This is a genomic window from Mucilaginibacter sp. P2_A5 (assembly GCF_056404995.1).
In genome coordinates this window covers 57,542-115,212 of sequence record NZ_JBFUCY010000018.1, presented here as the reverse complement: position 1 = coordinate 115,212, position 57,671 = coordinate 57,542, and the positions used below count along the sequence as shown (strand labels likewise).

The 57,671-nt window shown below is 42.2% G+C and carries 53 protein-coding genes and 1 pseudogene (2 of these 54 running past the window's edge); 25 read left to right on the top strand and 29 right to left on the bottom strand.

Translation table 11 applies throughout. From position 1 onward, the window contains the following. Both AC1DXF_RS17350 and AC1DXF_RS17345 read left to right on the top strand, forming a co-directional pair. Positions 1-3,441, top strand: the 3' portion of a protein-coding gene (locus AC1DXF_RS17350; RefSeq protein ID WP_477449986.1) for a T9SS type A sorting domain-containing protein. The gene continues 138 nt to the left of window position 1, outside the view; only the last 3,441 of its 3,579 coding nucleotides appear in the window; its start codon lies beyond the left edge, outside the window; it ends in the stop codon at positions 3,439-3,441. Positions 3,442-3,455: 14 nt separating this feature from the next. Next, positions 3,456-3,680, top strand: coding sequence for a hypothetical protein (locus AC1DXF_RS17345; RefSeq protein WP_477449985.1), 225 nt, complete (start codon positions 3,456-3,458; stop codon positions 3,678-3,680). Between the two features lie 51 nt (positions 3,681-3,731). On the opposite strand, the gene AC1DXF_RS17340 is transcribed toward AC1DXF_RS17345, so the two are convergent. The 6 genes from AC1DXF_RS17340 to AC1DXF_RS17315 all read right to left on the bottom strand — a co-directional run bounded on the left by AC1DXF_RS17340 (position 3,732) and on the right by AC1DXF_RS17315 (position 7,232). Next, entirely contained in the window at positions 3,732-4,388 is a 657-nt protein-coding gene (locus AC1DXF_RS17340; RefSeq protein ID WP_477449984.1) for a DUF4136 domain-containing protein, read from the bottom strand. 64 nt (positions 4,389-4,452) lie between these two features. After that, complete coding sequence (locus AC1DXF_RS17335; RefSeq protein WP_477449983.1) at positions 4,453-5,022, bottom strand: Maf family protein; 570 nt, start codon at positions 5,020-5,022, stop codon at positions 4,453-4,455. A 69-nt stretch (positions 5,023-5,091) separates the two neighbouring features. After that, entirely contained in the window at positions 5,092-5,613 is a 522-nt protein-coding gene (locus AC1DXF_RS17330) for a KdsC family phosphatase (protein ID WP_477449982.1), read from the bottom strand. A gap of 131 nt (positions 5,614-5,744) precedes the next feature. After that, positions 5,745-5,987: a Fe-S cluster assembly protein IscX gene (gene iscX / locus AC1DXF_RS17325; RefSeq protein ID WP_477449981.1), complete on the bottom strand. Its 243-nt coding sequence runs from the start codon at positions 5,985-5,987 to the stop codon at positions 5,745-5,747. 110 nt (positions 5,988-6,097) lie between these two features. Continuing rightward, positions 6,098-6,430, bottom strand: a complete 333-nt coding sequence (locus AC1DXF_RS17320) for a 2Fe-2S iron-sulfur cluster-binding protein (RefSeq protein WP_274209205.1) — start codon at positions 6,428-6,430, stop codon at positions 6,098-6,100. A 19-nt stretch (positions 6,431-6,449) separates the two neighbouring features. After that, positions 6,450-7,232, bottom strand: coding sequence for a Rossmann-like and DUF2520 domain-containing protein (locus AC1DXF_RS17315; protein ID WP_477449980.1), 783 nt, complete (start codon positions 7,230-7,232; stop codon positions 6,450-6,452). Positions 7,233-7,314: 82 nt separating this feature from the next. On the opposite strand from AC1DXF_RS17315, the gene AC1DXF_RS17310 reads away from it, so the two are divergent. The 3 genes from AC1DXF_RS17310 to AC1DXF_RS17300 all read left to right on the top strand — a co-directional run bounded on the left by AC1DXF_RS17310 (position 7,315) and on the right by AC1DXF_RS17300 (position 10,792). After that, entirely contained in the window at positions 7,315-8,241 is a 927-nt protein-coding gene (locus AC1DXF_RS17310) for an alpha/beta fold hydrolase (RefSeq protein WP_477449979.1), read from the top strand. Positions 8,242-8,603: 362 nt separating this feature from the next. Further along, complete coding sequence (locus AC1DXF_RS17305) at positions 8,604-9,785, top strand: ATP-binding protein (RefSeq protein WP_477449978.1); 1,182 nt, start codon at positions 8,604-8,606, stop codon at positions 9,783-9,785. Then, positions 9,785-10,792: a ParA family protein gene (locus AC1DXF_RS17300; RefSeq protein WP_477449977.1), complete on the top strand. Its 1,008-nt coding sequence runs from the start codon at positions 9,785-9,787 to the stop codon at positions 10,790-10,792. Before AC1DXF_RS17305 ends, AC1DXF_RS17300 begins: the two co-directional genes overlap by 1 nt. 46 nt (positions 10,793-10,838) lie before the next feature. On the opposite strand, the gene AC1DXF_RS17295 is transcribed toward AC1DXF_RS17300, so the two are convergent. From AC1DXF_RS17295 to AC1DXF_RS17285, 3 genes are read right to left on the bottom strand one after another with little or no spacing between them, the layout of a single operon-like run. Next, entirely contained in the window at positions 10,839-11,564 is a 726-nt protein-coding gene (locus AC1DXF_RS17295) for a phytanoyl-CoA dioxygenase family protein (RefSeq protein ID WP_477449976.1), read from the bottom strand. A 5-nt stretch (positions 11,565-11,569) separates the two neighbouring features. Continuing rightward, the gene (ccsA, locus tag AC1DXF_RS17290) at positions 11,570-14,026 is read right to left on the bottom strand and encodes a cytochrome c biogenesis protein CcsA (protein ID WP_477449975.1); all 2,457 of its coding nucleotides are present in this window, start codon (positions 14,024-14,026) and stop codon (positions 11,570-11,572) included. A gap of 10 nt (positions 14,027-14,036) precedes the next feature. After that, positions 14,037-14,447 (bottom strand): cytochrome c maturation protein CcmE domain-containing protein, encoded by a 411-nt coding sequence (locus tag AC1DXF_RS17285; RefSeq protein WP_477449974.1) that lies wholly within the window; start codon positions 14,445-14,447, stop codon positions 14,037-14,039. Positions 14,448-14,652: 205 nt separating this feature from the next. Here AC1DXF_RS17285 and AC1DXF_RS17280 point away from each other — a divergent pair, with 205 nt between their 5' ends. Both AC1DXF_RS17280 and AC1DXF_RS17275 read left to right on the top strand, forming a co-directional pair. After that, the gene (locus tag AC1DXF_RS17280) at positions 14,653-14,856 is read left to right on the top strand and encodes a DUF2683 family protein (RefSeq protein ID WP_477449973.1); all 204 of its coding nucleotides are present in this window, start codon (positions 14,653-14,655) and stop codon (positions 14,854-14,856) included. Then, on the top strand, positions 14,832-15,113 hold the full coding sequence (locus AC1DXF_RS17275; protein WP_477449972.1) for a Txe/YoeB family addiction module toxin: 282 nt from the start codon (positions 14,832-14,834) through the stop codon (positions 15,111-15,113). Before AC1DXF_RS17280 ends, AC1DXF_RS17275 begins: the two co-directional genes overlap by 25 nt. A 200-nt stretch (positions 15,114-15,313) precedes the next feature. On the opposite strand, the gene AC1DXF_RS17270 is transcribed toward AC1DXF_RS17275, so the two are convergent. Next, positions 15,314-16,075 carry a response regulator transcription factor gene (locus AC1DXF_RS17270; protein WP_477449971.1) on the bottom strand — a complete coding sequence of 254 codons (762 nt, stop codon included), beginning with the start codon at positions 16,073-16,075 and terminating at the stop codon, positions 15,314-15,316. 148 nt (positions 16,076-16,223) lie between these two features. Here AC1DXF_RS17270 and AC1DXF_RS17265 point away from each other — a divergent pair, with 148 nt between their 5' ends. Then, the gene (locus AC1DXF_RS17265) at positions 16,224-16,955 is read left to right on the top strand and encodes a DUF3667 domain-containing protein (protein ID WP_477449970.1); all 732 of its coding nucleotides are present in this window, start codon (positions 16,224-16,226) and stop codon (positions 16,953-16,955) included. A gap of 232 nt (positions 16,956-17,187) precedes the next feature. Here the strand turns inward: AC1DXF_RS17265 and AC1DXF_RS17260 are convergent, their stop codons facing one another. From AC1DXF_RS17260 to ccsA (AC1DXF_RS17240), 5 genes and pseudogenes are all read right to left on the bottom strand, one after another. Further along, positions 17,188-17,700 carry a hypothetical protein gene (locus tag AC1DXF_RS17260; RefSeq protein WP_477449969.1) on the bottom strand — a complete coding sequence of 171 codons (513 nt, stop codon included), beginning with the start codon at positions 17,698-17,700 and terminating at the stop codon, positions 17,188-17,190. 6 nt (positions 17,701-17,706) lie between these two features. After that, entirely contained in the window at positions 17,707-18,336 is a 630-nt protein-coding gene (locus tag AC1DXF_RS17255; RefSeq protein ID WP_477449968.1) for a hypothetical protein, read from the bottom strand. 638 nt (positions 18,337-18,974) lie between these two features. Then, positions 18,975-20,411 carry a Glu/Leu/Phe/Val family dehydrogenase gene (locus tag AC1DXF_RS17250; RefSeq protein ID WP_477449967.1) on the bottom strand — a complete coding sequence of 479 codons (1,437 nt, stop codon included), beginning with the start codon at positions 20,409-20,411 and terminating at the stop codon, positions 18,975-18,977. A gap of 152 nt (positions 20,412-20,563) precedes the next feature. After that, positions 20,564-20,773: a CcmD family protein gene (locus AC1DXF_RS17245; RefSeq protein WP_477449966.1), complete on the bottom strand. Its 210-nt coding sequence runs from the start codon at positions 20,771-20,773 to the stop codon at positions 20,564-20,566. Beyond that, positions 20,773-21,456 (bottom strand): annotated as a pseudogene (gene ccsA, locus AC1DXF_RS17240) (cytochrome c biogenesis protein CcsA); the annotation flags it as partial. The pseudogene ccsA (AC1DXF_RS17240) and the gene AC1DXF_RS17245, both read right to left, overlap by 1 nt. A 469-nt stretch (positions 21,457-21,925) precedes the next feature. On the opposite strand from ccsA (AC1DXF_RS17240), the gene AC1DXF_RS17235 reads away from it, so the two are divergent. Beyond that, positions 21,926-22,690 carry an SDR family NAD(P)-dependent oxidoreductase gene (locus tag AC1DXF_RS17235; RefSeq protein WP_477449965.1) on the top strand — a complete coding sequence of 255 codons (765 nt, stop codon included), beginning with the start codon at positions 21,926-21,928 and terminating at the stop codon, positions 22,688-22,690. Between the two features lie 219 nt (positions 22,691-22,909). On the opposite strand, the gene AC1DXF_RS17230 is transcribed toward AC1DXF_RS17235, so the two are convergent. The 4 genes from AC1DXF_RS17230 to AC1DXF_RS17215 form a co-directional block, all read right to left on the bottom strand. Further along, entirely contained in the window at positions 22,910-23,716 is an 807-nt protein-coding gene (locus AC1DXF_RS17230; protein ID WP_477449964.1) for a helix-turn-helix domain-containing protein, read from the bottom strand. Positions 23,717-23,782: 66 nt separating this feature from the next. Next, positions 23,783-24,667, bottom strand: a complete 885-nt coding sequence (locus AC1DXF_RS17225) for an oxidoreductase (protein ID WP_477449963.1) — start codon at positions 24,665-24,667, stop codon at positions 23,783-23,785. Positions 24,668-24,912: 245 nt separating this feature from the next. Next, a complete protein-coding gene (locus AC1DXF_RS17220; protein ID WP_477449962.1) occupies positions 24,913-25,593 on the bottom strand; it encodes a phosphonatase-like hydrolase in 681 nt (226 codons plus the stop codon). Between the two features lie 609 nt (positions 25,594-26,202). Next, on the bottom strand, positions 26,203-26,382 hold the full coding sequence (locus AC1DXF_RS17215; protein WP_477449961.1) for a hypothetical protein: 180 nt from the start codon (positions 26,380-26,382) through the stop codon (positions 26,203-26,205). 314 nt (positions 26,383-26,696) lie between these two features. Between AC1DXF_RS17215 and AC1DXF_RS17210 the strand changes: the two genes are divergently transcribed. From AC1DXF_RS17210 to AC1DXF_RS17180, 7 genes are all read left to right on the top strand, one after another. After that, entirely contained in the window at positions 26,697-28,226 is a 1,530-nt protein-coding gene (locus tag AC1DXF_RS17210) for an ammonium transporter (protein ID WP_477449960.1), read from the top strand. 75 nt (positions 28,227-28,301) lie between these two features. Next, the gene (gene nhaA / locus AC1DXF_RS17205; protein ID WP_477449959.1) at positions 28,302-29,528 is read left to right on the top strand and encodes a Na+/H+ antiporter NhaA; all 1,227 of its coding nucleotides are present in this window, start codon (positions 28,302-28,304) and stop codon (positions 29,526-29,528) included. A 161-nt stretch (positions 29,529-29,689) separates the two neighbouring features. Further along, positions 29,690-30,370, top strand: coding sequence for a response regulator transcription factor (locus tag AC1DXF_RS17200; protein ID WP_477449958.1), 681 nt, complete (start codon positions 29,690-29,692; stop codon positions 30,368-30,370). Continuing rightward, the gene (locus AC1DXF_RS17195; protein WP_477449957.1) at positions 30,367-31,728 is read left to right on the top strand and encodes a HAMP domain-containing sensor histidine kinase; all 1,362 of its coding nucleotides are present in this window, start codon (positions 30,367-30,369) and stop codon (positions 31,726-31,728) included. The genes AC1DXF_RS17200 and AC1DXF_RS17195 overlap by 4 nt, the downstream gene beginning before the upstream one ends. 285 nt (positions 31,729-32,013) lie before the next feature. Beyond that, positions 32,014-33,495: a sensor histidine kinase gene (locus AC1DXF_RS17190; protein WP_477449956.1), complete on the top strand. Its 1,482-nt coding sequence runs from the start codon at positions 32,014-32,016 to the stop codon at positions 33,493-33,495. A gap of 69 nt (positions 33,496-33,564) precedes the next feature. After that, a complete protein-coding gene (locus AC1DXF_RS17185) occupies positions 33,565-34,656 on the top strand; it encodes a PAS domain-containing sensor histidine kinase (RefSeq protein WP_477449955.1) in 1,092 nt (363 codons plus the stop codon). A gap of 324 nt (positions 34,657-34,980) precedes the next feature. Then, on the top strand, positions 34,981-36,105 hold the full coding sequence (locus AC1DXF_RS17180) for a C1 family peptidase (protein WP_477449954.1): 1,125 nt from the start codon (positions 34,981-34,983) through the stop codon (positions 36,103-36,105). 47 nt (positions 36,106-36,152) lie between these two features. On the opposite strand, the gene AC1DXF_RS17175 is transcribed toward AC1DXF_RS17180, so the two are convergent. Next, on the bottom strand, positions 36,153-36,527 hold the full coding sequence (locus tag AC1DXF_RS17175) for a DUF779 domain-containing protein (RefSeq protein ID WP_477449953.1): 375 nt from the start codon (positions 36,525-36,527) through the stop codon (positions 36,153-36,155). Between the two features lie 252 nt (positions 36,528-36,779). Beyond that, a complete protein-coding gene (locus AC1DXF_RS17170) occupies positions 36,780-38,282 on the bottom strand; it encodes an aldehyde dehydrogenase family protein (protein ID WP_477449952.1) in 1,503 nt (500 codons plus the stop codon). Positions 38,283-38,438: 156 nt separating this feature from the next. Here AC1DXF_RS17170 and AC1DXF_RS17165 point away from each other — a divergent pair, with 156 nt between their 5' ends. Continuing rightward, positions 38,439-39,368 (top strand): AraC family transcriptional regulator, encoded by a 930-nt coding sequence (locus tag AC1DXF_RS17165; protein ID WP_477449951.1) that lies wholly within the window; start codon positions 38,439-38,441, stop codon positions 39,366-39,368. 173 nt (positions 39,369-39,541) lie between these two features. Then, the gene (locus AC1DXF_RS17160) at positions 39,542-39,859 is read left to right on the top strand and encodes a hypothetical protein (protein ID WP_477449950.1); all 318 of its coding nucleotides are present in this window, start codon (positions 39,542-39,544) and stop codon (positions 39,857-39,859) included. Between the two features lie 267 nt (positions 39,860-40,126). On the opposite strand, the gene AC1DXF_RS17155 is transcribed toward AC1DXF_RS17160, so the two are convergent. From AC1DXF_RS17155 to AC1DXF_RS17135, 5 genes are all read right to left on the bottom strand, one after another. Continuing rightward, on the bottom strand, positions 40,127-40,939 hold the full coding sequence (locus AC1DXF_RS17155) for a DUF4097 family beta strand repeat-containing protein (protein WP_477449949.1): 813 nt from the start codon (positions 40,937-40,939) through the stop codon (positions 40,127-40,129). A gap of 11 nt (positions 40,940-40,950) precedes the next feature. Beyond that, positions 40,951-41,805, bottom strand: coding sequence for a DUF4097 family beta strand repeat-containing protein (locus tag AC1DXF_RS17150; RefSeq protein ID WP_477449948.1), 855 nt, complete (start codon positions 41,803-41,805; stop codon positions 40,951-40,953). Positions 41,806-41,816: 11 nt separating this feature from the next. Further along, positions 41,817-42,659, bottom strand: coding sequence for a zf-HC2 domain-containing protein (locus AC1DXF_RS17145; protein ID WP_477449947.1), 843 nt, complete (start codon positions 42,657-42,659; stop codon positions 41,817-41,819). Then, positions 42,640-43,191: an RNA polymerase sigma factor gene (locus AC1DXF_RS17140; RefSeq protein WP_477449946.1), complete on the bottom strand. Its 552-nt coding sequence runs from the start codon at positions 43,189-43,191 to the stop codon at positions 42,640-42,642. The genes AC1DXF_RS17145 and AC1DXF_RS17140 overlap by 20 nt, the downstream gene beginning before the upstream one ends. Positions 43,192-43,650: 459 nt before the next feature. Further along, positions 43,651-46,236 carry an ATP-binding protein gene (locus tag AC1DXF_RS17135; protein WP_477449945.1) on the bottom strand — a complete coding sequence of 862 codons (2,586 nt, stop codon included), beginning with the start codon at positions 46,234-46,236 and terminating at the stop codon, positions 43,651-43,653. 168 nt (positions 46,237-46,404) lie between these two features. Between AC1DXF_RS17135 and AC1DXF_RS17130 the strand changes: the two genes are divergently transcribed. The 5 genes from AC1DXF_RS17130 to lysA all read left to right on the top strand — a co-directional run bounded on the left by AC1DXF_RS17130 (position 46,405) and on the right by lysA (position 53,701). Further along, positions 46,405-46,827, top strand: a complete 423-nt coding sequence (locus AC1DXF_RS17130; protein ID WP_477449944.1) for a secondary thiamine-phosphate synthase enzyme YjbQ — start codon at positions 46,405-46,407, stop codon at positions 46,825-46,827. A 374-nt stretch (positions 46,828-47,201) separates the two neighbouring features. Beyond that, positions 47,202-47,903: an NUDIX hydrolase gene (locus AC1DXF_RS17125; protein WP_090644847.1), complete on the top strand. Its 702-nt coding sequence runs from the start codon at positions 47,202-47,204 to the stop codon at positions 47,901-47,903. 425 nt (positions 47,904-48,328) lie between these two features. After that, a complete protein-coding gene (locus tag AC1DXF_RS17120; RefSeq protein WP_477449943.1) occupies positions 48,329-50,257 on the top strand; it encodes a tetratricopeptide repeat-containing sensor histidine kinase in 1,929 nt (642 codons plus the stop codon). 822 nt (positions 50,258-51,079) lie between these two features. Then, positions 51,080-52,390, top strand: a complete 1,311-nt coding sequence (locus AC1DXF_RS17115) for an aspartate kinase (protein WP_477449942.1) — start codon at positions 51,080-51,082, stop codon at positions 52,388-52,390. Between the two features lie 99 nt (positions 52,391-52,489). Then, positions 52,490-53,701 carry a diaminopimelate decarboxylase gene (gene lysA, locus AC1DXF_RS17110; RefSeq protein ID WP_477449941.1) on the top strand — a complete coding sequence of 404 codons (1,212 nt, stop codon included), beginning with the start codon at positions 52,490-52,492 and terminating at the stop codon, positions 53,699-53,701. A 97-nt stretch (positions 53,702-53,798) separates the two neighbouring features. Here lysA and AC1DXF_RS17105 read toward each other — a convergent pair whose 3' ends face one another. The 3 genes from AC1DXF_RS17105 to AC1DXF_RS17095 form a co-directional block, all read right to left on the bottom strand. Beyond that, positions 53,799-54,563, bottom strand: coding sequence for a hypothetical protein (locus AC1DXF_RS17105; protein WP_477449940.1), 765 nt, complete (start codon positions 54,561-54,563; stop codon positions 53,799-53,801). Positions 54,564-54,661: 98 nt separating this feature from the next. After that, entirely contained in the window at positions 54,662-55,432 is a 771-nt protein-coding gene (locus AC1DXF_RS17100; RefSeq protein ID WP_477449939.1) for a hypothetical protein, read from the bottom strand. Positions 55,433-55,521: 89 nt separating this feature from the next. Beyond that, on the bottom strand, positions 55,522-56,175 hold the full coding sequence (locus AC1DXF_RS17095; RefSeq protein ID WP_477449938.1) for an HAD family hydrolase: 654 nt from the start codon (positions 56,173-56,175) through the stop codon (positions 55,522-55,524). 633 nt (positions 56,176-56,808) lie between these two features. On the opposite strand from AC1DXF_RS17095, the gene AC1DXF_RS17090 reads away from it, so the two are divergent. Together AC1DXF_RS17090 and AC1DXF_RS17085 are read left to right on the top strand one after the other, a co-directional pair. After that, complete coding sequence (locus AC1DXF_RS17090; RefSeq protein WP_090644815.1) at positions 56,809-57,003, top strand: cold-shock protein; 195 nt, start codon at positions 56,809-56,811, stop codon at positions 57,001-57,003. Between the two features lie 402 nt (positions 57,004-57,405). Further along, a protein-coding gene (locus tag AC1DXF_RS17085) for a YtxH domain-containing protein (protein WP_477449937.1) crosses the window boundary here: on the top strand, positions 57,406-57,671 show its 5' portion. The gene runs 133 nt beyond the window's last position; only the first 266 of its 399 coding nucleotides appear in the window; the start codon lies at positions 57,406-57,408; its stop codon lies beyond the right edge, outside the window.

The following is a 57,671-nucleotide window of genomic DNA, read 5'->3' as shown; positions in this document are numbered from 1 at the left end:
TCAAGTCTTAGCTTCGGTTCAGGCTCCCCGTCCACCAGTGATGATGCTTACATTGGTGTTTCGATATTAGGCGTTAACTTTTTCTCCGGATCGCAGCAGCCCAATGTTAATACTGCAATTACCTGTGCTAATTTATATTTATCAAACAGCGCTGCTGTAGTGCTAACCATAAATAATAATTTAACCGTATCCGGATCTATTAACGTTTCCGGTCCGGTTACAATAACCGGGTCTGCAACTTTAAAAGGAGCCACATTTATTGTGGGGTTTACCGGCACACTTACCGATAACGTAAACGTAAACATTACCGGCGCTTCATCTATAAGTAATGGTTATGCTTCAATAATAAACACAGGCTCTGGTTATACCCTCACCATGACAGGAGGTTTAACTGTGGGTTCTTTTAGTACCACAACACTCACGCTTTCGGGCTCGGGTACCACATCTATCAGCGGAGCTTCCAGTTTTAGTCAACTCGCAACATTAACCAATAGCGCAATTTTAAAGTTTAATTCAAGCGCTACGGTAACGTTTAATAACAATTGTTCCTTTACCAATTCGGGCACGGTAACAGCAACAAGTACTACTTTTACATTACAGGGCTCCAACAACTTCATTAATAATTCGGGATCCTTTACCAGTACCGGCGGCAGCATCAATTTTACATCGGGCGGTACCAGCGGATATCTCAAAAACACAAATGTTTTTACTATATCCTCATGCACGCTTACGTTCGGTAATAGCTCCGAATACTTACAAAACTCCGGTTCGGGAGTATTTTCCGCAAGCAGCAGCATAATCAACTTGTCCGGAGCAAGCGCTTATACTGATAACTCGGCAACTTTTAAAGCAACTGCCTGTACATTTAATTTTAACAACGGTAATTATATAAAAAGCTCGGGTACATTCACCACGCAAACCGGTTGCGTATTCAATGTATCAACAAGCAGTGCATATATTCTTAACACAGCCAATTATTATGATCATGGGTCTACTTACAACCTGTCGGGATATGGTTCCAGCTTTCAAAACACGGGTTCAAGCGCTGTAGTAGTTGCCAGGGGGGCAACTTTTAACGGAACCAACAGTACCATGTCAATGACCAACAGTGGCACTTTTACGGCCGATTCTACATCATATATCAACCTGGGCACATACCAATCAGGGCTAACCAATACAGGGGTTTTCAATGCCGGCACATCGGGCTCGTCCTGTGTAATTACATTAAGCGCGCAGGCTTGTTTTATCACCAATACCGGCAGTTCTTCACAATCCGCCTATTTCAATCTTGGTTCAACCTCTATCATCGATCTTTCGACTGGTTATCAACCTGTTGTAACCAACACCAGCAACGCATATTCGTTTTTCACTTTAATGTCCGATGCTTCGGGTTCTGCGGCTTTTGATCAGATATCATCCACCGGCTATGGTTCAAGTACTGTGGCAATTGCAGGCACCTATAATATTCAACGTTTTGTAAGCGGTGGAAGCCTTGCAACCAACCGCGGATACAGAATATTATCTTCGCCTACTAATATTACAAACCCTTACTCTTCCAGCACTACTTATAACAATTACATCACTTTAAATACATTAAAAAACAGCTATACTGTTTATAGTAGTTTAACTGCTAATAACAGCTATTCCGGCGCCTTTACCGCAGGCCCGTCAGGAGGCACGGGGTTTAGCTATATTAATCCTAATGGTAACTCCATTATTTATTTTTATGACGAAACAAAGGCCGTAAGCAATACCAGCTTCAGTTCGGGCAAACACATAGGGGTTACATCTATCGGCGCCAGCACAGTTACCTTAAGTGGTGTAGGGGCGGTAAGTATGCCGGTGGGCAATGGCTATTTACTTTATTATGTTGGGCCCAATAGCCGCACTGATGGTGTTACCGGTAATCCCCTGGATTGTTATATTACCAATGTGGGCTACGTTAACCAGGGCGATGTTACAGTAGCGCTATGGTATACCCCTAAAAACGGCGCATCAAATTCAACTACGGGCAAACTATCTTATTCGCTATCTACGCTAACGGGGGGCACCGGTTATAACATGGTTGGCAACCCTTATCCCAGCACCATCAATATAGCCACGGTACTGGGCCATAACTCTAATATAAGTACCGCTTATTTGCTAAATAAAACCAATAGCCCCGGACAAGCTTATTATGCATATACGGCCAATGGTACATCCGCGCCTGGCATCGGTTACGCCCTGAGTGGCGAGGGTTTCCTGGTACGTACAACAAGCGGGGGCAACTCATTAACATTTAAAGAATCTGATAAAGTTGCCACCCAACAGCTTACCGGATCAAACCTGCTTATGTCGGCGCCAAAAGCCCAAATATTAACGCTTAACGGCACGGGTACTTCTTTTAAAAGCGCCGCGGCATTTTTGCCTCAAACCACCTCGGTAAAAGAATCAGATGCCCAGGGCAACCCACTTACCGGGTTATATTTAAAAATAGAAAAAGATAGCCTGGCATATGATTATTGCGGTGTTTATTTTAGAAGCGACTGGCAGGGCAAGTTTGACGAAAGCTTAGATGCCTTAGACCTTGATGTGAGCAGCTCAAGTGTATTATTGTCAAGCCTTTCATCCGATGGGATGCATACAGCTGTAAAGCACTTCCGCGATTATAAAAAAGGAGTTAATGTTAAGCTTTATGCATATGGCAAAACAGATGGTTTATATAATTTAAAAATTGAAGGTATACGTAACATTGATACCAATAACTACAAAATAACCCTGCTTGACCACTTTAAAAAAGACTCGTTAGACATAGGGCGCTATAAATCTTACGCTTTCAATATCTTAAAAAGCGACACCAACACTTTTGGCGCCAACCGGTTTGAATTATCTATTCAGCAATTGCCGGCTGCCAGGTATCAATTGGCAAGTTTTACGGCCCAAAAGGCTACAGACGGAGTGCTGGTTACCTGGCGCGCTTACAACGAGGGAGATAATTATTTTTATACGCTCGAAAAACAACAGGCAAATGGCACCGATTATGCCTCTTTATATCAAATACAAAGCAATGGTGGCACAATTTATAAGTATACCGATAAAACACCAAATACAGGCAATAATGTTTACCGACTAAAACAGGTAGATCTGTTTGGCAACATCACATACTCGGCCCTTGTTAGTATTTACTACGATAAAAGCGGCGATGCCAATATGTTTAGCGTTTATCCCAACCCTATAGCCGAAACATTGAACGTTAATGTTACCAGCGGAAAATCGGATGCTATGTCTCCTGGCTACAAGTTAAATATTTACGATGCAACGGGTTCATTAGTAATGCAAAAAACAGCTGACAGCAACTCCTTTAGCCAAAACGTTTCGCAATTTAAACCTGGCATTTACATAGTTGAGTTAAAGGATAATGGTGGCATTTCACTGGGGGAAACAAAATTTATAAAAAAATAATACAACTAAAACAGATGAAGATTTGTGTGTACAGATTAAATGCTAAAGTGTTAACAGCACTATTCTTATTATGGATGATACCCTTTGTTAGCAATGCCCAGGGCGATTTACCATGTAATGACGCTGATCCATTTGATATAGCCTGCCCGTTGGATACCTGGGTAATTGTGTTGGTAGCAGCAGCCGGGTTATTCACTGCTATCCATTTGCACCGTAAACAAAAATCCCTCCGGGCCTGAGGCACGAAGGGATTTTTAAATTTATTGCTTGCAGGGGAAATAAATTTTGTATTAAGCTTTTTTAGTATCCAAAGTAACCTGTGTGTTACCGGTGTAATTGAGGTTAAGTTGTTGTAATATGCCGTTAACCACCTTCGGCAATTCTTTCAATGTTGTTTTTGGGTTGTGTAATTCGCCAACGCCAAAACCACGCCATACCAGTTGCCTGGTGTTACGGTCAATAATATCAATAATCAAGGTACCCTCTTTGTAAGGCACGCGGGCCATAACGCCGCCACCATAGTAAGGGTATCCCCAGCCATAGCCAAAGCCGCCGTAACCGTAAAACGGACGATATCCCCAGCCATAACCACCCCAGCCCCAACCTGAGTACAATGTACCATAATAAGCAGGGTAAAATTCATTTTTTACGCCACGGCCGGTAACGGTTGAGTAGCTTACCAGCAAATCGGGGTTGGTTTCCTGTAGTTTAAGGCCCTTGGCTGTCAATGCCTCGATGGTAGTTTCTTTAACCTTCTCGTCGGCAATTTCCTTTTTTACAACGCTACCTGCTTTGTTGGGCTGCGCATCGGGCGGTAACCAGGCAAAGGTACGATAGGCTGTAAGATTAGTTTTGTTTTTTGCTGCGGTGTAATAATTGTAGCTGCTGCAAGCAGACAAGGCGGATACCAGCAACAGTACCAACCCTGTATTAATAATTGTTTTCATGACAAAATGCTCCCTTATATATTTACCGTTAGACAATGCAGAAACGAAAGGTTTAATTTAAATATTATTTATTTAAATTAACTAACTGGGCGTACAGTTTCTCGGTAGGTAAACCAACCACGTTGGTGTAAGATCCGCTTATTTTTTCGATGCCGATAAGGCCTATCCGTTCCTGGATACCATATGAGCCGGCCTTATCCAACGGGTTATATTGAGCAACATAACTACTTATCTCATCCAACGTGAGCTTGCGGAAAAACACTTCAGATACATCAAAAAAAACATTGTATTGATGCTTGTATAACAGGCAAACCCCGGTAACCACCTGATGCACTTTACCTGATAACATTTGCAGCATCTCCACAGCATGCCCGGGCGTTTCGGGCTTGCCTAATATCAATCCATCAACACAAACAATGGTATCTGCGGTCAGTACTACCTCGTCTCCTATGGTTTCGTCAAAAGCTTCAGCTTTTTTTCGGGCTATATAAACGGCAACTTCCTGTGGTGTTAAACCCGCGGGGTATGATTCATCCACATCCTTCAGCACCACCTCAAACTCCATATCCATCAAACGCAAAAGCTCTTGCCTCCGCGGCGATTTTGATGCAAGAATGATTTTTGGAATATTCATTTTGGATGAAGAATTTTCAGACACAGGATAAAAGACTTTTGACTTTTTAATTTTGACTTTTGACTTAAACTACCAGCTATACGCCTCTTCGCTCATCCACCTATCCTGTACTTTAAGTACTTTTTCGATAATATCGCGGGCGCAGCCTTTGCCGCCGCCATATGGCGAAACATAGGCGCTTAATGCTTTGATCTCTTCAACAGCATCAGCAGGGCAAACAGGCAAACCTGCAAGCTTCATTACCTCCAGGTCGGGAATATCATCGCCCATGTATAGCACGTTGGTAGCAATAATGGCCTTCTCTTCCAGGTAAATTTTAAACCGCTGCGATTTGGTATGCGTACCCATATAAACATCATGGATGCCCAAACTGTTTAAGCGGTAAATAGCGCTTTTGGAGCGGCTGCCCGATATAGCGCAAACATTATAACCACATTTTACGGCAAGCTGTAAAGCATAACCATCTTTAATATTAAAGGCGCGGCTTTGCTCGCCGCTTTCCGTCACAAAAACAGACCCATCAGTGAGCACACCATCCACATCAAAAATAAACGTGGTTATATCTTTTAATTTATTCAGAAACGACTCCATATTGTTTTTATGATTTCACCGATTATATTGGTGATTACACTCATTAGACATAGCGATCACATCGGGTTTAAGATTGATTGCATCGCCAAAAAATGCAAACTGCAAACTACCCACTGTTAACTGCAAACTGACTATTGGTTATCCCGCCACTCATATACCCAGGCAGATTGAATTTGCTCCAGGTGGCCTTCGTTTGATTCTTCCCGTTTACCCGCAAAGTTAGGCAGGCTTAAAACCCATTCCAACAGTTCGGTAAAGCGGATGCGGTATATTTTCGATTMGCCAAAATCATCGCCAAACTTTTCGTAAAGTTCCATGGCAATATCTTCGTAATCGTTCCAGTGAATGGGTAAGGCAAATTTATTATCGCTCATCTTTTATATGTTGTACGTTGTACGTTTTTTATTTGATTGTATTATCAGTGTGCGTTAATCACGTACAACGTAAAACGTCCCACGTAAAACCTCACAAACTTTAAAGGTCATTAGTGCCCCATAAATGCCGATTGATCAGGAATGGTAACTTCTATATCGCCATCAATGATCACACACTGACAGCCCAGGCGCGATGTTATACGCGGGTTTACAGCCCTGTCTATAAAATCCTCTTCCTTGTCAGATATTTCCTGGATGTTATCCATCCCTTTGTTTACGTAAACATGGCAGGTGCTGCATCCGCAAACGCCGCCGCAATTGTGCTGTAGTTCAATGCCATTCTCCAGGCATACGTCCAAAACAGATTCTCCCTCGGCTATTGGCAGCTCAACCGTTTCGTGCCCCTTCTCCTCGAAGTTTATCTTTACTTTAAAAATGTTCATTTAGGCAAAAGTAACAAAATTACTTATCCCCATGCCCACCATTGTTGTTTTTGATAATACCCTGACTTAATAAACTATACATTTCCTGCAATTGTGGCTGCCCCTCAAGCATTTGCAGGTGCGCGGCCATGGTACTTTGATCGTTACGTACTGCCGGGCCGGTTTGTACATGTGCGGGGAGTTGTTGTTGCACCTTTTGAGCAGTCTCTAAAATCAAGGGTCTCAATAAATTAAAGTCCATTTCATGGCCTGCAAGCAGTTGTTGTGCCACCCCGTATAAATAATTCGGAAAATTACAGGCAAATACCGCTGCCAGGTGCAATATTTTGCGCCCGGCCGAGTTAATGCTATAAATACCATTGCTAACGGTAGCCGCAAGTTGCTCAATATCAGTATATATACTATCATTTGCAGCTTCAATACACAAGGGAACGGTTGCAAAATCAACTTCGCGGGTTTTGCTAAAGGTTTGCAGGGGATAAAGAACACCGGCTTTATCGGTATAATTCAATAAAACATCAAGGCTGGTTGAGCCCGATGTATGCACTATTGTTTTTTGATGTTCGGCCAGTGCACCGGCAATTTGGGAAATGGCATCATCCTTAACCGAAATAACAAAAATATCGGTTTCGGCGCTGATCTCGCTGAGCTGATTTGTAGCTGCGGCGCCAACGTGGTATGCCAGCAAAGCTGCGTTGTGCATATTAGGGCTGTAAACCTGCACAATGCGGTGCCCGGCATTTTTAAATGCCGCTGCCATGTGGGTTGCTACGTTGCCCGATCCTATAAATGTTAAGCGCATATAAATTTTACATTTAATATAAAAATAGGTTAACTACCAATTAAATATTTGTGTATTTTAGTAATCATCATCCTAATACCTCATGAAAATACTCAAAGCAAGCATAATAATTGTAATATTCCTGGTCGGCGCGGCTACTTTAATACTATTTGGTTTTTATAAATATAATAATAAAGAAAAAAAAATACTAACCGATGCCGACCGTAAAAATATTGCCGGCAGTTTTATCAAATTAAGCCATGGCGTTACGCATTACGAACTAAAAGGCCCCGAAAACGGCGAAGTTATTGTACTTGTACATGGCTTCAGCGTACCATATTATATATGGGATGGAACTTATGAATATCTTATTAAAAAAGGCTATAAAGTATTACGATATGACACCTACGGCCGGGGCTACTCCGACAGGCCCGACATTGCTTACAATAAAGAACTATATACCAATCAGCTGCTGGAACTGATAAGCCAGCTAAAATTGCAAGCCGGCAAGGTGAACCTTGCCGGTGTATCCTTCGGTGGTAAAATTGTAACCGACTTTACCTGCCTGCATCCTGATATGGTAAGCAAAGTTATACTTATTGACCCGGTATACGAACAACAGAAGCCAAAAGCTCCCAAATATATAGCTATGTATAACGAAGCGGTAAATTCCAACGCGCGGGCAAGCGGACAGGTTACTGATTTTAAATATCCTAAACAGCATCCCGGATGGGAGAAACTGTATTTGCCGCAAATGCAATACAAAGGCTTCAGAAACGCGCTGGTATCAACCCTTTATGATTACGGACAGTATGGCCGCCAAAGCTACACCTGCCTAAACGATGCCAGTAAACCGGTATTGTTAATTTGGGGTAAAGATGATAAAACCGTACCCTTCGGTTTCAGCGACTCGATACGTAGTGTTTTGAAAGTGAACTTTTTTCCCGTTACCGATGCCGCGCATTTGCCTTTCTTAGAAAAACCCGATTTGGTAAACCCCAAAATTGTATCGTTTTTAAAACAGGGGTAAGGATTGTTGAGTGTGTGTGCAACAGGTTTGGCGTTGCAAAGCCCGCGATAGCAGATCTTAAGCAATAGTTATATTGTTTATTAATTGGTGTTTATAAGCGCCTTTAATGGCTTGCTTAATAAGCAAGCAAATAACTCTATTTACCGGAAACTATTGAGTATCAACGTATCAATAGTTGATTAAATCGTATCAATTTTTAAAACAGTCGCATTTGCTTAATTATTTCAATCAAGTTCATCTTAAATGCCAGTATGTTTAATCTTTTAGATTGGCAACTATTGGATTTTATTGACATTACCCCAAACAAAATCGGTTAATACAAAGGTTTTTAATCCTATTTTTGCATCTCAACAGTTTTACTAATGATTTCTCAAGAAGAACTTACCAAACTCCTCCCAGCCTTAGAAGCAGATCGCATTGAAAAAACGATTTCTAAAAATGACGCTGACAAATTTGGCGAGGCTATTTGTTCTTTTTGTAATGATATGCCAGATCACAAACTACCTGGATATTTGATTATCGGGGCAAATGACGATGGAACTATTGCGAGGCTAAAGGTAGACGAACAATTACTTCAAACACTGTTAAGTTACAGAACAGACGGGCGAATAGTACCTCCGCCAGCAATGGTTGTTGCTAAATTCTCTTATCCGGCTGGCGATATTGCTGTAGTAGAAGTAAAACCTTCATTTGTGCCTCCTGTAAGGTACAAAGGTAAAGTTTGCATCAGAATTGGCCCAAGGAAAGGGACTGCTAATGAGGCAGAAGAAAGAATATTAAGTGAAAAACGATCAACCTTTGCAAGGTCATTCGACACCCGGCCCGCCTACGAGAGCTCTTTGGATGATATTAGTCTGGACATTTTCAAAATCACTTATTTGCCTACAGCGATTGACCAGGAAACCTTAATTGCAAATGGCAGGGAATTAAAACAACAACTTTCCTCTTTGAAATTTTATGATTTAAAGGCTGATGTTCCTACATATGCGGGCATCTTGTTATTTGGCAAAAACCCTCGTTTTTATTTAAATGGTGCTTACATTCAATATGTTAGATTTACCGGGGCTGATGAAGTCAGTGATTTTGATTATGAATATCGCTTTGAAGGAGATTTAACCACCCAAATGAGAGTTATTGATGATTTTATAAAAGCCCAGATTGTAAAAAGAGTGCAACTAAAACTTGGCGAAGAATATGAATCAGCATATCCGGCATCTGCAGTACAAGAATTATTGTATAATGCCATAATTCACAGGGATTATCAATCTAATGCCCCTATAAAATTTTATGAATTCAGTGACCGAATTGAAATTACTAATCCTGGTGGATTATATGGAGATGCTCGTCCCGAAAATTTCCCGAATAAAAACGATTACAGAAACCCTACATTAGCGGAAGCAGCTAAAAATCTTGGGTTTATCAACAGTTTTAATGTTGGGGTGAAGCGAGCTATGGCCGCTCTCCAAAAAAACGGATCGCCAGAGCCAACATTTATTCTTGACCAACTAACCAGTTTTGGGGTGATTATTTACAAAAAAATATAATGAAAACGATTGCGTTTTTTAATAATAAGGGGGGCGTTGGTAAAACAACTTTAGTTTATCATTTTACTTATATGCTTGCCGAACTTGGATATACCTGTTTGGCGGTAGATTTAGATCCCCAGACTAATCTTACCTCAATGTTTTTGAGCGACGAGCGTCTCCAAGAAATATACGATAACGATTTAAGCAGACCAACAATATTGGAGAGTATTCGGCCACTTAATCGTGGTATTGGTGATATTCAACCGGCACACATCGAAATTATCAGTGATAAAATAGGCTTGATCGCTGGCGATCTTGAGCTTTCCCTTTTTGAGGACAAATTAAGTAGTAGCTGGGGAAATTGCTTAAATAGAGATGAAGCCGCATTTAGGATTGTAACATCTTTCTACAGAATAATAAAAGAAGCAAGCGAAGTAATTCGAGCCGATTTTAACATAATTGATATTGGGCCAAATTTTGGCGCGATCAATCGGGCTACTTTGATAGCTGCTGACTATGTAGTGGTTCCAATGGCGGCTGATCTTTTTTCACTCCAGGGCCTTAAAAATTTAGGAAGCCGGCTTGGTACATGGCAAACTGAGTGGATTGACCGGTCAAATAGAAATCCAGAACCATCTCTGAGCCTGCCGACGGGATCCATTACCCCACTTGGCTATGTAGTTATGCAACACGGAATTAAAGAAAGCAGACCTGTAAAATCATATTTAAAGTGGGCTAATAGAATTCCAAACGTTTTTAGACAGTTTGTACTTGGTAACGATGAAGAGATAACCACAAGCGTAAATGACGACATATGGTGTTTAGCCTTGTTAAAACATTATCACAGTTTAATTCCCATGGCTATGGAGGCAAGAAAGCCAATATTTTTATTAAAACCCTCTGATGGCGCAATAGGCGCACACCTGGGCGCAGTAAAAAATAGCTATGAAGATTTTTATCAGTTAACTACCAAAATTATTTCAAGAATAGAAAGTGGCGTGGATCCTGATGACTATATTATTTAGACAGGCATCTCCCGAAATCTTGGTTCAGCTCGCGACAGTTTAGGGGTTATTTATTAAATTCCATCTTCTCGCCCCAACCTAATCCACCATCCAATTCTTCCCTGCTAAATTCAATATGCACCACTCTCCTTTTTTTATTATTGATAGTACGGTTTGAAGCATGGAGCAGTAAGGGGCGCATGATCATTGCGCCGCCTGCGTTTACGTTGCAGGTGGTTTCTGTTTCCAGGTCCCAGTTGATGGTTTCGGGGCGGTACACGCCTTTTTGATGCGATCCGGTTACAACCTTCAGCGCGCCGTTATCGCCGTTGGTATCGTCGAGATGAATGCGGATGGTGAAGTTATTTTGTAGGATGTTTAAGGGCGGCTGTACGCCAAACTGGTTTTGTTTTACCGTCCAGGGGCCGTAGCCGGGCGCATCGGTCCTCCTATCAACCACAATGGTTAAATCCTGGTGCCAGGCTACAAACCAATTGCTTAGTTCAGGCTTATCAAAGTAAATGGATTTGGTAACAAAGTATCCTTCGCCAAATAATGCCCTGATGAGTTCCTTTAGCTTTGGGTTAAAAATTAAAGGAACCACCTGCGGCAGTTCCTTTAAAAATTGCCTGATGGCAAACAGATCGTCAGTTTTACGGAAGGCGGGGTTTGATTGATCGGCCGCTTCAATCGCAGTTATAATGTTCTTAACCTCTGCCTGGTTGTATATATTATTTACAATGGCAAAACCATCCTTTAATATATCCTGTTGCTGTCCGGTTAACTCGCCCACTCAAACTAAACTGTTTTCAATTCCTTTTTTCGGCGCAGTATCGACATAAAGAAACCGATTACCATAATGATAGTGCCCGCCCAGAAAAAATTAATAAAAGGAAACTGGATGGCTTTCATTACTATAAATTTCTTTTTGCTTTCGGGCTGCTGGTATACCACAATCTCGACAGTTTTATGTTCGGGGATTACCTTGCTGAAACGCAGTTTTAAACCGGCGTCGTCAACCTTGCGGGCAAAATCAAATACGTTACCGTTTTTAATCATGTAAACCGGGGTAGCGCTGTATTTGTTACCGTTTGATACTATTTCCAGGTGTGCACCTATAGCTACGTCACTATCGCTTAACGGGATGTTTTGTACTTTGGCCTCCTTGTTTAACCCTGTTAATACAATATAACCATCGCGGTACCTGATTGTGTCGCCGGTTTTTACCTCGTGGGTTACCGGCGCATCGTAATTTTTATCATCGTTATCAGCATCGTGGGCAGCCTCGGCGCTTTCGGTACCTGCTTCGGTAGGTGTTATCGCGTTGGTTAGCGTAATGTGGGTATAAATATCGCTAAACAGGTAATGGCGTGTATCCGGCGAGGCCGACATGGTACCTTTGCTTACCTGTACCTTTGGTTTCAGCGTAAACTCCTCTGTAACCTTGCCACTTGCATCTATCTTTTTATAGTTGATTTTAAACCAGTGATTTGGCGATGAAATCGAATCGCCCACATAGGTAACTGTATAATCGCCTAACTTTGTTGGCTGGTTGCGATACACAGTAACGTTTTCGCGCGGGTTTTCCTCTTTGGCAAATTCGGCGTTATATGCTTCCCCTGTGTTGTTTATCGATATTACTTTGCTGGTACCGGCCGAAATAAGTGCGCCAATCATCAGCAAACCAAAACCAATATGCGCAACTGCCGATCCGGCCAGCTTAAACTTGCCTTTAAAAGCATCGGCTAAAACTTTACCATTAACCAATACCGAATAAATTGAACCCCACATAGCCAGTACAAACACAAAACTAAGCTTGTAGACACCAGATGTATAAGCGATAAGCGCCGTTAACGCCGCGCCAATAAGCAGGTACGAGCCGGTGGTGATAAAGAATTTACTAACATCTGTTTTTTTGTATTTTAAAAACTGGCTAAAACCCGTTACCAAAACAATAACAAATACAAACGACGATTGGATAACGTTGTAATGTTTGATAGTTGGCGGCGCCATTTTAGTATGGAATATAGCATTCCAAACCGGTACAGAGGTAACCGCCAATAAATGGAAGCACGACAGTCCCATAAACACAGCCCCTACAAACATCCAGAACTCGCGGCTATAAGTCTCTTCGTCTTTTTTGGTGATTGGCAGCTCTTTCCAGCGGGATACCAGTAACCATACGGTTATTGCCAGGAATATAAAAATACTGATCACCAATTGCCAAAACATCCCCAGATCGGTAAAGGAGTGTACCGATGTATCGCCCAGAATACCGCTCCTGTTCAGGAACGATGAATACCAGGTAAGCACATTGCTTAACAGCACCAAAAACGTAGCAGTAAAATAAGAATGACCGGTATTTTTAAATACGATCATTACGTGCAATCCTGCTACCAGTACAATCCAGGGAAAGATAGAGGCATTCTCTACCGGGTCCCAGGCCCAAAAGCCACCAAAATTGAGCGACTCATACGCCCAAAACGCACCCATTACAACGCCGGTGCCCAGTATCATGCAGGCAAACAAGGCGTAAGGAATTGCAGGGGCTACCCACTCTTTGTATTTTTTTTGCCAAAGGCCTGCTACCGCGTAGGCAAAGGGCACTACCATTGATGCAAAACCCAGAAATAAGGTTGGCGGGTGAATGATCATCCAGTAATTTTGCAGGGATGGCACCATGCCTTGCCCATCTTTAATAAACTCCAGGTAGTTTGGGTTGGAAAATATAGGTGCTTCCATGGATTGCCTCAGCAGCAAAAAAGGTGAGCTGCCGACGCGTTGTCCGAAGATTTCGACGCCCAACACCATAGCTGCCAATACCACCTGCGACATAGCCACTACCGTCATCACCGGGCGTTCCCATGATTTGGCGCGGAAGATAAGGAATGTACCTAAAACAGCCTGCCAGAACAGCCAAAGCAAAAAGCCTCCCTCCTGTCCGTTCCAAAAGGCCGAAAGGATATAGTAAATAGGCAACGAGCGTGAGGTATATGCCCAGGCGTAATGATATTCGAAATAATGCTTATAAATGAGTAAAAACAGGCATACGCCTATTCCGATGATAGACGCTAAGTTCACCAGGAAGCCCGCGCGGCCCAATTTTTGCCAAAGGCTGTTTGGCTTGCCGGCGTCGTCGGTAGTGGCAAAATAGTAACTTATAAATGATAAAAGGGCTGCACCGAACGAAAGGACGATAAAGAACTGGCCTATCTGGCCTGGTAAAAGGTGTTCACCTTTAAATTGAATATCCATTAAAATGGGTTTATATGCTGGCCGACTGGGCCTTAACTTCTTTAGTTTCTAACTTATCCTGCGTGTATTTGGATGGACATTTCATCAGGATACTTGATGCATGGAATTCGCTGCCAACCATTTTACCGGTAAGCACCAATTGCTCGCTGCGCTCAAAGTCTTCAGGTTTTGGGCCTTTCAATATTACCTTGCACTCCTCGCCGTTATTGTCCTTCGCGTAAAAAGAAAAGTAGTTGGCATCCTTCGTGGCATCGTAAAACAATTCTTTTGATTTATTAAGGTGCCCAACTACATGCAGTTCGCTACTGGTTTTTGTGGCATCGCCAAAAGAACCGTAAGTACTTGTATTAGAATATACACTAATGATAACCGCTATAGCAATAGCTATAACAACAAGACCAAAAATTGAACTTTTTTTCATCTGCGGTTTATAAAATATAAAATCGTTTTGCAAAAATACAAAACCTACAGCTAATAAAGTTTATTAAGGGTTCTTTGTGTTATTTAGAATTATTCTTAAGAAGAATCAAGAGTCAAGACTTTGGAAGGGTTAACGACTTATAATATATTTTTAGCGGATTGATTTGTAACCTCTTTATTTCGCTCATAAATTAATAAATTTGTTTATGGAAACGCTAATCATGCACCCGAAGAATAAGGAACAGCTATTGGCTTTAAAAGCTATTGCGAAAGCCTTGAAGATTGCTGTTGAAACCCAGAAAAGCCCTTACAATCCTGATTTTGTGGCGATGGTAAAAGACGCTGAAAAACGAGGTAATTATAAAACTATTGATGTTGCTGATATATGGGGCAGTTTAAACTCCAAATAGAGGAATTAGCTGAATCGCACATTAGGCGGCACTTAAAATCCGGAGACAAAGCAAGTATTAAGAAGATCGAAAAAATACTTATCGAGCTTACAGAAACACCGTATAATGATATTGGAAACCCCGAGGCTTTAAAATACGAGCTTTCTGGATTTTGGTCGAGAAAGATTAATCAAAAAGACCGGTTAATATACAAAGTAGAAGAAGATGTTGTCACCATCTTTGTGATCTCAGCCATGGGACATTATAATAGTAAGTAAGCTACAAGTCTCCGATAACTGTGTCCTCACAGGCATCTTCCCGATAGGCCATCGATTTGTCGTGCAGGGAGCTATCGCATAAAGAATGGCGATCTTCCCCGATGGCTGTGTCCTCATAGGCATCTTCCCGATAAGCCATCGGTTTGTCGTATAGTGACGTACCGCATAAAGAATTGCGATCTGTGAGGACGCCGATGTGATTAAATAATCTTGCTGTTTACAGCATAAGAAAGCGCCTCTATTACATTAGTTACATTCAAACGCTCAAAAATTCGCCGCCTGTGGTACTTAACTGTATCAGGAGCAACAAATATTTTTTCTGCAATCTGGTTAATCGTTAGCCCTTGTGCATACAGCTGCAGTATTTCTATTTCCCTTTCCGTGAGTTTCGGTTTATCTGATTTACGCCAAACATTGTTTTTTAGATCCAGTTTCCACATTTCATCAGCGCCTTGTTTGTATATAAAAACATTGCCGGCATTTTTATGATGCGAAATAGAAACGATACACATTGCTTTCCACATCTTTTTCTCGCTTGTCAGAAACAGCGGAGTAAGTTTATGATTAATAAGAATATGCTTACCATCTTTATTCACCAAATGGAAATCATAACTTATGCTATACTTCTTTTTCTCATCACCTGGCAGCTTTTTAAAAAAATCAAATCCTGCTTCATTTATCAGGTTCAACATTTCCAAATCACTTTCAGGAACATTTTTAAAATAAAACTCATAACCTAAATTCAGCACTTCCCAAGGTGAATACCCACACAGAAATAATGGATTTTCTGAAACGTACTCAAAAGACATATTTTCATAGTTAATTATGTACACGCTTTCGTACGTTAATCTTGCAAAGGATTTTACTGCTTCCAAGTAATCGTTTTGTTCGAAACGGTCCTCTTCCGGTATTGTACCTAAGTTATTCTTGGTAAGCAGGCTCGAATTATTGTAATTTTTCATTTGCGCGACACTGGGAGTAAATTTACACTATAGTGTAGTTTTTTTTAAATTTTTTGTACTCACTTTTAGAGGAAACAATTTTTGTTTGATTTTCATTAAAACCGGTAATAGTAAATAAAACCTCGTATCCTGATAATCTATAACCTTTATGCTTACCAATCTCATTAATTGCAGAAACTGCAATAATACAGTCGACAACAATTTTTGTGGCAATTGTGGCCAGGCTGTACAAATTAAAAGAGTTGACAAACATTATTTCTTACACGAAATATGGCATGTTTTACATTTTGAAAAGGGCATCTTTTATACCATAAAAGAATTGCTGATCAGACCCGGGCAAAATGTACGGAAATTTATCACTGAGGACAGAAGCAGGCTTGTAAAACCGCTAATATTTGTCATAGTAACTTCATTAATATATACAGTAATAAATAATTTATTTCACATTGAAGAAGGTTATGTTAATTTTCATGACACAAAACAGTCTGCAACAAATGTAATTTTCCATTGGGTTGAAAATCATTATGGTTATGCGAATATTATAATGGGGGTATTTATTGCCTTTTGGATCAAGGTTTTTTACAGAAAGTATGATTACAATTTTTTTGAAATATTAATTTTGCTATGCTTCGTGATGGGAATGGGAATGCTGATATTTTCTGTTTTTGCGCTCTTTGAAGGATTAACAAAACTAAGCCTGATGGAAGTTTCAGGGGTGATAGGTCTATCATATTGCACCTGGGCAATTGGACAATTTTTCAATCAAAACAAAGTGAAAAATTATCTTAAAGCACTTGCTTCATATATATTAGGAATGCTTACATTTTTCATTTCGGCGAAGCTTTTAGGCGTTTTTATTGACATTCTTATAAAACACTAAATACACACCAGGCAGTGGATTAAACACTGATATTCGAACAAAAGGGCTGGCTAAGAGGGCGGACCATTCCTGCGCAGGTTGTACACGGACATAGGGATCGAAAAACCTCCCAGATGACTATACCCTCGCAGGCGTCTTCCAGATAAGCCATCGGTTTGCGGCACGGGGATCTATCGCATAAAGAATTGCGATCTGTGAGGACACAGATCGCGGGATAGACACAGAATATACCTTACTCTTTCACCAACTTCTTATCTCTTATCACATAATAACCAAACAAACCTTTGTTTACTGTGAGCACTCCGTACGACATGCTATCTACTTCGGCATCGGTTGACGCAGATATACTGCGTTCAAAATCACGAAATTTTATTATAGCATGCGGCCCACTACGCCGGTATTGATGACGTTTTTCTATAATAATTTCCTTGAGCATAACATCCTTTTTGTCGGCAAAGAAGCTATTGACCGAGAGTACTATTGTGGTAAAGATGCCCATCAGTGGTATAACCGGGGCGAAGTAATAACGGTAGTCTTTATTAAAGATAAAGGACACTACAAGTCCGAATATCAACCCGCCGCCAAGCGGTAACTGGTATCCAATAAAGGTATCTTGATATAGGCAAAAGCTTTTAAAAAAAGCGTAAACACCAACTCCATAAAGTAATAGTAACCACCAGCCCTTTATGCGGGCAACGCGCTGCCGCTTCTTTCGTTCGGAGATTCTTTGTTCATGTTTATTCACAGTACGTTATTGTTTCATTTCGTCTTGAAGTTGCTTATACAACGTGTCCAAATCTATTTTGAAATTATTAAGGCTTAAGGTCTTGGCGGCATTTAATAAAAGACCGCTATTGGTTTCCAAGGTTTCGCCCTCAGTAACGGCATTATTTAAGTTTAGCACATGGGCAAAGCAAAGGGTGCTGAGGTTTAGTTGCTGCAAAGTTGATCTCTTATCGGCCGAAGGTGGCATATTGTAATACCACAGCAAGAACAGGTTATTGTTAATAGTTGCCCACTTTTGGGTAATACCGGATATCTCTATTTTCAATTCTTTTTTGGCATAGTCAATTTCATATTCAGCATAGCCAAGCAATTCAGCCTTTTGCCTAGCCAGAGTGGTGTCGGTAGTACTTAACGCATCGTTAGGTATCAGCATAAACTGAAATGTTTTACCATCAACAATAAGCAAATTAGGGTTTTTAGTTGGCTTGATGTTTTTTGAAACAATATCTAATGTAACAGAATGATTATCACCTGTATAAACCACTTTGGCGCCTGATTTTGTTTCCATCAAAGCCGGAGTGAATTTTTCGGTGGTTTGTGCAAAAAGCCTGCCGCTGCACAACAGGAGCAATAGTATTAAGGTTCGGGTTTGCATTGATGTTGATTTGATAGGACAAGATATAAAAATGCGGGAAATGTTTACAAATTATGTTGATGTCAGTTAGGCAAGAGCGAACAGCCCGCATTAGCTATAGTAGCGGATACCGGCCAAGCGCCTAATGCCTTGTGCGCGTATAAGCGGATAGCGCGGGCCGCAGGCAATGCCATGATAATTTGACTATGCATATCGCTGTTTGGTAAAAGTGTCGGAATAATTTATTAAACAAAAAGAGGCAAGTTGCTCTTACAATCATTTCATATTGCGCCGTAGGCGCTACCTGTTTGTAGAAAACATTCACCGACCCTTTTTGCCTCGTAGAGGCTACCCATTTCGACTGCATGGTGTTGACCATACCAGGTTCGGGGTAGCACCTACGGCGCAAAATATTTGTGTTGTTTATTTTCTACAAACAGGTAGCCCCTAAACGGGGCAAGGTTGTAGAAATAAAAAGAGGCAAGTTGTTAAACCTACCTCTTTAGTAATATAACATCGAACCTTACACAGTTCGCGATTGCTTCGTTCCTCGCAATGACTTGGTTATTAGAACTTTACCCCAATGACCAATGACAGCGCAGCGACTGATCAATGACTGCGAAGCAAATGACAGCGCAGCGAATGACCAATGACTAAACTTACGGCCAGATACCCAGATTTTGGTAACTCACCGCTATTTTATTAATAGCACCTACCATGGCAGCGCTACGTAAGGTACCTATTGCCGGATTGTTTTTGTAAATCTCCCTGATCTCGTGGTATGAACGGATCATGGTATCTTCTAAACCGGAGTTTACCAATTCTAATTCAGACGCGCCTTTAATAATGGTTGACCTTTGCATCGCGGTTAATGATGTACCGGTAATTCCCTCTACCATGTTTACCAGGTTAAGGTTTGAATTTTCCTCGAACCTGCGGTTCATACGACCAAAAGCTACGTGACTCAGGTTTTTTAACCACTCAAAGTAAGATACCGTTACACCGCCGGCATTGGCATACATATCCGGGATGATGATACCACCGTTGGCGTAAAATATAGCTTCAGCCTCGGGCGATGTTGGGCCGTTTGCACCTTCGGCAATAATTTTTGCCTGTATGTTGCGGATGTTGCTTTCGGTTATCTGGTTTTCCAGAGCGGCCGGTACCAGGATATCGCATGGCTGCTCCAGGCCTTCCATGGTGTTTTTAAATTCCTGCGATGCGCCTGCGTAACCTAAAATAGATCCGCTTGCTTTACGGTGCTGGAAAACTGCTTCAACATCCAAACCATTTTCGTTATAGATAGCGCCTTCAAATTCGCAAAGCCCTACAATGATGGCACCAAACTCGGCCAGGAATTTGGCAGAGTAGTAACCCACGTTACCTAAACCCTGCACAATTATCCTTTTGCCCGATAAGCCAGGCAGCAGGCCAATTTTTTGCATATCATCGCCAAAGCTAACACACTCGCGAACGGCTATAGCCACACCACGACCGGTTGCTTCCCTCCTGCCTGCAATACCGTGCAAAGCAATTGGCTTGCCGGTAACAGCGCCCATAGCATCCAGCTGGCCGGGGTTCATGGTGGCATAGGTATCTGCAATCCAGCTCATTTCGCGTTCGCCGCTGCCGTAATCGGGTGCGGGTACGTCAATGCTGGGGCCAATAAAGTTTTTCTTGATCAGTTCGACAGTATAGCGGCGGGTAATGTTTTCCAGCTCGCTTACTGTGTAGTTTTTAGGGTTTATTTTGATACCGCCTTTTGCGCCGCCGAAGGGTACGTTTACGATAGCGCACTTATAGGTCATGAGGGCGGCAAGGGCCATTACCTCATCCTCGTTCACCATTTCGCTGTAGCGGATACCGCCTTTGGTTGGCGATTGGTGGTGCGAGTGCTCAACGCGCCAAGCGTCAATTACCTCGAAACCGTTGCCCCTGCGGATAGGGAAACGGAAACGGTAAACACTGTTACACGACTTAATCTGATCGAGCAAACCAGCGTCATGTTTGGTAAACTGTGCCGCGTAATCAAAGTTTTTACATACGTCGCCAAAAAAGTGTGTCTCCTGGTCGGCAACTAAAATATTGGTATCCATAATTATTGTATAAATATTAAACTCTTAAAAAAGTGTGCAAATTTGGTACAATTTTTATCAATATTGCAAATATATTATAGTTAGTGTTTCAGGTACACCCTATGCATGCATAGCAAAATCAGTGTTTAAACGGAATAGGACTATCTTTTTTATTATTGATTTTTTTCAATTTTTTTCAGCCTGCGGTCGATAGAAAACAGATAAATGGCCAGGCCTAAAAAAACGATCACGATAGTAGCCACTACAACGTATATTTTCCCCGAACTTCGCAAAACATCGGCCATTTCAACCGGACCATTTTGTTGTGCAAAAGCAGTAGCAAAGCTCAGCAACAACATTAACATTAATGTTAACTTTTTCATTAATTTATTTGGTTCTTTTTATATTCAATTAAACGGATGCGGTAACGTACCGATGCTATCCAAATACCCATAGCGCTCCAGGCGATAAACGCCGGGTACAGCACAATACGCATACGGTTATCCATATCCAGCTTGCCAAAAGCGGGGTTACCGCCATTGCCCGGATGTAATGAATCGGTCATCCTGGGCAGCACCATAATCAAGACGATCATGATAGGGAAGGCGAAGATGTTATAAATGGCCGAAATTTTGGCCCGCTTTTGCTCCTCATCAATAGAGTTACGCAATACTGAGTATGCACAGTACAACAGGAACGCAATGGCCGCGCTGTTTTGTTTAGGATCGTTACTCCAGAAAGCGCCCCAGGTGTACCTGGCCCAAAGCATGCCGGTTACCAGCCCGATAACAAAAAAGAATAGCCCTGTATTGGCGCTTTCCACGGCTATCAGGTCGTACTCCTCTTTACCTGTTTGCAGGTACTTGATGCTGTAGTAAACCGATATGGTAAATACTGTAAACATAGCCATCCACATAGGAACGTGGAAATAAGTATTACGGATAGTTTCGTGCAGGATGGGCATGGTTGGCACGCCAAGCAATAAACCCGCAATAAGTGTGTAAACAATCACAATTACGGTTATTACCTTCCACCAGGTTTGATAAATAAACTTCATATTATTTGGATGGGCAAAGGTAGAAAAAAATGTTCATTGGTTCACTGGTTCATTTGCCAGAACGTTCATTGGTTCACTGGTTCATTAGTTCATTGGTTGCATAGTTGGTTACCAGAATAACTGAATATAAATAGCCCATAAATAAAACACCTCACTACCTGTTTCAAACACGCTAATTAGCCGCTAAACACCAAAGAACCAGTGAACCAATAAACCAAAATTCGTTCATTGGTTCACTGGTTCATTAGTTCATTGGGTGCATGGTTGATTACCGGAATAACTGAATATAATTTGCCGATAAATGAAACACCCTACTACCTGTTTCAAACACGCTAATTAGCCGCCAAACGCCAATGAACCAGTGAACTAACGAACCAATGAACAACTTAGATTTGATTTTGGTAAACTTTGGATTGATTTGCGCAAACCGCCGGCGATTTGGCATGTTACCTTTGTGCTATTAAATTAAAACACACAAATGGAACCAACAAATAAAATAGCCCTTGTTACCGGCGGCAGCCGTGGCCTGGGGAAAAACATGGCCCTTGCCCTTGCCAAAAAAGGCATCAACGTGGTACTTACTTATCATAGCAAACAGGATGAAGCACAAGCAGTAGTAGCCGAAATTGAAAAGGCCGGCCTTAAAGCAGCAGCCTTAAAATTGGATACTGGCGAAGTTAAAAGCTTCGATGGCTTTTTTGAACAGCTAAAAACAATTTTGAACGACACCTTTGGCACAAATAAATTTGATTTTTTAATTAACAATGCCGGAATTGGCGTACATGCGCCCTTTGCCGATACCAAAGAAGAAGATTTTGATTTGCTGGTTAACATTCACCTTAAAGGGGTTTTCTTTTTAACACAAAAAGCGTTGCCATTAATTAACGATGGTGGCCGTATCATTAACCTATCAAGCGGATTGGCCCGTTTTAGCAACCCGGGTTACGCTGCTTATGCGGCCATGAAAGGCGCTATTGAAGTATTAACCCGTTACCAGGCCAAAGAATTTGGCGCGCGTGGTATTACTGTAAATACTGTAGCTCCCGGCGCCATAGAAACTGATTTTGGCGGCGGCGTGGTACGTGACAATGAGCAGGTAAACAAAATGATAGCCGGTGTAACTGCCCTCGGCCGCGTTGGCGTGCCCGATGATATTGGCGGCGTAGTAGCATTTTTATGTACAGAAGACGCACGCTGGGTTAACGCGCAACGCATCGAGGTATCGGGCGGCATGAACGTTTAATAGTAATTTCCTTATACGCAGGTCATAAAAAAACTCCCGGCTCGCAATTCCGGGAGTTTCTAAACAAAAATTCAAACCAATAAATAACTAACCTTTACACCTTTTTGTACGTGAGGTAAAACGTAATAGTTTCGAAAAAAAAGAGTTTTTTTTATTTATTTAAACAACTCAATGCAAATTGATTATAACAACCGGAGCTTTAACCACCCAGGGCCTGTTTTAAATTTTTGAAGGTGCTACCCCAAAAGCCTTTTTAAAGGCGAATGAAAAATGCGAAAGGTCTTCAAAACCCAGCTCAAGGTATACTTCGGATGGGGCCTGCTTCTTTTGTTTAATCAGGTAATGCGCCTGCTTTAACCTGCGTTGCTGTAACCACCTGCCGGGGGTAGTATGAAATATTTTTTCAAAATCGCGTTTAAAGGTGGCCAAACTACGGCCGGTGAGGTAGGCAAAGCGCTTTAGCTCCACATTAAACTGGTAGTTTTTATTCATAAAGCTCTCCAGGTCTATTTTACCCGGCTCGCTGAAATCAAACAGCACATCCTTAAGCCCGGGATTGGCCTGTAGTAATATCAAAATAGCTTCGCGCAGTTTTAAACGCTGTAACTCATTGCTAATGGCATGCCCGCTTTGCTGATAGGGTATCAACGAATCCATAAAGCTTTTATATAAGGCATTTGGCTTCAAAGCAATAAAGGGACCTGCTGTATCATGTCGTTCCGATTTCAGCCCGTACTCCATACTAAAATTCCGTAGTGTTTGCTGGTCAAGATAAATAGATAAGGCTTTATATTCACCGTTGGGCGGCGGCGACTTTATAAATTTAATGAGATGATTTCGTTTGCTCAGCCTGAAATCGCCCTCGTTAACGTAATAAGTTTTAACACCATCATTTATCTGGATAGAACCGGCAATCTGGTAGCTAAAAACATGTTCGGGCACAAACTGTTCGCCTTCCCTGCTCCTGGTAATATAGCACGAATGCTTTATTTGCTGTAAAATGGGTTCTTTATCCTGTTTAAGCATGGCAGTCAAATTTACAATTAATAGCGGGCAGGCAAAACAAGCCCGCCCCGCTATTATCCTCAATTATTATTTCTTTAGCTTCAGGTATGCTTTGCCCTGTTCTGTTTCAAAAAAATCAGGGGCATCGTCATGATCGGTAGATATACTTACCGGCGTCCATTTTTCCAACTCGCCCATTTTAGCTATTTCTGATGCTTTTACAATGGCAAGGCCTTCGCTGCCCAATATCAAATGCAGTGGCGGCTGCGGATGATCAACTATATCAATCATTACTTTGGCTGCCTTATCAGGATCGCCAACAGGTTTAAAATCGCCGCTTTTGAAAAAGTTTTCCCGTTTGCCAACAGTGGCCTCGTATCCTTCGATCGATTTTGCATAGGTCATAGAATCGCCGGCCCAATCTGTACGGAAACCGCCCGGTTCAATCACTGTCACTTTAATACCCAGCGGCGCCAGCTCCTGTGCCAGGCCTTCGCTAAAGCCACTCAGGCCAAACTTTGCTGCCTGGTAAATGGTGATGCCGCCGCTGCCTACCCTGCCGCCAATTGAGCTGATTTGCAAAATATGCCCCGAGCCTTGTTTACGCATATAAGGTAACGCTGCTCGTGTAATGGCAATCGGCGCCCACAGGTTCGTATCTAACTGATTACGTACCTGCTCATCCGTATAAACTTCGGCGGCGCCGGTGATGCCGAAACCGGCGTTATTTACCAATACATCTATACGGCCAAAATGCTGTATCGCATTTTCAATAGCCCTGTTAATTTGTTCCTGGCTGGTCACATCAAGTTGAAGGGGTAAAATTTGATCGGGATATTCTTCAACAAGATCTTTCAACTGCTGCGGGTTTCGGGCTGTTGCTGCTACTTTATCGCCCTTGGCCAATACTGCTGCTGTAAGGCTGCGTCCCAATCCGCGGGAGCTGCCTGTTATAAACCATATTTTTTCCATGTCTCTTTTTATTTGTTTGTTGATACAAATATCGGGAGAACATGGAGGCGGGGCTTTGCTGAAAAGGTCAAAATACTTTGTTGAGAGGTGCAAGTATCTGACGGTATTGGAAAAAAGAAATCCCGAACATCCTGCGTAAAAACGATGTTTTAAACATGCAAGACGTTCAAGATTTTCTCCTCTTTTTGCATTAGCCGACGCTTCAGGAAATTCGGGATAGCCTCCGTTTTCAAGAAACAAAGTTTTTATTCAACCGCATCCACCAATGGCAACAATTCCAATAAATCATCAATAATCCCCTCGGGGTTGGCCGATTGCAGTTGCTCCAAAGTATGCGCACCCGTAGTAATACCAACATTCAATAAGCAGCCAGCATTACGGCCTTCTTCAATATCAATGATCGAATCGCCGACTTTTGCTACTTCTGCACCATCAGTTATGCCAAAATGCTTCATGGCAAACAGGATCATATCCGGGTTAGGGCGATTTTTATCTACATCGGTAGCGGTAACCAGGAGGTCAAATTCTACACCTTCTTCCCAGCCTAATTTATTAACCAATGATTCGGCAGTTTCACGGTTGTAACCTGTATTTAAAACTACAATAATATCCCTTTCGGCTAAAGCGCCAAATAAATCTGTTGCGTTGGGTTGCGGCAATACTTTCAGCGTGGCATAAGCATCGGCCAGTTGTACAATAAAGTTGGCGTAGATGCTATCGGCAAGGGTATCGTCATCAATGCCTGCATAAACCTGTAATATGCTTTTTATTGCCTGCCGTTTTTCTTTACCTGCGCCCTGCGCTAATACCTCATCAAGGCTAAAGTTATAGCCAGCCTCGTTTATAGCTGTCCGCAGCGTTTTATATACCACGTTGTCCTCATCAACGGTGGTACCGGCCATATCAAAAACAACCATTTTTATCATGTTATTCTATTTTTATCTTTTAGTAATTTTACTTTCTCTTTAATTCTATTTTCCACATGTAAGATAACTATCGACCGGACAAGGGCGAAATTCCCGGCCGATTTACTGTCGCAGGCAAAGGTAACGGCTTCCACTGCCTCATGCAAAAGACATTAAAATTCCAATTCCCCCAATGTGGTTTTATTTTAGATGCCACTTTTATGCCTACCCCTCTGCAATAACACACCAGCGCCCATGCGGGATGCGAAACTATTTTTTGCACGCGATTTGGATACTTAAGTTGATGCATAAATGGTTGCAGGAATTGCTTTTGCATCTGATTATTACGAAACCGGTATAAACCAGGCAGCGTACAGACCTTTTATAAAACAATGCAGCGATTAAATTAAACGCCAAATATAGGCCGGCTAAGCGGGTAGCCCTGTGTATCCCGTTTTATTAAATTGTTATGATATTGTTAGAGGGCAGCGGCAGAAGTACGTTTTTTAACCCTGGTACTGGCAATGCTCAAAAGCGCTAGTAACCTGGATAAAGTGTTGTGTATAATTTACCGCTGGCAAATTGTGTTGAAATTTTTATCGGCTACATGAATTTTTGAAAACAGGTTTATTATAATTCTTTCTTTTCATAATTGATCAATTCCAGGCCACCATCCTCGGTAACTGCGTAACTGGAGCGGGCTTCGGCCGAGGGTTTTGAATATTTTTTATTGCCTTTCTTTTTAAATGAAACAAGCGGCAACACCAAAAAACACATAAACACCGTAATTTTCAATATAACTATCAACATATAAATGCATTTATCATTAATTTCTTTGAATAAATATTAACTTGATCGACATTTGTATATATTTTTTTACACTTTTTTATTTAGGATAATCTTTTTTGATAAAATATATTAAATAGTCTAAAAAAAACACCGTTTCCACTATAAATCTATCCATAACAGCGCCCAAAATTTGTATTTAATGAAATTCTAAGGTTTTTCTAAGGTTTACTTGCGGTTTTCTTGTGATTTGATTGTGTAATTTTAGCTTAACTCAATTAAAAATTAAAAAAAGCTTAAAACACAACATACTTTAATCCAAATAAACCCTATTAACAATGAAAATTAAAATTCTACACAAAAAAATCCCCGCGTACCTGGTTTTAGGTATAATTTTACTTATTGCTTTTGTTTTAATTGAGCCTGTTCGCTCTTTTGCACAGGATGCTACCGGTGCCAAAACCGGCACCATCAGCGATGTTACCGCTGCCAAGGCCGGTGCGCCAACCGCCACCGAAGTAGGCGATGCTGTTGGTCACAACAAAATTGCAATCAATATTATGTGGACGCTTATTGCAGGTTTCCTGGTAATGTTTATGCAGGCTGGTTTTGCTTTGGTTGAAACCGGTTTTACCCAAAAGAAAAACGTGGCCCACACCATGGGTATGAACTTTTTAGTTTATGCGCTTGGTATGTTCGGTTTCTGGGTATGCGGTTTTGCATTTATGTTTGGTGGCGCTTTAAACGCGGCAACCTTAGGCGGCGCACCCGGTGTCGTTAGCCACGAGGTTGTTGTACACATGTTCGGCCATGATTTTGGCATTGCCGGTTCTGTTGGTTTTTTCCTGAACAGTAAGGTGTATGACGTGGGGGTTTTCACCCTGTTTTTGTTCCAGATGGTGTTTATGGATACTACGGCAACCATCCCAACCGGCTCCATGGCCGAAAGATGGTCGTTTAAATCGTTCCTTATCTTCGGTTTATTCATCTCCATGTTTGTATACCCAATATATGGCAACTGGGTTTGGGGCGGCGGCTGGCTGTCGCAGTTAGGCGCCAATTTTGGCTTAGGTCATGGTGTGGTTGATTTTGCCGGCTCATCCGTTGTTCACCTTGTAGGCGGTGTGGCTGCACTTGCAGGCGCCATTATTATAGGCCCGCGTATTGGCAAATTTAATGCCGATGGCACAGCCAATACTATTCCGGGCCACAATATCCCTATGGCTTTGTTAGGTACTTTTATCCTTGCTTTAGGCTGGTTTGGTTTTAACCCCGGCTCAACCTTGGCAGGCGGCGATTTCCGTATTGCGATAGTTGCTGTAAATACCATGATGGCTGGTACCGCAGGTACTTTATCTGCGCTGTTAATTCTTTATATGCAAAAAAAGAAACCAGATCCGGGCATGCTGGCTAACGGTCTGCTGGCGGGTTTGGTTGCCATAACCGCTCCATGCGCGTTTGTAAACTCCATATCATCAGTAATAATAGGTGCTATTGCAGGCGGCCTGGTTATTTTAACCATCTATTTAATGGATAATAAATTCAGGATTGACGATCCGGTTGGCGCATTTGCGGTACACGGTGTAAACGGCGCATGGGGCGTAATCGCATTAGGCCTGTTTGCCGATGGCTCATACGGCGATGGCTGGAATGGTGTACCCGGCGCTGTAAAAGGTTTATTTTATGGTGATGGCAGCCAGTTGGTTGCACAGTGCTTAGGTGTGCTTGTATGTTTTGTATTCACTTTTGTTGTGATGTACACCTTCTTTAAGATATCAAATAAAATAACCCCGATAAGGGTTAAAGCGGAAGACGAAGTTGCCGGATTGGATGTACCAGAAATGGGCGTTTTGGGCTACGTCGATTAATTTAGTTTGAAAGTTGAATTACCTGCCTGCGAGAGGCAGGTAATTTCTTATTTAAAAAAGGAAAGGGAAAAGAATATGAAAAGGGTATTGTTAAAAGCCATTAATCCGTTAAGGATACTCATTAACGACAGCCGTTTTACCGGCTTAATGTTAATTGCATGTACTTTAATATCTATGGTGCTGGCAAATTCAGGCTTCGCCCATAGCTATAAACAGTTTTGGAATGGTCAGCTTACGCCTATTTCATCAATCCCATTACCCGAAACTTTTTTAAGTTGGATTAATAATTTCCTGATGGCTTTTTTCTTTTTAATGGCCGGTATGGAAATTAAGCGCGAACTGGTAAGCGGCGAATTATCATCGTTTAAAAAAGCGGTGCTTCCGTTTGGCGCGGCCCTGGGCGGTATGACAGTGCCTGCTTTAATATTTGTTGCCTTTAATTTACACACCAGCTATATGCACGGCTGGGGAATACCAACAGCTACCGACATAGCTTTTTCCGTTGGTATAGCCTCTTTACTGGGCAAACGCATCCCTGTTGGTTTAAAAATACTATTAATGGCCCTTGCCATTATTGACGACCTGGGCGCTATTGTAGTTATTGCACTTTTTTACGGCGGCCATATCAATTGGCTTTTCCTGGGCATTGGCGCTGTGCTTTATGCCGCCCTTTTTGCTGTAAACTATTTCAAGGTAAAATTTGGCGCCGTGCAAATACTATTGTCACTTGGCCTGTGGTACGCCTTTTTTAACTCGGGGGTCGAGTCGAGCATTGTAGGTGTTTTGGTAGCTTTTGCTACGCCGGTACACATATTGCCGCAAATTGAAAAAGCCATTCACCGTTGGGTCAACTTCCTTATTATTCCTTTGTTTGCATTGGCCAATACCGCCATATTGCTGCCAGACCATATTGTTAGCTCAATGGGCACTACAGTAGGCCTGGGCATTATATTCGGCTTGGTTATAGGCAAGCCTATCGGCATTTTCCTATTCAGCCGTGTACTGGTTGCCTGTAAGGTTGCCAGTTTGCCAAACCACGTAAAATGGAAACAGGTTTTTGGCATGGGCACATTGGCAGGCATCGGTTTCACCATGTCTATATTCACTACTATGCTTGCGTTTAAAACAGAGGCCTTCCAGGATATAGCCAAGGTGGCTATTTTGGTAAGCGTTTTACTTTCGCTGGTATTAAGCATGGCTTACTTTTTAATCATCAGCGTTAATATGAACTTTGAACACGCTGAGGAAACAAAAAAAGCCGCATCTACAGCAGAAGGCAAGCTAAGCCTGGAATTAGGATAAGCTATATCTCGATATATGTCTTGTTTTGGGTCTTTTATTTAGGGAAATAAAATGATACAACTTAAAGCTTCGGAATAATCAACCGAAGCTTTATTTGTATATTGGTTTTTTTGCAGGTATCTAATTAGAAATTATATTTTACACATTTCTCTTCGTTATACATGATGTACAAAATTCTGTTGTTGGAAGACGATTATAAAATGGCTAACGAGATAAAGATTTTTTTGAATGGGCGTGCCCTTTTTTGCGATATTGTATATGATGGCGCACTGTTTTTTAAAAACCTTCAAATTGAAAGCTACGAATTATATATATTAGATGTTAACGTACCTATGCTTAACGGTATTGAAGTTTGTAAAAAAATAAGGCTTACAGATAAATCGAAGCCCATTTTGATGCTGACGGCCTATAGTGATGTGGAGAATAAACTCATCGCCTTTGAATCGGGGGCCGATGATTACCTGGTAAAACCATTTCACCTGGAAGAATTATTGGCACGTATCAACGCCCTTTTACGAAGAAGCTACCAGGCGGCGGAAGATAACAAGCAGGTAATTACTATTGATGACCTGGTTATTTTTACCGGCGAAATGAAAGTAACCAGGGCAGGCAAAGAAATTGCCCTTACACCTAAAGAGTACAAGCTAATTGAATTGCTTGCTTTAGAAGATGGAAAACCGGTATCTAAACAAACTATTGCAGCCAAAGTATGGGATATTAATTTTGAAACCGGAACCAATACCATCGAGGTTTATATAAATTACCTGCGTAACAAAATAGATAAGGGCTACAAAAGGCCTTTAGTACATACCCGGGCCGGGTTTGGTTATTACCTCAAATGAATTTAAAACAACGTTTTTCATTTATTTTCAGCTGCCTTTTCTCGGTGCTCCTGGCTACCGTTACCATTACCGTTTATTTGTTGTTTGCACATTTCAGGCAGGAAGAGTTTGCCGCCCTGTTGGCCGAAAAAGCCCAAACTACAGCAAAGCTGCTTATTGAGGTAAAAGAGATAGACTATAAAATGCAAAGGATTATTGATAGCAATAGCATCAATAATCTTTATAATGAAAACACACAGATTTACAACGAAAATAAAAAGCTCATTTACAAAAGTAACGACACGCTTTCAATCAATTGGGCAAAAGAAGATCTGGGGCAGATAAAAACAAAACACCAGGTATTTAAGAAAATAGGCGACTATGATGTATTGGGCTTATACTATACGTTTGATAATAAAGGCTATTACGTATTGGTATCGGCCGAAGACACTTACGATAACAAGCTAAATTATTTAAAATACCTGCTGCTGGGCGCATTTACTATAGGAACCGCTATTGTTTGGATACTATCCTTTAGTTTAAGTAAACGAGCCTTGAAACCATTGGACGATTTCAGGAAAAAGATACAGGAGATAACTGATAGCAATTTAAAGATAAGGCTGGCCCAGGATAAACGCCAGGACGAAGTAAATGCGCTGGCCAATTCATTTAACCAAATGATGGATCGTATTGATAATGCCTATAACCGCCAAAAAGAATTTACCGGCAATGCCTCGCATGAGCTGCGTACGCCGGTTGCCCGCATAGCCGCACAGTTAGAAAATTTACTTCACCGGGACGATTTGAATGCGGATGTTAAATTAAACGTCTCGCGTATTTTTGATGATACTTTCCAGCTTTCAGAAATCATAAGCTCGCTGGTGGCACTTGCCGATATTAATAGCAGCGAGCATAATTTTTCATTTGTAAAATTAAGGCTGGATGAACTGGTATTTAATACGGTAACGCAGCTAACAAAAGCGTATCCCGACTTTAAATTGAAGTTTGAAATTGAAAACAATACTGCAAACAATGCCGAACCGGAAATATCAGGTGACGAGACACTGCTTAAAATTGCGCTGTTAAACCTTTTTAAAAACGCTTACCTATACTCGGATAACCACTTCCCTGAGTGCGTTATCCAACAAGACGAAAATCAGGTTTACCTGGTTATTACAAATACCGGCCAGGCCCCCGAAATAGATGATACCAGCACTTTGTTCAATGCTTTTTACCGTGGCAGCAACGTTGGGCATACACCAGGCAGTGGCATTGGTTTAGGCATTGTAAAACGCGTATTGGAATATCACCAGGCCGGTATTGTATTTCGAATTATTGATAAAAATACCAACCGGGTAATTGTTACATTTTTGCGGTAAACCACTAAAACCCGCTTAGATTTTAATGTTGTGCTATTTCTTTGGGTTGCCTGCGACCCACGCTGTATGTTTATACACCTGCAAGACATCTATCCGTTAGATAACGGAGCTATCCCCCCCCCTCCATAAATTTAACCCGCCATATTGCCTTTTCTACAAACAATCCGGGCTTTTATCCGTAGTATTGTATTAATCCGGTTTTTTTAGGCTTAGCAACTCAAAATCAGCTTACTATATTTTACAAATATCTACCTGTCCGGACGGCGATGGTATCTCATTCAAACAATGGCACTATCGGCCCGTGATATGGAAATAAGGAAGCTATCGGAACAATTAATTGTTGTCAACCAGGAACTGTTAATCCAACACCAGGAAAACGAAAAACTCGCCGCAGATTTAAACCAGGCCCTCATTGAACTTGAATTGCAAAATCAGGACAAAGGAAAACGGGCTGCCGAACTGATCATTGCCAACATAGAACTTGATTTTCAGAATATTGAAAAAAGGAAGCGCGCCGAGGAGTTGCTTATAGTTAACAAAGAGCTTGATTTACAGAACGAAGAAAAAGAAAAACGTGCCGCCGAACTGGTAATTGCCTATGCCCGGCTCAGTTTTCAGAATGAGGAAAAAGAGAAACGGGCTGCAGAGTTGATACTGGCCAATACTGAACTGCTTTTTCAAAATCAGGAAAAAGAGAAGCGGGCCGCTGAATTAATTATAGCCAATACCGAACTGATTTATCAAAACCTGGAAAAAGAAAAACGGGCCAACGAACTAATTATAGCCAATAAAGAGCTGATTTATCAGAACCTGGAAAAAGAAAAACGGGCAAATGAACTAATTATAGCCAACAAAGAGCTTGTTTATCAAAACAAAGAAAAAGGCAAGCGTGCCGCCGAACTGATAATTGCCAATACTGAACTTGATTTACAGGACGAAGAAAAGGAAAAACGTGCCGCCGAACTGGTGGCCGCGCTTAAAGAACTCGACTTCCAGGATGAAGAAAAAGGCAAACGTGCCGCCGAACTGATTATAGCCAACAGGGAAATACTGGTACAAAAGCAGGAAAAAGAACGACGAGCCGCCGCCGAAGCCAAAAAAGATGAGTTTTTTAATATGGTAAGCCATGAATTTAAAACTCCGCTAACCAATATTAAGGCCATTAACCAATTACTTGAAAAAACAGCCGATAAGGCCGGCAAAACCTATGCTTTCATTTTAAATGCCAACCATAGCATTAAGCGCCTGGAGCGGCTGATTGAAGATTTGCTTGATGTTACCCGGATAAATGCAGGATTGATAGATTTAAACATCGCCGAATTTAATTTTACCGATGCCCTTACCCATAGTATTGGCAATGTACAGCTAACAGCGAACAGGCACAGGATTTTACTGGACAACTCCATCAACATAAAATACCTGGGCGACCAGTTCAGGATAGAGCAGGTAATAGTGAACCTGCTGAATAATGCAATCAAATATTCGCCCAAGGCTGATAAAATATTAGTTAAAGCCGAAATAGCAGCGGGCTGGGTAGTGGTCATTGTGGAAGATTTTGGAATTGGAATAGCCAAAGAAGATATAGACCAGTTGTTTCAGCGATTTTACCGGGTAAGCAAAACAGCAATGCTTTACCAGGGCGTAGGTTTGGGCCTTTATATTGCCGCCGAGATCATTAAAAAACATAACGGTACCTTCACTATCGAAAGTGAGCCTGGTAAAGGAAGTCGCTTTTGCTTCAGCCTGCCCTTAAATGCCGGCGCTTAAACAAATTACATTAAATACAAAAGCTATTGCTTAACTTGTTAGCCTTATCCAATTATCAAAGCAACAATTATGTCGTCAATGCTAGCCTATAAAGAGCCGTCTATCAAGGTAACCCAGGAACATCTGAAGATAGCGCTCGACCAGGTTCAATTAGGTTTTTGGGAGCTTAACCTTGGCAATTACGCCCTTAACTGCACCTCCAAATGTAAAACCAACATTGGCATCGGCGAAAACGAAACATTGGATTATGATAAGCTGTTAAACTGTATCCTGCCCGATGACAGGCCGCTAATGCCCGAAGCCATTATTGAAGCTATTCAATCTGCTGCGGGGGTTTATAGCCTGCAATACCGGGTAAGGCATGCTGATAATACCATTCATTGGATTGATGCAAAGGGAACGGTACTATTTGATGCAGCTGCCCCCTCCCACATTATAGGCACCATGGTTGATATTACGGAGAAGAAAGACCTGGAGCTTTTAAGGGATGAGCTTTTTAATGTAACCACGCACGAACTTAAAACACCCTTATCGGCAGTTAAAGGCTATTTACAATTATTAGATAGGTTTATTGCCGGCATAGGCGATGAAAAAATTACCCAGGTTGCCAAACGGGCTCTTGGCTCGGTAGAAAGGATTACCAGGTTGCTGAATGAAATGGCCGATCCGGCCAACTTATCCAACCAGATCAGGTTAGCTAAAGACTCATTTGATTTAAATGCCCTTGGCGAAGAAATTGCTGCCAACGCTATGCTGATAAATCCCGAATACAATATTCGGGTGGCTGCCACAAATGATAAAAACCTGGTATTTGCCGATAGGTACCGTATTGCCCAGGTACTAACCAATTTGGTTAATAACGCCGTTAAATACTCGCCGTATTGTACCAATATCGTGGTTTACATCGGGGCAAACGACAAAGAGGTTAAAGTACAGGTTAAAGATTTTGGCATAGGTCTGCCCAAAAGCGAGCATCACAAGGTGTTTCAAAAATTTTACCGGGCAACATCAACGCCACAAAACATACCGGGATTTGGCATCGGCTTATTTTTAAGCGCCGAGATTATCATCAGGCATGGTGGCCTCATTGGTGTAGATGATGACGAATCGGCAAACGGCACTTGCTTTTATTTTACCCTGCCGGCGCCTGCTGTTGGTTAAAATAATTCCCCTATCACATACCGATTGAACAGGTATTTATTAAACAGGTATTTAAAAAAGATGCCCGTGAGTTGACATTATACATAGCAATCGCTTTTAAACTTTTCAGCAACAAACGGATAACCTTTACAAGATAATACACTTTTAAGCTGCCTCGTAGAGGCAACCTGTTTGTAGAAAACGAATAGTTCAACCCTTTTTGCTCCTTAGGAGCTACCTTTCTTCAGGATCAACTTTTAACAGCGATTTCCCTGTTGACATTATCTCAACCAATCGACCAATCAAAATTTATTTCTATTTTAGTGGTTTACCCCATTATTTAAAATGAGAAAACATTGCCTGTCCCTGTTATTTGCAGCTGCTTTTGGTTGTGCTTATGCGCAGCAACCCGTAACCATTAAAAAAATTGCCGCGGGCACCGTAAAATACCAGGGCGGCACCAATACCTGCTGGTCGTTTTCAACCACATCGCTGGTTGAATCGGCCGAGATAGCGAACACCAAAAAAGATATCGATATTTCGGAGTTGTATACATCGCGTAACCTGTTCATTGAAAAGGCAAAGCGTTACATCCTGTCAAACGGTACAAGCTTGTTTGAGGCCGGCGGCCTGGCGCATGACGCCATGTACGGGATAGAAAAATACGGAGCTATCCCCAACGAGTTTTATGCACGTAAAAAAGGGGTCGAATTCTCAGACAAAAGCAACAAACAAACCGACGAGATCCTGAAAGCCTACCTGGATTCGGTACTTAAAACAAAACCCATTGATGCCAATTGGCTTACCGGCTTTATTAAAAAGCATGACGATATTGTAGGTACACCGCCGGCCAAATTTACCTGGGAGGGTAAGGAATACACCCCGGTTAGTTTTGCAAAAGAGGTTTTAAAATTCAATAGGCAGCAATATGCTACCATAACCTCGTTTACGCATCACCCTTTCTATGAAAACTTTCCGCTGGAAATTCCCGACAACTTTTTGCTGCGCGAAAACTATCTGAACGTACCGCTGGAGGAGTTGATAGCTATTGCCAAATCAACGATTGAAAAAGGTCAGTCGCTGGTGGTTGATATGGATGTAAGCAACAACGGCTGGAACTGCGGTAAAGCAGGCTATGCCCTGTTTGAAGATAAACGCTTTTACCGGGTGGGCAACGCCGATACAGCAGAGATGGCGTATAGCGTTCCGCTAAGGCAACAGTTATTTGAAACCCTGGTAACGCAGGACGATCACCTGATCCATATTGTAGGTATTGCCAAAAGCAAAGCTGGCAAATTGTTTTTTATCCTGAAAGATTCCGGAGGCGATCATTACGGACCGTTTAAAGGGTACGACTATGTATCAGTAAATTACTTCGCCATTAATGCACTAAGCATCACTGTGCCGGTAAGCGCACTTGACGACAAGTATGCTAAACTGGTAAAAGCACCGGTACCGCTTATTAATTAAAAACAAGCGACAACTCTATACGCAGAGTGCGGGGTAAAAACGCCGGATCAGGATTCAAAATATTCAACCGGCTCCAAATCGCCCAGTTCTTCATCGGTAAACAGCCGGGATCGGATAATGAACCTGATACCCATAGGGATTTCGATAGAAAAACTGCTGCCGCGGCCAGGTGTAACATCCAGTGTAAGGTGGGTATGCTTCCAGTACTCAAACTGATCAATGCTCATAAAAAATTCGCAGCCAGCAACTTCGCCTATTTTTACGTCGCTGCTGCCAATTTTAAAGTCCCCCTTTTCAAAACACATGGGCGATGAGCCATCGCAGCAGCCGCCGCTTTGGTGAAACATCAGCTCGCCAAACCGGGATTTTAATTCGGCTATTACTTTTTCGGCTTCGGGTGTAACGGCTACTCTTTTGGTCATGGTGGGGTTATTTTTAAAAGTTCCCTCCAAGGGGAGGGGTGCGGTTGGACACGAGCGCAAAGGCAGGGAGGGGTTTCTACGAGCGATAAGCTATCCAGAGGTTAACCGCCTGATCTAACCCCTACCTCCCCTTCCCCAGGGAAGGAATCACACGCACCCTCTGCTCTTACTAATCTGTAAAGCAATGTATTTACAAAATAAAAGGCGCCGCAAAACCCCAAATATTTCGCGGCTGCCTTTAACATTACAGGGTTAAAAGAAACCCAGTTTGTTCTTATTATAGGAGATCAGCATATTTTTGGTTTGCCTGTAGTAGTTCAGCATCATTTTATGATTCTCGCGGCCAAAACCCGACTTCTTGTAACCACCAAAAGGCGCGTGCGCGGGGTAAGCATGATAATTATTGACCCAAACCCGGCCTGCCTGTATGGCGCGGGGCACCTGGTAAATTTCGTGGGCATCGCGTGTCCACACACCGGCGCCAAGGCCATATAAGGTGTCATTGGCAATTTCAATGGCTTCTTCGGTAGTTTTAAAGGTAGTAACCGATACTACCGGGCCGAAGATCTCTTCCTGGAAAATGCGCATCTTATTGTGGCCTTTAAAGATGGTTGGCTGTATGTAGTAACCGCCGCCCAATTCATCAGGTAGTTTTTGGGCGTCGCCGCCGGCCAATACTTCTGCACCTTCTTTTTTGCCAATATCCAGGTAGCTCAGAATTTTCTCGTATTGATCATTAGAGGCCTGCGCGCCCATCATCGTTTCAGAATCAAGCGGGCTGCCCATTTTTATAGCTTTTGTACGTTCAATAACACGCTCTATAAATTTATCATAAATATTCTCATGCACCAGCATACGCGAAGGGCAGGTACAAACTTCACCCTGGTTTAAGGCAAAAAGTACTGCGCCTTCTACAGCTTTGTCAAAAAACTCATCATCGGCATCGCCTACAGACTCAAAAAAGATATTTGGCGATTTACCCCCCAACTCCATAGTGACGGGAATTAAATTCTCGGAGGCATATTGCATAATTAACCTGCCGGTTGTGGTTTCGCCGGTAAAGGCAACTTTGCTTATGCGTGGGTTGGTAGCCAGCGGCTTACCGGCTTCGGGGCCAAAACCGGTAACAATGTTTAATACGCCCGGGGGCAAAACATCGCCAATGAGTTCCATTAGCACCATAATACTGGTTGGGGTTTGCTCGGCGGGCTTTACAACCACACAACAGCCGGCGGCCAAAGCAGGTGCTATTTTCCATGTGGCCATTAGTAATGGAAAATTCCAGGGAATAATCTGGCCCACTACGCCAAGGGGCTCCTGCAGGTTAATACTTACGGTAAACTCGTCATGTTCAGATATGCTGCTTTCCTCGGCGCGGATAGCGCCCGCAAAATAACGAAAGTGGTCAACACACAGCGGCAAATCGGCAGCCATGGTTTCGCGGATGGCTTTCCCGTTATCGATGGTTTCTACCGTAGCAAGGTAGCTTAGGTTATCTTCAATTATCTGCGCTATTTTAAGCAATAAGTTGCTTCGGGTAGTGGCCGCAGTTTTACTCCAGGTTTTAAAAGCTTCTGTAGCGGCATCAACGGCTGCCTCAATATCTTCTTTGGTTGATCGCGCGGCTTTTGTAAAAACCTTGCCATCTATCGGCGATATGTTGTCAAAATATTCGCCTTTGACGGGCGGAACAAATTTGCCGCCAATAAAATTGTCGTATTTATCCTTAAAGGATGGTCTTTGGGTTAAACTCATGATGGTTTTATTTTTTAATTGGTTAGGCTAAGTTAGCGGCCCGCCTCATCGGGCATTTGCACTATACTCTCAATTGGGTGCACAATAATTTCAATTTTAAAATGAATTATAAACTACCGATTACTATGCCTAATTTTATTTAATAATAAACCAATTATGAACGAGAGAAACCTGGTATCTCCGTTTGCCCTTTGTGGTAAGCGCGAGCTGCAAACGCTGGTAGAAAATCGCCGTGCATATACATTAAACCACTGCGAGTTAAATATTTACGAAACCTATCAGCGCAGCGAACTTGTTCCGCTTACTTTTGATGACCTGGTAATTACCAGCATGCTGCGTGGCAAAAAAGTAATGCACCTGTTTGATAAGCCCGGCTTTGATTACCTGCCCGGCGAAACCGTGATAGTGCCGCCAAATGTTACCATGACTATCGATTTCCCGGAGGCATCCGAGCTTAATCCCTCGCAATGCACCGCCCTGGCCATTAATCACCATGAAATAAAAAGCACGCTTGATTTTTTAAATGAGAATTATCCCCGTGCCGACGACGATCAATGGAAGCTGAACTACCAGCAGTTTCACTTTTTTAATAACCATGAACTGGCCCAGCTAATTAATAAACTCATCAGTATAAGCACGGGCGATGTGTTAACCAAAGATGTACTGGCCAATTTAACGCTAAAAGAACTTTTGATACGTATAATGCAAATGCAAAACCTGCACCAGGTACAGGATAATATAGAGCAATTATCGACCGGGAACCGTTTTGCTTATATTTTACAATACATTAAAAACCACCTTACCGAAAAGCTTAATATTGATGCCCTTAGCCAGATGGCTTATATGAGCAAGGCCAGTTTTTTCAGGGCGTTTAAGCACGAAATGGGGATTTCGCCGGTTGATTATATTATTAAAGAGCGGATACAGTTTGCCAAACAGCTATTGCATAATCCTTATTGCAGCATTGCCGATGCCTGCTTTAAAGCCGGGTTTAATAACCAGCACTATTTTAGCAGGGCGTTCCGCAAAATTGCGGGTACAACACCAAGTTTTTATAAGGCGGGCGTTGCACGGGGCGTAAATTAGCGGTAACAGTGTTGGCGTAAAATGGAAATGGGTAAACACTGCCCCAAAAGCGTACATGGGCTGTATCAAAAGTGAACGAAGGCTTGCGCAACAACAGCATATATCACTGATAACCAATCAGTTAAAAGCATGGCATTTAGTTTGCTTAGCAAATAATACTAAGGGTAAGCACCATGAAGCACCATAAACAACTGGAACGGCGCACATTTTTACAAGACCGGTTCGACATATTAATTAAAAGGCAAAAAAACGGTACAGCTACCTTTAATGAGCTTACCGAACTCGATGATATTGTAAACCGTGACCCCGCCATTCGTGAGAGTATCCTGGTTGAAATGCAGGAGATAGATACACCACCTGATAACCATTTGCCTATCGGAAAAACTACTCCTGAACCAGTTAAAAAACAGGGGTTACTTGATGTTCTTTTAGGCTGGATTAACAGGTGGTTTGCAGCAGAACCATCCGGATTTAAAACAGTAATGATTTAAAGTCTTTAGTTCAAAGTCCGAAGTCTAAAGTCCAAATTTATTCTTAAGCAAAATACGCCAGGCCATTTTTATGTAGTTTTCAAAAATGGATGTTGATTGGATTGGGTGAATGGTTGATTAAGTTAGAGTAAGTTGATTAGGTTGGAGAGGACAGAGATGCGTTAATAAGAACATGGCGTTAATTAGTGAATTCATTTTAACATAATCAACTTAATCCAACCCAATCAACTTAATCAACCACTCACCTAATCAACCACTCGTCTAAAATCACTTCGCTTTCCTGATATACACCGCGCCGAAGGTTGTTTTCATCATTACTTCGGGGCCGCCTCCGGCTATTTTTCCGTATACCCATTCGTCAACTTTGAGGCCGTACATGCCATTTTTATTTGTGCGGGTAACGCTTGGTTTCTGCTGATCTGTTGCCACATCAAAATCGGTAAAAATATCGCCCTTATCCGCTTTAAGTTTAACATTAGCTTTAAAGCTGGCCGGGAAGGTTACATCTATCTTACCATTTAAGGTGGAAAATGCCATAGCTGCTTTAGGGTCGATAGACTTGAAGGTAACTATTACCGGGCCGTTTACCGTTGTGGCTACTACCGAGCCCGAAATATCTGTTAGCTTGATACTGCCGTTCACGTTGCTTACCTCCAGTTCCCCATCCAGGTTGCTGCCTGTAATATCGCCACCATTTACGGTTGATATTTTAAAAGAGGCGGCGGTTTTAGGTACTTTTATAACCAGGTTAACATGCTTGCCCACACTGCTGTGCACTGTTACCTCGTTATTATTTTCGCGGGCGTTTATATCCATTGCGTTACTGTTCAATCGGTGCATGCCTGCGGCCTTTTCTTTTTCTTTATCCCGTTCCTTACGTCTTTCGTCCAGCTGTCCTTCAATTACGATGCTTTTGCCATCGTAGCCTGTCACAGTTATCGATCCATCTATCAAACCTACGTTTAGTTTAAACGGTTTAGCGGGATCGCTTAGCGGAACAGTTAATTGCTCCTGTGCCCACAATCGGGCTGTTATCAGAAGGGCTGCTGCAAATACAGTCAAAAATTTTATCGCTTTCATCGTATCGTTTATTATTGTTGTTTTTTGATATAAATATTCCCGTTAAGGGTTTCGAATTTGAATAATTTACCGCCCGAGCCAATACGCACATCGGAGTTTGAGCTGAGCTTATAGGTGGTGCCCGCCCCGCTTTTTGATTCGGTTTTTACCACTTTGCTGGGCATTACCTGGGCATCCGGGAAATCGGTAAAAAACTGGCCGTTCATACTTTTAAAGGTAAGGTCGGCAGATAGATTTGCGGGATAAGTAATGTTCATTTGCCCGTTGATGGTATGGTACGATGATTCGCCGGGAGGCACCGCCAGGTAATTTACTGTTACCGGGCCATTTACGGTACGGGCAGTTGTGGTACCTTTGGCGTTAATAATCTCTAATGAGCCGTTTACATTATTCACCTTTAATGATCCGTACACATCTTTAACGGTGATCTGCCCGTCGTTTACCGTAGATACGGCAAGGTTCATATTAAACGGAACTTTAAGGGTATAATCCAGTTTTACAATGTAATGAACCCGGTGATGGCGGTCGTCGTTATCCCACCTGTTGCGCGGACGGGTATCATAGGGTTCGGCAGTGTAGGCTATCACGCTGTCAGCTTTTTGATCAAAGCCCAGTTTAAATTCCTTTTTGCCCTGATCTACATCTTCTTTGGTATCCCCTTTAATGGTTTCATCAATTTCTATCAGCACTTTATCGCCATTATAGCCTTCTACTTTAATACTTCCCCATATATTATAAACGGCAACTGTACCCTTATTTGCCTGGAATTGTTTGGTAATGTGTTCTTTATACTCCTGTGCCTGTGCGGCGTTTTGAGCAAGGCATAGCCCGAGTGCCGAAAAAGCGGCAATTAAAATTGGTTTCATAATTGTTATTTTTAAATGAGTTGTGTTATGGTTTGTTTGATTTTGTCTTTTACACCAGGATTAAGACCCTTTTGTTTCAATAATTCTTTAAACGAGTTAACCGACTTTTTTTCCTGCAGCTTCAGCATCACATCGGCAATGGCCGATTGCAGCAGCGGCGAATCCTGCTGAACGATGGATGCTATCAGCCCCTGCCTCACTTCCGGGTGCGCGGCCAGTTGGGTTAAAGCATCCAGCGTGCTTAAGCGTACATTCACGTTAGGGTCGTTATTCAATGTAGCAAATAAGGCATCAATCACCTCTTTATCGGCATGTTTAATCTCGCTGGTATAGCTTACCGCTTTGATCCGTTCAGACGCCGATGGATTCTCCAGCATGGCCAGCATCATGGTTTGTTTTAGTTCATGCACCTGCGAACTCAGGGCTTGCAATTGCTCGTCCTGTTTGCCAGCAGCGCTTCCTTTAAAAGCCAGGTACCCCGCGGCGAAACTTACCAGTACAATAACCAGGCTATAGGCCAGCGGCCAGCGCGGCTGCCATTGCCACAAGCGGGCAATTTGTTCTTTAATGCTAAAGGCCGCTTTCTTCTCCTCAACCGACTCCTTGTAGGTGTCAAGCATCGCTTTAAATTTCAACTCCATGTAGGCTCCGGGTTCAGGTACCTGTATGTCGCCCAGTAAACCCCATACCTGCTGCATTCCGGCAAGCTCCTGCAGGCAGTCCTGGCAGCCGGATACGTGTTTTTCAAACTCTGCACGTTCGGCAGCGGTTAACTGGTTACTCATATAGCCGCTAAATTTTTCTTCGTATTGCGCACAATTCATCTTCATCTGTTTAACGTTCCATTTTGGCATAAATATCTTTTAACTCCTGCATAGCCCTAAAGGCACGTACCTTGGCGGCGCCCTCGGTAATGTTTAAAATTTGCCCAATCTCCTGGTATTTCAGCTCCTGGAAACGGCTAAGCGTTAGTATTTCCCGGTTATCGTCGCTTAGCTTTTCCATGGCTTTGTATAAACCGGCATTGGCCTGCTTTTTTTCAAGGTGTTCATCGGGGCTGGTGCCTCCCGGCAGCCTGTCGGCCAATTCGCCTACATCCTCGTGCATTCCTTGTTTGTTGCCTTTTTTGGCATTATCTTTTAATACGTTGCGGGCTATCTGGTACATCCAGGCCACAAACTCGCCTTCGCCCGTAAAACTTCCGCGGTACCGCAGCATTTTGTAAAACACGGTTTGTACCATATCCTCGCTGGCCTCGCGCTGATAGGTCATGTGAAACAGGAAACCGTATAAGGCACGGTAATGCCTTTGGAACAGCAGCCCCATCCTATCCAGATCTCCGGCTTTTACCCGGAGCATGATCGTGTTATCACTTAATGCGTTCAAAAAGGCCTGGTTGCGTTAGTTATATATTGGAGACCGCCGTAATTTTAATTGGTTACAGGAAATTTAAACTTTTTTTGGGAAAGGGGAAAGGTAAAAGGTTAAAGGCAAAAGGCGAAAGGTTAAAAACACCATTTTGAACGCAAGGCGAGTCGAGTCGACTCACCCCGACGATCCGTTAGCTAACGGACGTCTGCCCCTCCGACTGCGTCGCATGGAGGGACGAAAAGAGAAAAAATTGGGGTTACCCTCTTTGCGGCTTCAGCCGGAGAGAGATTCGGCCAGCGTAGCGTGGCCGGGGTGAGTCAATGGCCGCCATGCAATTGCAAACAATTTAAATATCGAACACTGAATGTCCAATATCGAATAATGAAGGAAAAACTTCGGTGTTGGATATTCGAAATTCAGTGTTCGATATTATTTTTCACTTCGGCTTTTCTCAACTTAATGGCATTAATCCCGCTACTCCAGGGGCAATGTAAACCAAAATGTACTCCCCTGTCCTAATTCGCTCTCCACCCCAATTTCGCCACCATGGCGTTTTACGATTTCCGAGCTGATGTACAGCCCAAGGCCGAGGCCGGCGTTTTGGTAACTGGCAGGCTCGGCCCGGTAGTAGCGGTCAAAAAGATGACCTATTTTTTCTTTTGACATACCGGGGCCGGTATCTTTTACAGATATTTTGGCAAAGCCATCCAGTTTTTCAATAACGAAGTAAATCTTTTTTGATTCGGGCGCATATTTTACGGAATTGTTTACCAGGTTTACTACAGCCTGGTCTACCTGGTGTTCATCGGCGTTTACTACTAATTGTTCGTCGCCTATAACAACCAGTTCGTGCTTGCCTGCAATACGTACATGGTTACAGCAAACGTTCAGCATTTGGGCAATATTAAACGGGGCTTTATTCAGCTGCAGTTTGGTTTCGTTCATCCGGCTCACGTTCAGCAGGTCTTCAACCAAAGCGCTTATTTTATTCATACTCCTGCTCGATTGTTCTATCAGCTTAGGCAGCATCTGCGACGATGGATTATCCTTCATCAACTCCAGCAGTTGTAACGACGCTTTGAGGGCGGTAATAGGTGTTTTAAGCTCGTGGCTGGCAATACTTATAAAGTCGTCTTTACGTTGTTCCTGTTCGCGGCGGTCGGTTATGTCAAACATTACGCCCGAAAAATGTGAAGGCTTGCCCGGCTCCGCATCGTACAGTTTACCGGTGGCTTTTACCCATCTTGTTTGCTTATCATGATAGCCAATAATAGGATGTTCAATTTGATGCAGCGCGCCTGTTGCTATAGAGTGCTCGATAGAGTTGAGCACCCTTTCGCGGTATGGCTCGGGTATTTGCTGGGCTGCAGCGTCGTACGGCATTTCCTCGTCGGCACTAAAACCAAACAACTGCCTGAGCCGGCTATTGGTAACTAATTCCCTTGTAGCTGTATTAATGTACCATGTACCCATATCAGCAGCCTCTACAGCAATACGCTGCTTCTCTTCGGCCCGTTCAATGGCTTTTCTGGCTTTTACCTGCTCGGTTACTACGTGGGCCAGCAGCATAATACTGGTAGTATTACCTGCCTGGTCTTTTAATGGCTGATAAACAAAATTGGAGTATACCTCCTCAATTTTCCCTTCCTGCTCCAATAAGGTTTTAACTTCGTTACCGTAGTAAGGTTTGCCGCTGGCATATACATTGCCAAGCAAATCCAGGTACTTTCGCCCAATCCACTCCGGTATTGCCTCTTGCAGGGGTTTGCCAATAATATTGTCAGTTTTTCCCCATACTTCTAAAACTTTTTTATTGGCCGATTCAACAATAAAATTGCGGCCTTTTAATACGGCAATTGCAACAGGAGCATCGGCCAGCATATAACTTAGCTTAGCCTCACGCTCGGCCAGTTCAATAATGTTAGCGCTTAAATTCTCCTTTGCTTGTATCAGTTCTTCGTTGGTGGCCAACAGTTCTTCATTCGCCGCAGCCAATTCTTCGTTTGATGCACCTATCTCTTCGTTAAGCACTTTTTGCTCATCGTAGCTTTTTTCCAATTGCTGCCGGGCTTCAACAAGCCCGGTTATGTCGTTAGCGGCAACTACTATGCCCGTTACATAGCCATCGGCATCAAACAAAGGATCGTAGTAAAAGCTTATATATTTAACCACTGTACCGCCCGGCGTATCCAGGTAAAATATTTCTTCATCCTCTCCGTAGCTAATGCCGGTATCATAAACCTGGGTTAATAAAGCCGCGAAAGGCTGGCCTTCCAGTTCGGGCAATATTTTCATCAGCTGCTTCCCGGTAATATCTTCTGTAACTTTGCCCCAGATATCGGCAATTGCCTGGTTTGCAATTTCAACCACCCAGTTGCGCCCCTTTAATATGGCCAGCGGGTTGCGTGCCGTAGCTATCAGGGTGCGTAAACTCAATTCGCTTTCAAATAGTTGTTTGGTGCGCTTGGTTACCCGCTCTTCTAATAATATGTTGGTGTGCTGCAACTGTTCCCGTATTGCCGATAGCTCTTCGTTACTGGCCTCCAGCTCTTCTACCGTGGCTTGTATCTCATGATTGGCCTCGTTCAATTTATGATTAAGCGATATAAGCTCTTCTTTTGACAGCGCAAGATGCACATCGGCCAGTACTTTATCGGTTACATTGGTAACCATATGAATAATGTACAGTATATGATGATCATCGTCAAAAACAGGCGTATTTAAAGGCTCCCAGTAGCGTGTTATAAACTGACCGGCTATTACCGGGTGTGGCACATCGTAGCGCTGTACAGCCATTCTATGGGGCTGCTTGTTGCGCAAAACCGACTGTAGCGAGGCATTTAAGTTAAATACCCCCATGGCCTCCGGCGTATCCGGGTTATCCGGAAAAACATCAAATATATTGCGCCCGGCAATGTTTTCGCGGATGGTTTCTGTTTCCCTTAAGTATTGATCACTGGCGGTTAGTATCAGCAATTGCGGCGATAAGATAGCCATAGAAACCGGAACGGTTTCCAATGCTTTAAGCGTTTGGGCAGACGGACCAATATTTGCTGACATAGATAGGTTATAAGACGCAATTTACTTTGCGTTTTGCGAAATTTAAAGTAATAATTAAAATAAACCTAAAGATTAATTTGTTTTGGCGAAACAATATTATTGCTATTCAGAATAATACATTCTTAAACTAATACTCCCTAAATTTGTTAATTAACTACAGTTTTTACAATGCAGATACATCAGCAAGCCATCCGATTACGCGAACGAAAACGCGGTTTCCATTTAATAACCGCCGAAGTGTTGCAGGCACTACCGCAGATAGCCACTATCCGAACGGGCATGCTGCAGGTTTTTATCCAGCATACGTCGGCGTCGCTCACCATTAATGAAAATGCAGATCCAACTGTGCGCGTGGATTTTGAGATGTATTTTAACAAAGCTGTGCCCGAAAATGATCCCGACTATCGCCATGATGATGAAGGGTCGGACGATATGCCCGCCCATCTGAAAGCAGCAATGCTGGGCAGTTCGGTCATGGTGCCTATCCATAACGGCAGGCCAGCATTTGGCACCTGGCAAGGCATTTATTTATGCGAACACCGGAATTACGGTGGCAGCCGCGATTTGGTGATAACCGCCTGGGGGGAATAGAGGCCTCACTCAACCGTCTCCGATGCTATTAAGTTAAGAGAAGCAGATTGAAAAACAATATCGAACACTGAATTTCGAATATCCAACACCGAAGTTTTTCCTTCATTATTCGAAATTGGATATTCGGTGTTCGATATTAAATCGGTCTTACTCAATAGTATTACAACCTTCTCCAAAGGAGAGGGCTTTTGATTTGTATGGGAGTATTTAGTGGTTGCTGAAAAAATTCCAATACAAATATTCCTTGTTTTTTGTCAAATTACCGTCGTAAATACACTAATTAAAGCTTAGTTCCCCGGCAAGGATTTGGATGAGGCTTCACATATCCCAAATGTTATTATATATTTGTTTTTGTTACAAACCTTAACGATAAAATGCAGAAGTATTCGAAACAAACCAGGTTATTATTAGCTGTAGATTGTATAATTTTTGGCTTTGACGGGGAAGTTTTAAAAATATTGCTGATCAAGAGAGGTTTTCAGCCCGAAAAAGGGAATTGGAGCTTAATGGGTGGTTTTGTGCAGAACGATGAAAGTCTTGACCAGGCCGCCAACCGTATCCTGAAACAACTTACAGGCCTTGAAGGCGTGTACCTTGAACAATTATACACTTTTGGCGATCCAAACCGCGACCCACTGGAGCGCACCGTTTCGGTAGCTTATTTTGCTTTAATTGACATTCATAAATATGAAACCCAGATAAGCGCCGATTACCATGCCGAGTGGTTCCAGCTTAAACGGGTGCCAAAATTGATATTCGATCAGCAGGAAATGGTTGAACAGGCCCGCAAGCGCATTCGCTACAAAGCGGCCATGCACCCCATTCTATTTGAGCTGCTGCCTACCAAATTCACCATACCACAGTTACAGATCCTATACGAGAGTGTTTTTAATACCACTATTGATAAGCGTAATTTTAGTAAAAGGGTACTGGCTACAGGCCTGCTTATTAAATTGGCTGATAAAGATAAAGCCGGCTCCAAACGGGGTGCCTATTATTACCAGTTAAACATGCAAAATTACTATGCCAAATTCCAGGCGTTCATGAATTTTATCCCGAACCCGGATAGCTTATAAGGGTAAGTTTGTGGCTAACCCTCAACCGGCGTTCAACCAATTTTACAATTAACCGTGTTAAGCTATTCCTGGTAAGGCAAGTGTTTAATCCGGTTGCGTTTTCTTGTGCAAATGCGCCAACAAATCACTTAGCCTCAGCTACTTCAACCATAAATCGTTAAAAAACACAGCTACCGCTGTTGCCGGCTGTTATCTGCACAAAAACTGGCCATGTATTATTAGGCGAATTTAGCGGCAAAAAAATATTTGAAATACCCTAAATCAAAAAACAAAAAATAGGGAAACTTATCAATAAACAGCCTTTTTATTGTAAAAAAAGACAATACTGGCAAGTATTTTATATACCTGGGTATTGTTTGGTAATAAAAATTTTACATATATTCATCCTGTCGATTTTATAGCCCTGCAACAGCTTGATTTGTAAAATGAAGAAGTTTTTAAGCCTTTTATTTTTGCTGACATTTGCGGGTAACACCGGCCATTGCCAATTAAAAGATATTGATAATATCCAAAAACAACTTCCTTTAATAACCGATAGTATAAAATACGTTAATGCCCTTAATCGCCTGGGGATGCTGATGTATGAAAAAAGTATCGATAACTCATTCTATTACGCCAAACTGGCCCGAACAATCTCTACCAGGCTAAAATATAAACAAGGCGAGGCCGACGCCCTTAACGTAATAGGAATAGTTTATGACCTGCGCGGCAATCTTCAGCTATCGCTTAAGTATTATAACGAAGCCTACAACCGCTATTCGGCCTTACGCGACTCGGCCAATATTGTTCAGGCTTTAATGAATATCGCGCTTGTTTTTAACGAGCGTAAAGAGAACAAAAAAGCTATAGAAACTTTAAGGCAAGCGTTGGCACAGGGGGCAGGCCTTAAAAAAGACTCGATCATGTCTTTATTATACTGTAACTACCTGTTGCTGTATCCAGATTCAATCGACAAGGATTTAACCAAAGAATATCTCGACCGGGCACGCCGCATAGCCACCAGGTATAAAGATGAACGGCTATTGCTGGTAACAGACCAGGTACAGGCAAACATTTACCTTAAAAATGGCCAGCGCGACAAAGCAATAGCAGAATTGCAAAAGGCCGCTGCCCAAGGCATTGCCCTGGATGTAAATTACGTAACCCTTGATATATTAAAAAGCCTTGGCGATCTTTTTATACCTTCCGATACCGCAAAATCTATCCAATACTATAAACAGGGACTGGCAATATCGGAGTTAAAAGGTTACCATTTTTACGGCAAACTTTTTGGCAAAAGCCTGTACAACATCTATATTAACCAAAACAACCTGCGCGAAGCGCAACGCTACAGCGGTAAACTAATGCAACTGTACGAGGCCGATGAAATGTTTACCAATACATCGGGGCTTGATTATATTGACTACGCCATAAAAGACCAGAAAATAGAGGCGCTAACCATAAGGGCCGAAAGCCGCAATACATTGATATTGGTTTTTGGTTTCCTGCTTTTGCTTACAGGGCTTTCGGTAGCCATATTTTATCGTTTATACAGGCTTAAACGCCGGCACAGCGAAACCCTGGAAGAATTGAACCGATCGGTACAGCTACGCAACCAAAAACTGGAGGTTGACCACGAATTTAATAACCGGCTGGTATCTATCCTGGCGCATGATTTCCGGCAGCCCCTGGGCTCATTAAAAACCCTGGCCACGGTTTTAAAGGATGCAGATTCATTTACCCACGAAGAATTGATGATGCTGGTAGAAACCATGGAACGTTCGGCAGATATATCATTGGAGATTTTTGAAAATATTTTACAATGGATAAAACAACAACTATCGGGCTTTAGTTACAGCCCGGTTGCAATGCCCCTGCGGGAACTTATAGATGAAGCCCTGCAACCATTTGCTATTTTGGCCGAAGAGTGCGGGATTACCTTAATAAACAATGTAGATAGCAGCATTAACCTGTATGCAGATAAAGAACTGGTACAATTTATCCATCGTAATTTTATACATAATGCTATTAAATTTTCGCCCAGGGATTCAAATATTACCATAGTTGGTTTTAGCGGTCCCGATGAAACGTCGGTTTGCGTACAGGATGAAGGCAAAGGCATTTCGCCGGAAAAACTGCCGGGGATTTTCAATTTCAAAACAGACCTGAAATACAGCAACGAAAAAGAAAAAGGCGCCGGTGTAGCCCTCATGATATGCAGCGATTTCATTGACAAAATGAATGGCCGGATTTGGGTGGAAAACAACAAAGGCAAAGGCGCATCTTTTTGCTATGCCCTCCCCGTTGTTCAAAAATCATCCCAAAAGAGCATTTTAAAGCCGCTTGTTACCGCGCAGGTGCTTACTGATTTATAAACCCTGTTATTTCCCGAAAAAGCACTACGCCGCCCGGTCAGCCTTAAATACCCGGCCGTTTTTTAATATAATGAGCTTTTATACATTTGTCCATCAATATTACCTGGTAGCAATATCGGCGTTAGGCGGCATGCTTTTATAAAATATCAACTAACAGCCCGGCTTATAGCCAGCGTGCTGAATGATTAAAACATAATAATTGCTATCTTAGCCTGATTGACGTTGCCGGTTAACATGATAACTAATTATCACTTATCTAAGCATATAATAAAATTGTGTTTGTAACATGCGCATTGTAGACATTGACAAAAATACGCCAAAGAAAAAACGCAAATTACACATGTGCCCAAGGTGCAAAAGTAATGGCGGACAAAGAAAACAACGGCCATTGTTAGTAAAATGGCTGTTATTTTGGTTACCCTTAAAAATTTATCACTGCAAAATTTGCAGTAAAAAATTTATGGCATTTGGCAGTTGGTAATTGCCCAGATAACACCACAACTGCGTTAAAATTACCGTTCCTGCTGGTAGCAATAGCGGTTTACGGGTGGGCTTTATAAAAATGACATGCTGGCTTACGCCCTAAATTCAAAAAACCGGCGAGCCCTGCACCGGGAAGCGATGTGTTTAGCTTCAGATGACCTTGTTTCTGTAACTAATTGTTACGTGTAAAATAAACCGGCAAATTTCGCCAATCTGATAAAAATAGATGTTTCTGAAAACCTGCTAAATTTTATTAGCTATAAGAATTTTAAAACCCTATTTTTAGCGCCGCAAATAAGGGCACCTACCCGCCCGTTATTTTAGGTTAACCAAACAGCAATGAAAGTTTTAAAATTTGGTGGTACATCTGTGGGCAGTCCGGCCCGCATGAAAGCACTGCTTGACATTATTGACCCCACAGAAAGACAGATCGTTGTACTTTCGGCAGTATCGGGCACAACAAACAACCTGGTTGAAATTGGACAGGCTTACCTAACCGGGGATAAAAGGAAGGCCATTATCCTTATAAGCGCGTTAAAAGACAAGTACGAGCTGTTTATAAAGGAACTTTTTACCGATGCTGAATATTTAACGCAAGGCAAGGAAGTAATTGACTATCACTTTGCTTTACTTAATAACCTGGCCAATGATAATTTTACTACCGTAGAAGAGAAAGTAGTTTTGGCCCAGGGTGAGTTGTTATCCACCACTTTATACCATGTTTATTTAAAACAGATAGGCGTGCCATCGGCGCTCCTGCCTGCTTTAAGCTTTATGAAGATTGATGAAGACAACGAGCCGATAGTTGACTATATCACCGAAAAAATAATTCCGTTACTTGACAAACAGCCAGAGGTTAACCTATTTATAACGCAGGGCTTTATTTGCCGCAATGCTTTTGGCGAAATTGATAACCTGCGCCGCGGCGGCAGCGATTATACAGCCTCGCTGATAGGCGCCGGCATCCGCAGCGAGGAGGTACAAATTTGGACGGATATTGACGGGATGCACAATAACGATCCGCGGATTGTAAAAGGCACGCAGCCTATAGCCCAGCTATCATTTGATGAGGCTGCCGAGCTGGCCTATTTTGGGGCGAAGATATTGCACCCGCAGAGCGTATTCCCGGCACAAAAATACAAGATCCCGGTACGCCTGCTCAACACTATGGACCCGCAGGCCAAAGGTACGCTGATTACCAATACAAGCGAGAAGGATAAGATAAAATCTATTGCCGCTAAAGATGGTATTACCGCCATTAAAATTCAAAGCAGCCGGATGTTGCTGGCACATGGCTTTTTGAGAAAAGTATTTGAGGTTTTTGAACGATATAAAACATCAATAGATATGATTACCACCTCGGAGGTGGCCGTATCGTTAACCATAGATGATACCACTTACCTTGGCGAAATTACCAGCGAACTTAACATATTTGGCTCGGTTGAGCTGGACGTAAACCATACTATCATTTGCGTGGTAGGCGATTTTGGCGCCGAAAAACATGGTTATGCGGCAAGGGTGCTGGAAGCCGTAAAACACATCCCATTAAGAATGATATCATACGGCGGCAGCGACCATAACCTGTCATTACTGGTTAAAACCGATGATAAGGTGGAAACACTGAGGAGTTTGCATAACAGGCTATTTTGATTTCGGAATTGGGAATTTGGATTTCGGATTTATTTGAGCTCCTTATCCTACTCCACCCCTTTTTTTGAATTTTGACTTTTGAATTTTGACTTTAACAAAATGTTTACAACCGATACCATAAATACCTTTAACCAATTGGATACCCCATTTTATTATTACGATTTGGGTGTGCTGCGCCAAACTTTGGATGCCTGCCGTGATGCCTCGGTAAAACATGGCTTTCACGTACATTATGCCATGAAGGCCAATTTTAATCCTAAAGTATTGGATATGATCCAATCCTTTGGTTTTGGTGCCGATTGTGTGAGTGGTAACGAAGTTAGGGCTGCTATTGAACATGGTTTTGATAAAGGCAAGGTAGTTTTTGCAGGCGTAGGAAAATCAGATCGTGAAATAAACTATGCCCTTGATGCCGATATTTTTTGCTTCAACGTAGAGTCGGTACAGGAACTGGAGGTGATTAATGAGTTGGCCGCCGCCAAAGGCAAAAAGGCCAATGTGGCTATCCGTATTAATCCGAACGTTGATGCGCATACACATCATTTTATTACCACAGGGTTGGATGAGAATAAATTTGGCATCAATATATGGCAGCTGCCCGATGTGGCCACTGCTTTGCGCAAATGTGCCAGCCTGCAGTTTTTAGGCATTCACTTCCATATAGGTTCGCAAATTACCGACCTGGAGGTTTATAAAAGCCTTTGTACTCGCATTAACGAAATGCAGGACTGGTTTGAAGACCATGGCTTCCCGGTTAAACTATTAAACACCGGTGGCGGTTTGGGTGTTGATTATTACAGCCCCGATACCAACATTGCCGATTTTGAAAACTATTTCCAGGTATTTAAAAACTTCCTGAACGTAAAACCGGGACAGGAAGTACATTTTGAGCTTGGCCGCGCGCTGGTAGCCCAAAGCGCATCGCTGATATCGAGGGTGCTGTATGTAAAAAATGGTAAAAAGAAAAACTTCCTGGTACTGGATGCCGGCATGACCGAACTGATACGCCCAATGCTTTACCAGGCTTATCACCAGATAGAGAATATAAGTAGGCAGAATCAAGAATCAAGAGTCAAGAATCAAGACGAAGAAAAAACAAGCGAACTCACCGCTAACCACTCACCACTCACCACTCACTATGATGTGGTAGGCCCGATATGCGAAAGCACGGATTGTTTTCAGAAGGATGTTGACCTGCCCGAATCGTTCAGGGGCGACCTGATTGCAGTACGCACAGCTGGCGCCTACGGCGAGGTGATGGCTTCCGGTTATAACCTACGTGATAGGGTTGGCAGCATTTATTCGGAATAGTTGGGGTAAAGTAGAAAGTCTTAAGTCCGAGTTAGACTTTGTTTCTTTTGACTTTCGACTTCGAACTTCAGACTCAAGACTTCTGACTTAGGACTTCTTAAAACTTTACACCTACCCTGAACTGTACGTAAGTACCGCCCTCAACTATCGCAAAGTACTGCTTCAGTTGTATAAAATAGGAAAAGGCAACGTAGGTGGGTGTTTTATAAGTTACGTAATCGTTTTTATTGTTGTTGTAAATATTGTCGTTACCAAAGGTTTCGCCAACAAACAACCTGAAACCCATTTGGGTATTGGGCTTGCGGCCATGAAAAACCACCTCGCTGGTTAAGCCGCCGGTAAATAATTCGGTACGGGTATCGGTATAAAAGTTGGGATCGCCGGTAACATCCTTTCTAAACCTGGCATAATCGCCAAACTCATGGCTATAGGCCGCTTCAAAGCCAATAATTCGGATATCGGTACGCCCATCATTATTGATATAGAAATTGCCCGACAGGCGGCCGCCTACTGCGCCAAAAAACTTATCTTTAAAGTAATGAGGGTCGCCCTGCTGCAAATCGTAATTGGCGTAATTGCCCAACGAGGTAAATGCACCGTATGCCAGGTTAAAGTTTTTAAACGTGTGCGCTTCACTTATATTTAGCTGCCCGCTGGTAAGCTGATCGCTAAGATTATTACCAAAATCAAGCGCCAGACCGGCAGACACATACGTAGCCGATTTAGCACTATCCATCGACATCGGTTTGGGCATATAAGCTATATCGCTTTTATGCAGGGCCGGGCCATACACATGTTCGCTGCATGAACTTAACAAACCAATAATTAGTACTGCCACGGGCAAATAGAGTTTTATTTTCATATAGATAAGTTTAGCTGGTTTTGACATTGGTAAAATTCTTTAATAGTAAGTTAATTTAATGACAATGCAATGGATATAATTATAAATCTATTATCAATTTAAAACCTGTACCCAACCCTAAGCTGTGCGTAGCTGCTTACTTCAATAATGGTTATAAAATTATTTAGCTGCATAAAATAAGCAAGGGTTATAAAAGTGGGACCGCTGGGTAAACGTTCAATTTTTAAAGCTTCGCCATCAGTGTAATGATTGTAGATACCATTATTACCAACGGTGCCGCCGGCAAAACCCCTTAAACCAAACCGTTGATTGTGCCTGTTACGAAACACGATCTCGGACGTTACGCCCATTGAGAAAAGATTATTACGATTATCGGCATGGTAATGCTCCTGATCGCCTACAACCTTTCTGAACGAGGCATAACTGCCAAATTCATTGCTGTATGCCGCCTCAAAACCAATGAACCTGAAATCAAAACGGCCACGATGGATAAAATAATCTGCAGATAGCCTGCCACCTGCGGCACCAAAAAACTTGTTATTGAAATAATAAGGGTCAATCTTCGCCAGTTTATTGTTATGATAGTTGCCCGCTACCCCAAAAACGCCATATGCAACGTTGAAGTGCTTGAAAGTGCTGGCGCGGTTTAAATTTAACTGTCCGCTGGTAAGTAAATCATTATAATGCGAACCCTGGGCAATACCAATGCCACCACTAATGTAATTTGCCGATTTTACCGAATCTGTACTTATAGGCTTGGGCATATAAGCAATATCGGCAAGCCGCAATGCGGGGCCATAAACATGATCGCTGCATGAGCTTACTACGAGTGCAAACAACAATGCAGGCATGCAAAACTTGAACTTCATGTGTGATTAAGATTTAGTTGCCGGGCTTTAAAACTGGTTACTAAATCACAATACGTGAAGTTGGGTTATTTTGCAACAGCCTTTTATAATTAAACTAACAAGTTGTTAAAATATGCATCGTTAAAGTCGGCAGCATAATGCAGCACATTTAACAATGTTTCAAACTCTTCGGCAACATGTGTGGTAGTAAGTACAACGGCTTTCATACCAGCGTTGGCAGCTGCCTTTACCCCTTTGGGCACATCTTCAAACACAACACAATTCGTAGGCAAGGTATTTAAAAGCTGTGCCGCCTTTAAAAAAGTTTCGGGATGTGGTTTACTCAAAACTACATCATCGGCGCTAACTATGGCTTTAAAATAGTGCCTGATGTGCAGGTTATCCAATACAAAATCAATATTGAACGGAATGGCTGCCGATCCTATAGCCATTGGGATACCTTTTTGGTAAGCTGCCTCTAAAAACTCCCTTAAGCCGGGCAATAGCGCCAGGTTGGGTAAAAACTCCTGTTGGTATTTTTGTTCTTTTTTGTACGACAGATCGTTCATTTCATCCATCGTGAAACGGTTGGGACCAAACATCCGCACCAGTACTTCAGGATTTTTACCATACATCTCTTTTTTTACTTCTTCCCAGGTAAAATTGCCCCCCAACTGTTCATTTAAAAGTGATTGCCAGGCTTTGGTATGATAGGGCATATCATCAATCATAGTTCCATTAAGGTCGAATATAAAGGCCTTCATTATGTATATTTTGAATTTTGGCGCAAAATACACTTTATAAAAACTAAAAATAGCTTCCTTACGTATAATGATATATACACCGGTACAATTTTATTTAACGATATAGTTAATGTGACATTTAAAGTGTAGCTAAAATAATAAGGATTGTGTTGTGGTTGTTTTTGTGTGATTATTGATTTTAGCAAGCCCATTGGCCCAAAAGGCTGAAGGGCTTTTTTATTATCTGGTATTGGGCTGTGGATTCCCAAGCCAGATGCCGTTAAGTCAAGCAATTGTGAACGATTTAAATATCGAACACTGAATATCCAATATCGAATAACGAAGCAAGAATTTCGGCGTTCGACATTCAAAATTCATTATTCGATATTATTTGCCGTTCTGTTTTTCTTAACTTAATGACACTGTTCCAAGCCGCCCTCCTGCCATAGCTGCGTAATTTTAATTCGAAGATTTAAAAATTTAAAGAATTGAAAATCAATTTTTACTTTTTTGAAGCTACTGACTTTTAGTTATTTACTCCCTGCTGATATATTTTTGATTCCCAAAACAGGCTTTTTAATTCTAAAATCTTCAGATTCTCAAATCTTCAAACCCAGGAATTTTCCCTACCTTGCCCCTTTAATAAATAAAATAATGCAAAAAGAAGGAACAGTAAAATTTTTTAATGAGACAAAAGGTTTTGGATTTATTACACCAACAAGCGGTGGCCAGGATATTTTTGTTCATTCAACAGGCCTGATCGATGAGATCCGCGAAAACGACAAAGTAGAATTTGAAGTTGAAAACGGCAGAAAAGGTTTAAATGCGGTAAATGTAAAAGTTATCTAAGTATAATATAACCATTAAGCATACCAGGCATCCACTTTTCAGTGGATGCCTTTCTTTTTTTAGTCATTTCGCTGCGCTGGCATTAGGCTGCGCCGTCATTAGTCATTTCGCTACTCTGTCATCAGGCTGCGCCGTCATTAGTCATTTCGCTGCGCTGTCATTGGGCTGCGCCGTCATTGGTCATTTCGCTGCGCTGTCATTAGGCTACGCCGTCATTGGTCATTTCACTGCGCTGTCATTGGTCATTGGTATTTCAAAGTCCGAAAGTCTTCTGTCCGACAATCCAAAAAGTCTTAATTCTTGATTCTTGACCCTTGATTCTTCTTCCCCTCCCCTAAAACTGGCATTGTTGTTGTTCTAACTTATTCCAATTAAATCATATCTACAAAAAAACGAAATAACATGAAAGATCAAGCAAAAATTATAGCCGCACTGTTAGTGGGTGCAGCAGCAGGGGCTGCGTTAGGTTTATTATTGGCCCCCGAAAAAGGTAACGAACTTAGGGATGATATTGCCGACTACATAAACGACCTGGTTGATACCGCTAAAACCAAAGCGCAAACAACAGCCAGCGGCATAAAACAATATAGCAGCGATGCCGTTGAAAGGGCCAAATCAAAATTTAACGGTACCGTTAGCGACCTATATGATTATAAAGATGATGCTTT

Bases quoted from the DNA above. Each gene is read 5' to 3' on its own strand.
- AC1DXF_RS17345 (WP_477449985.1), top strand. From the start codon at position 3,456: ATGAAGATTTGTGTGTACAGATTAAATGCTAAAGTGTTAACAGCACTA.
- AC1DXF_RS17340 (WP_477449984.1), bottom strand. From the start codon at position 4,388: ATGAAAACAATTATTAATACAGGGTTGGTACTGTTGCTGGTATCCGCC.
- AC1DXF_RS17335 (WP_477449983.1), bottom strand. From the start codon at position 5,022: ATGAATATTCCAAAAATCATTCTTGCATCAAAATCGCCGCGGAGGCAA.
- AC1DXF_RS17330 (WP_477449982.1), bottom strand. From the start codon at position 5,613: ATGGAGTCGTTTCTGAATAAATTAAAAGATATAACCACGTTTATTTTT.
- AC1DXF_RS17320 (WP_274209205.1), bottom strand. From the start codon at position 6,430: ATGAACATTTTTAAAGTAAAGATAAACTTCGAGGAGAAGGGGCACGAA.
- AC1DXF_RS17315 (WP_477449980.1), bottom strand. From the start codon at position 7,232: ATGCGCTTAACATTTATAGGATCGGGCAACGTAGCAACCCACATGGCA.
- AC1DXF_RS17310 (WP_477449979.1), top strand. From the start codon at position 7,315: ATGAAAATACTCAAAGCAAGCATAATAATTGTAATATTCCTGGTCGGC.
- AC1DXF_RS17305 (WP_477449978.1), top strand. From the start codon at position 8,604: ATGATTTCTCAAGAAGAACTTACCAAACTCCTCCCAGCCTTAGAAGCA.
- AC1DXF_RS17300 (WP_477449977.1), top strand. From the start codon at position 9,785: ATGAAAACGATTGCGTTTTTTAATAATAAGGGGGGCGTTGGTAAAACA.
- ccsA (WP_477449975.1), bottom strand. From the start codon at position 14,026: ATGGATATTCAATTTAAAGGTGAACACCTTTTACCAGGCCAGATAGGC.
- AC1DXF_RS17285 (WP_477449974.1), bottom strand. From the start codon at position 14,447: ATGAAAAAAAGTTCAATTTTTGGTCTTGTTGTTATAGCTATTGCTATA.
- AC1DXF_RS17280 (WP_477449973.1), top strand. From the start codon at position 14,653: ATGGAAACGCTAATCATGCACCCGAAGAATAAGGAACAGCTATTGGCT.
- AC1DXF_RS17275 (WP_477449972.1), top strand. From the start codon at position 14,832: ATGGGGCAGTTTAAACTCCAAATAGAGGAATTAGCTGAATCGCACATT.
- AC1DXF_RS17270 (WP_477449971.1), bottom strand. From the start codon at position 16,075: ATGAAAAATTACAATAATTCGAGCCTGCTTACCAAGAATAACTTAGGT.
- AC1DXF_RS17265 (WP_477449970.1), top strand. From the start codon at position 16,224: ATGCTTACCAATCTCATTAATTGCAGAAACTGCAATAATACAGTCGAC.
- AC1DXF_RS17255 (WP_477449968.1), bottom strand. From the start codon at position 18,336: ATGCAAACCCGAACCTTAATACTATTGCTCCTGTTGTGCAGCGGCAGG.
- AC1DXF_RS17250 (WP_477449967.1), bottom strand. From the start codon at position 20,411: ATGGATACCAATATTTTAGTTGCCGACCAGGAGACACACTTTTTTGGC.
- AC1DXF_RS17245 (WP_477449966.1), bottom strand. From the start codon at position 20,773: ATGAAAAAGTTAACATTAATGTTAATGTTGTTGCTGAGCTTTGCTACT.
- AC1DXF_RS17235 (WP_477449965.1), top strand. From the start codon at position 21,926: ATGGAACCAACAAATAAAATAGCCCTTGTTACCGGCGGCAGCCGTGGC.
- AC1DXF_RS17230 (WP_477449964.1), bottom strand. From the start codon at position 23,716: ATGCTTAAACAGGATAAAGAACCCATTTTACAGCAAATAAAGCATTCG.
- AC1DXF_RS17225 (WP_477449963.1), bottom strand. From the start codon at position 24,667: ATGGAAAAAATATGGTTTATAACAGGCAGCTCCCGCGGATTGGGACGC.
- AC1DXF_RS17220 (WP_477449962.1), bottom strand. From the start codon at position 25,593: ATGATAAAAATGGTTGTTTTTGATATGGCCGGTACCACCGTTGATGAG.
- AC1DXF_RS17215 (WP_477449961.1), bottom strand. From the start codon at position 26,382: ATGTTGATAGTTATATTGAAAATTACGGTGTTTATGTGTTTTTTGGTG.
- AC1DXF_RS17210 (WP_477449960.1), top strand. From the start codon at position 26,697: ATGAAAATTAAAATTCTACACAAAAAAATCCCCGCGTACCTGGTTTTA.
- nhaA (WP_477449959.1), top strand. From the start codon at position 28,302: ATGAAAAGGGTATTGTTAAAAGCCATTAATCCGTTAAGGATACTCATT.
- AC1DXF_RS17200 (WP_477449958.1), top strand. From the start codon at position 29,690: ATGATGTACAAAATTCTGTTGTTGGAAGACGATTATAAAATGGCTAAC.
- AC1DXF_RS17195 (WP_477449957.1), top strand. From the start codon at position 30,367: ATGAATTTAAAACAACGTTTTTCATTTATTTTCAGCTGCCTTTTCTCG.
- AC1DXF_RS17190 (WP_477449956.1), top strand. From the start codon at position 32,014: ATGGCACTATCGGCCCGTGATATGGAAATAAGGAAGCTATCGGAACAA.
- AC1DXF_RS17185 (WP_477449955.1), top strand. From the start codon at position 33,565: ATGTCGTCAATGCTAGCCTATAAAGAGCCGTCTATCAAGGTAACCCAG.
- AC1DXF_RS17180 (WP_477449954.1), top strand. From the start codon at position 34,981: ATGAGAAAACATTGCCTGTCCCTGTTATTTGCAGCTGCTTTTGGTTGT.
- AC1DXF_RS17175 (WP_477449953.1), bottom strand. From the start codon at position 36,527: ATGACCAAAAGAGTAGCCGTTACACCCGAAGCCGAAAAAGTAATAGCC.
- AC1DXF_RS17170 (WP_477449952.1), bottom strand. From the start codon at position 38,282: ATGAGTTTAACCCAAAGACCATCCTTTAAGGATAAATACGACAATTTT.
- AC1DXF_RS17165 (WP_477449951.1), top strand. From the start codon at position 38,439: ATGAACGAGAGAAACCTGGTATCTCCGTTTGCCCTTTGTGGTAAGCGC.
- AC1DXF_RS17160 (WP_477449950.1), top strand. From the start codon at position 39,542: ATGAAGCACCATAAACAACTGGAACGGCGCACATTTTTACAAGACCGG.
- AC1DXF_RS17155 (WP_477449949.1), bottom strand. From the start codon at position 40,939: ATGAAAGCGATAAAATTTTTGACTGTATTTGCAGCAGCCCTTCTGATA.
- AC1DXF_RS17150 (WP_477449948.1), bottom strand. From the start codon at position 41,805: ATGAAACCAATTTTAATTGCCGCTTTTTCGGCACTCGGGCTATGCCTT.
- AC1DXF_RS17145 (WP_477449947.1), bottom strand. From the start codon at position 42,659: ATGCCAAAATGGAACGTTAAACAGATGAAGATGAATTGTGCGCAATAC.
- AC1DXF_RS17135 (WP_477449945.1), bottom strand. From the start codon at position 46,236: ATGTCAGCAAATATTGGTCCGTCTGCCCAAACGCTTAAAGCATTGGAA.
- AC1DXF_RS17130 (WP_477449944.1), top strand. From the start codon at position 46,405: ATGCAGATACATCAGCAAGCCATCCGATTACGCGAACGAAAACGCGGT.
- AC1DXF_RS17125 (WP_090644847.1), top strand. From the start codon at position 47,202: ATGCAGAAGTATTCGAAACAAACCAGGTTATTATTAGCTGTAGATTGT.
- AC1DXF_RS17120 (WP_477449943.1), top strand. From the start codon at position 48,329: ATGAAGAAGTTTTTAAGCCTTTTATTTTTGCTGACATTTGCGGGTAAC.
- AC1DXF_RS17115 (WP_477449942.1), top strand. From the start codon at position 51,080: ATGAAAGTTTTAAAATTTGGTGGTACATCTGTGGGCAGTCCGGCCCGC.
- lysA (WP_477449941.1), top strand. From the start codon at position 52,490: ATGTTTACAACCGATACCATAAATACCTTTAACCAATTGGATACCCCA.
- AC1DXF_RS17105 (WP_477449940.1), bottom strand. From the start codon at position 54,563: ATGAAAATAAAACTCTATTTGCCCGTGGCAGTACTAATTATTGGTTTG.
- AC1DXF_RS17100 (WP_477449939.1), bottom strand. From the start codon at position 55,432: ATGAAGTTCAAGTTTTGCATGCCTGCATTGTTGTTTGCACTCGTAGTA.
- AC1DXF_RS17095 (WP_477449938.1), bottom strand. From the start codon at position 56,175: ATGAAGGCCTTTATATTCGACCTTAATGGAACTATGATTGATGATATG.
- AC1DXF_RS17090 (WP_090644815.1), top strand. From the start codon at position 56,809: ATGCAAAAAGAAGGAACAGTAAAATTTTTTAATGAGACAAAAGGTTTT.